We start from the raw sequence: 56,898 nt of genomic DNA on the forward strand, positions 1-56,898 counted from the left end.
TGATGATGGTGGTCGGCAAGAAGGTGGAAGAGCTGATCGCCCGCATCGCGCAGAAGGCGCGCGCGGCCGGCCTGCACCTGGTGCTGGCCACGCAGCGCCCGTCGGTGGACGTGATCACCGGCCTGATCAAGGCCAACGTGCCGACCCGGATCGCGTTCCAGGTCAGCAGCAAGATCGACTCGCGCACCATCCTCGACCAGCAGGGTGCCGAAGCCCTGCTGGGCATGGGCGACATGCTCTACCTGGCGCCGGGCACCGGCTTGCCGGTGCGCGTGCACGGCGCCTTTGTCTCGGATGAGGAAGTCCACCGCGTGGTGGAAAAGCTCAAGGAATCCGGCGAGGCCAACTACATCGAGGGCATCCTCGAAGGCGGCCTGACCGATGACGCCGGCGGCGGCGACGGGTTTGGCGGCGGTGCCGGCATTGGCGGTGGCGGCGGCGAGGCCGATCCGCTGTACGACCAGGCAGTCGAGGTGGTGCTGAAGAACCGGCGCGCGTCGATCTCGCTGGTGCAGCGCCACCTGCGCATCGGCTACAACCGCGCCGCGCGGCTTCTCGAAGACATGGAAAAGGCCGGCATGGTCTCGGCCATGTCGGGCAACGGCAACCGCGACATCCTGGTGCAGGGCGCGGGTGCTGCCCGCGAAGATGACTGAGCGCCGCTCGCGCAGCCCTCGTAATATCCGGTTACCCGCCGACGTGCGGTGCGCGGAATCCCCGGGCCGCCGGCGGCTCTAAAAGGAGAGGTTGCCCGTGCCCGACGCGGCGCAGGCAACGCACCTACAACTACCAGGACCCGAACCATGCGAAACCGCATCCTCGTGTCGGCTTGCGCCGCGCTGGCGATGTTTGCCCTCCAGGCGCCGGCCCATGCCGCCGCCACCGACCAGTTGCAGAGTTTTGTCACCGGCGTGAAGAGCGCGCGCGGCGAGTTCACGCAGCGCCAGGTCAAGGGGCAGGGCGCCAACGGCAAGGTGACCGGCACCTCCAGCGGCACCTTTGTGTTCTCGCGCCCGGGCAAGTTCACCTGGCGCTATACCAAGCCTTACGACCAGCTGCTGCAGGCCGACGGCCAGACCCTGTATATCTACGACAAGGACCTGAACCAGGTCACCGAGCGCAAGCTCGACGGCGCGCTCGGCTCCAGCCCGGCGGCGATCCTGTTCGGCAGCAATGACCTGGAAAAGAACTTCGTGGTCAAGAACGGCCCGACGCGCGATGGCGTAGAGTGGCTGGAGCTGACGCCCAAGGCCAAGGACACGCAGTTCGAGCGCATCGGCATCGGCTTCAAGGCCGGCAATCTTGAGGCCATGGAGCTGCGCGACGCGTTCGGCAACACCACCCTGCTGACCTTCACGGGCATGCAGAAGAACCCGCCGCTGGCGGCTGATGCATTCCGGTTCACGGTGCCCAAGGGCGCCGATGTGATGAAGCAGTGAGGCCCGCCATGAACGATCCGCAGGAAGGTCCCGCAGTCACCATCCGTTCCCGGCGCCGCCAGCGCGCCGTGCTGCTGGCCAGTGCCGGCGCGCTGCTGTTGGCGGCATGCGCCAGCAGCGGCGGCGGCGCCAGCAAGTTCGATGTCGATTCCTTCCTGCGCGCATCGGACTCGGCGTTGCCCGAAGTACTGGGCAATGGGGCCTTCCTCAAGGCCACGCGCGTGCCTGCCACCGACTGCGCGGTGATGCTGCAATCGGCCAGCACCGGCGTACTGGAAGACCTGCCGCCGAGCAGCAGCGCGCGCGGCCCGGCCTGGCTGTTGCACCCGAAGGACAAGCCCGGCGAGGTATGGCTGGTGGTCAGCGAGTCCGGCGGCGAGCGCACCTGCCACGGCCCGTTGCCGGCCGACGCCATGCAGGCGCTGGCCGCCCGGGCCAAGGGCTGAACCTGGGGCGCCGCCGTCAGTGCGGCTTGATGGCGATCTTCAGCACGCCGTCGCGCTGGTTGGCGAACAGGTCGTAGGCCGCGACGATGTCGTCCAGCTTGTACTGGTGCGTCACCAGCGCGCCCAGGTCGACGCGGCCCGACTCGATCACATTGATCAGCCGCCGCATGCGCTCCTTGCCGCCGGGGCACAGCGCGGTGTTGATCTTGTGGTCGCCCAGCCCTGCAGCGAAGGCCGACAGCGGAATGGTCAGGTCGCTTGAGTAGACCCCCAGGCTGGACAGCGTGCCGCCGGGCTTGAGCACGCGCAGCGACTGCTCGAAGGTTGCCTGCGTACCCAGCGCCTCGATCGAGGCATCCACGCCGCGCCCGCCGGTCAGCTTCATGACCTCGTCCACCACGTCGCAGTTGCGGAAGTTCAGGACCACGTCCGCGCCCATCTTGCGCGCGATCTCCAGCCGGTGGTCGTTGCCGTCGATGGCGATGATGGTGGTGGCGCCGCACAGCCGCGCGCCGGCGGTCGCGCATAGCCCGATCGGGCCCTGCGCGAACACGGCCACGGTGTCGCCGATGCGGATATTGGCGTTTTCCGCGCCCTTGAAGCCGGTGGACATGATGTCGGGGCACATCAGCACCTGCTCGTCGGTGAGGCCATCGGGGATCTGCGCCAGGTTGGCCTGGGCGTCGGGCACCAGCACATATTCCGCCTGGGTACCGTCGATCATGTTGCCGAAGCGCCAGCCGGCGGTCGCCTTGTAGCCGTGGCAGCCGCACTGCCCGCTGGCCATCAGGTAGCTGCCATCCTGCGAGGCCACGCCGTCCTGCGCCGCGTAGGAGTTGAAGTTGGGGCAGATTGCGCCGGCGATCACGCGCTGGCCTTCGCGGTATCCCGTAACCGCGCTGCCGAGCTTTTCGATGATGCCGACGGGTTCATGGCCCACGGTCAGGCCCTTCGCCACCGGGTACTCACCCTTGAGGATGTGCACGTCGGTGCCGCAGATGGTGGTGGTGGTGATACGCACCAGGGCATCGTTGGGGCCGATATCCGGGATGGGCTTGTCTGCCAGTTCGATCCGGCCAGGCTCGACAAAAACGGCGGCTTTCATCATTGCGGTCACGCGTTGCTCCCAGGGAAGGCGCAAGGGGATGCGCGGTGGGTGGAGTGGGGCGGGATGTTGCCGGTCCGCTTACTCACTGATAGCACGCATGGGTTATAGCCCGGTTTATCCAGATCAAGCCGAGGCCACACGGAAAATGTGCACAATACATGGCAATCCGGCAAAAGTTTCATATCGGTGTGCAAGGAAGCTGAACGCTGCGGTATGCCGCGGGTCCCAGCGTCCTCATACTCGCCATACCCATCAGGAGAACAACATGATTGCGATGCGAACTATCCTCTGCTGGACGCGCCAGGCCGCCACGCTGGCGGCGGGCGGGGTCCTGCTGGCAGCTTGCGCGGCGCAGCCGCCGGCGCCCGCGCCGACCGGCCCGCAAGGCGCGCGTGGCACGCCCGAGGGTTGTGCCGCCGACAAGCTGGCCGACGATGCCCTGGTCGGCAAGACCGAGGCCGAGGTCATCGGCCTGCTGCAGGGCTGCGCGTGGCGCCTGGGCGAGCGCGACGGCCAGCAGTTCCCCGGCACCATGGACTACAACCCGCAGCGCCGCACCCTGGGCGTCAAGGCCGGCAAGGTAGTCTGGGTGCGCCGCGGCTGAGGCCGGGCGCGCATCCTGCTGGCATTGATCTGTCAACTGCCGCCAACATGACGGAATTGTAATTTGACGGTCTGAACAAGAATCAATATTGTTTCCCGCTGACCGGAATCCAATAACCGGGCGGCCCCGGGGTGCCCGGCGGCTGCCCAAACCATGCTGGGGAGCCATCCGCGTGAAGACCACTATCCGAACCTTGCTGCCGCGCGCTGCGGCGCTGGCCCTGCTGATCCTGCCGCTCGCCGCGGCGGCGCAGGAAAAGGTGCTCAACCTCTACACCGCGCGGCACTACCAGACGGACGAAGCGCTGTACACCAACTTCACCAAGCAGACCGGCATCAAGATCAACCGCATCGAAGGCCAGGAAGACCCGCTGCTGGAGCGCATCCGCAATGAAGGCGCCAACAGCCCGGCGGACGTGTTCATCACGGTGGATATCGGCCGCCTGTGGCGCGCCCAGCAGGCTGGCGTGTTTGCGCCGGTAAAGTCGAAGGTGCTGGAATCGCGCATCCCGGCCAACTACCGGGACGCCAATGGCGAATGGTTCGGCTTCTCGGCGCGCGGCCGCGTGATCGCCTACAACAAGACCGCGGTCAAGGCCGGCGATATCGCCAGCTATGAAGACCTGGCCGATCCCAAGTGGAAAGGCAAGGTCTGCACGCGTTCCAGCGGCCATGTCTACAACCTGTCGCTGGTTTCCAGCCTGATCGCCCACGATGGCGAGGCACGCACCGAGCAATGGGCGCGCGGCGTGGCCGCCAACCTGGCGCGCGTGCCCAAGGGCGGCGACACCGACCAGCTCAAGGCGGTTGCCGCCGGCGAATGCGACGTGGCCATTGCCAACACCTACTACATCGCGCGCCTGCTGAAGTCGACCAAGCCGGAAGACAAGGCCGTGGCCGACAAGCTGGGCGTGCTGTGGCCGAACCAGTCGAGCCAGGGCGTGCACATGAATGTCTCGGGCGGCGGCATGCTCAAGCATGCGCCCAACAAGGAAGCGGCGGTCAAGTTCCTGGAGTACCTGGCCAGCGACGAGGCCCAGCGCTACTTTGCCGACGGCAATAACGAATGGCCGGTGGTGCAGGGCGTGAAGGTCAGCAATCCGGCGCTGGAAGCGCTGGGCACGTTCAAGTCCGACACCATCAACGTGGCCGAACTGGGCAAGTACCAGCCGCAGGCACAGAAGCTGGTGGACCGCGCCGGCTTCAAGTAAGCCGCCACGGCCTTTGCAGCAGGGCGGTTCCTGCTACAGCAGGAACCGCTTGTTCCCCGTCACCTGCGTCGGCTCCAGCTTGCGGAACGTCAGCTTCACGCTGCTGTTGAGCCGCCGCCCCGCCTGTTGCCGCACCAGTGCCCGGTGCAGCAGGCCCTTGTGGCCGACCGTGCCTTCGGCATAGGGCTGGTCCGAGGTCCCGCCCAGCGCCATCGCGGCCAGTGCCTGGTTGCGTTCGGCCGCACTCTTTTCCAGCAGCTTGTCCAATGCCATGCGTGCGCGCACCTGCGCCGCCAGCGCGGTGTCGCCTGGATTGGCGCGGGCGCGCTCGGCATCCCACGGCAGCTGCACTTTGCCGGCAAGGCGCCGCAGCGCGGCGCGCAGTTCGGCGCCATCCATCCGGGTTTCCTGCACGATCCAGACGGCGTCATGGCGCAGCACCGCTTCGGCATCGGCCATGCGGCGCACCAGCGCGGGCTGCAGCTCGGGCGACGAGAACTGCCGCGCGCGGCGGATCGCGTTGAGCGCGATGCGGCGCACCTGCGGGTTGGCGTGATCGAACAGGTCAGCGATGACGCGCGCGGCCGTGTCGGCCGAATCGACCATCTCCGCCAGCTGGCCGGCCAGCGAGACTTCTTCCACGCCGCTCAGCTTGTTGCGGCTGAGCCGGTTCAACTTGAACAGCAGGATGTGATATCGCAGCATAGGTTCTTGCGCGGCAGGCATGCCGCTGTTCGCTCCCGGGCGAACGCCGGGCCATAAAAGGCTATCGGCGCGCAGCGGTGCGACTTTAGCGCAGGAACGGCAAGGGGCGTAAGTTCAGTGCTGCGCTTCGCGCCGGATCGTGCGCGACAGCACGATCACCGGCAGCAGGCCCACGGCCACGATCACCAGCGAGGCGGTGGCGGCCTCGGCCAGGCGCTCGTCGGCAGCGAGGTTGTAGGCCTGCACGGCCAGCGTGTCGAAATTGAACGGGCGCATCACGAAGGTGGCCGGCAGCTCCTTCATCACGTCGACAAAGACGATCAGTGCCGCCGTCAGCAGGCTGCCGCGCAGCATCGGGAAATGCACGCGCCGCAGCGTGGCGCCGGGGCCGTGGCCCAGGCTGCGCGCGGCGGCGTCCATGCTGGGCGTGATCTTGCCCAGCCCGGCATTGACGGTTTGCAGCGCCACGCCCAGGAAGCGCACCAGCAACGCATAGACCAGCGCGGCGATGCCGCCGGTCAGCAGCAGCCCCACTGAGAGCCCGAACTGTTGCTGCAGCCAGGCCGACAGCGCGTTGTCGAGCCGCGCCACCGGCACCAGCACGCCCACGGCAATGACCGAACCCGGCAGCGCATAACCCATGCCGCACAGCCGCGTCAGGCCGCGCATCAGCCAGCTGCGCTTGCCGTTGACCGCGCGCGCGGCGTAGCCCACCGCCAGCGCGACCGCCACCGCGGCCAGCGCGGTGGCGCTGGCCAGCAGGAAGCTGTTGCGCACCAGCCCGACAAAGCGCGGGCCGAACTGCGCATCGCCGTCGGAGAAGGCCATGCGGCACAACATCAGCGCGGGAATCAGGAAGCCCAGCAGCACCGGCACCATGCATACGGCCAGCGCCAGCCAGCCGCGCGCGCCGTCCAGCGTCCAGGCCACGGCGCGGCGCTGGTTGCCGTAGACCTGCGCGCGGCCGCGGCTGGCGCGCTCCATCAGCAGGATCGCGGCGACGAACAGCAGCATGCATGCCGACAGCTGCGCCGCGGCGTTCTTGTCGCCAAGCGAAAACCAGGCGCGGAAGATGCCGGTGGAGAAAGTCGGGATGGCAAAGTAGGCGACGGTGCCGAAGTCGGCCAGCGTTTCCATCATCGCCAGCGCGGTGCCGGCAACGATGCCGGGGCGCGCCAGCGGCAGCACCACGCGCCAGAGCCGGCTCCAGGTGCCGTGGCCGAGCAGGCGCGCGGCCTCCAGCGTGTTCTGGGTCTGCTGCAGGAAGGCGGCGCGCGCGGTCAGGTAGACGTAGGGGTACAGCACCAGCGAGAACAGCGCGATGGCGCCGCCCAGCGAGCGGATATCGGGGAACCAGTACTCGCGCGCCTTCCAGCCGGTCAGCTCGCGCAGCCAGCCCTGTACCGGCCCGGCAAACTGCAGCGCATCGGTGTAGGCATAGGCGATGACGTAGGCGGGCATCGCCATCGGCAAGACCAGCGCCCATTCCATCACGGTGTGCCCCGGGAAACGGTAGGTCGATACCAGCCAGGCGGTGGTCACCCCCAGTAGCAATACCCCCACGGCGACGCCGCACAGCAGCCAGACGGTATTGAGCACGTATTCCGCCAGCACCGTGTCGATCAGGTGGCGCCAGGTGTCGCCGGCGGGCAGCAGCACGGCCGAGGCGATCACCAGCACCGGCACGGCGATCAGCAGCGCCATCACCAGGGTGGCCAGGGTAAGGGGATGGAAGCGGCGGCGGCTGGACAGGAGCATGCGTCGGAAAGTGGGCGGAAGTGCCGCGCGCAGCGTGCGGGCTGCCGCATTCTAGCAATGTGGGGCACCCTTTCGCCCCGAAAGTCGGTCCCGGCCCCCGGCTGCGTCTTTATAATGCGCACATGCGAACCGATTCCTATTCACGCTTACCCGGCGCCCAGGCCCGCAGCCGGCCGGCGACCCGCGCAGGCGTTGCTGACGTCACTGGCGCCGGCGCCGCTGTCATCGAGGTGGACCATATCCGTCACGCCTTCGGCCGCCATGCGGTGGTCAAGGGACTGTCGTTCTCGGTGGCGCGCGGCAATATCGCCTGCCTGCTGGGGCCCAGCGGCTGCGGCAAGACCACGGTGCTGCGCGCCATCGCCGGTTTCGAGCCGCTGCAGGACGGCCGCATCGTGCTGGACGGGCAGGTCGTGTCGTCTTCCGGGGCGATGCTGGCGCCGGAGCAGCGCCGCATCGGCATGGTGTTCCAGGACTATGCGCTGTTCCCGCACCTGGACGTGGCGGCCAACGTGGGTTTCGGCCTGGTGCGGGCCAGCCGCGCCGGGCGCGCGGCGCGCGTGGACGAGGTGCTGCAGCTGGTCGGGCTGGCCGGTGCGGGCCGCAAGTATCCGCATGAGCTGTCCGGCGGCCAGCAGCAGCGCGTGGCGCTGGCGCGCGCGCTGGCACCGCGCCCGGAACTGCTGCTGCTCGACGAGCCGTTCTCCAACCTCGACGTCGACCTGCGCGAACGCCTGAGCCTGGAGGTGCGCGCGATCCTGAAGGCGCAGGGCACCACCGCGATCCTGGTCACGCACGACCAGCACGAGGCCTTTGCCATGGCCGACGAGATCGGCGTCATGCACGACGGGGTGATCGAGCAGTGGGGCAGCGCGCACGACCTCTACCACCGGCCGACATCGCGCTTTGTCGCGGGCTTTATCGGGCAGGGCGTGCTGATGGCGGGGCGGCTGCGCGGGACTGCGGAGATTGAACTGGAACTGGGCCTGCTGCGCCCCGCGGCGCCGCTGGCGCTGCCCGCGGGCGCCGCCGTCGACGTGCTGGTGCGCCCCGACGACATCATCCACGACGACGCCAGCCCGATGCGCGCCGAAGTGGTCCACAAGGCCTTCCGCGGCGCCGAGATCCTGTACACGCTGCGCCTGGCCAGCGGCAGCCGCGTGCTGGCGCTGGTGCCGTCCCACCACAACCATGCCGTGGGCGAGCGTATCGGCATCCGTGTCGAGATCGAGGACGTGGTGGCATTTGCCGCGTAGCCTGCCACGCAAGGGCAGGGCGCCGATGGTCTACACTGTGGCGTTCTGCATTCACAAGGCTTGAATACCGTGGCGGACACGCTGTTTTCCGATACTCCCGACCGTTCCCGGCAACCGCTGGCCGAGCGCCTGCGCCCGCGCACCATCGACGAGGTGATCGGGCAACAGCACCTGCTCGGTGCGGGCAAGCCGCTGCGCGTGGCGTTCGAGTCCGGCGAGCCGCATTCGATGATCCTGTGGGGCCCGCCGGGCGTGGGCAAGACCACGCTGGCGCGGCTGATGGCCAGCGCCTTCGACGCCGAGTTCATCGCGCTGTCGGCGGTGCTGTCGGGCGTCAAGGACATCCGCGAGGCGGTCGAGCGCGCCGAGCAGTTCCGCGCGCACGGGCGGCGCACGCTGGTGTTCGTCGACGAAGTCCACCGCTTCAACAAGAGCCAGCAGGATGCCTTCCTGCCGCATGTGGAAAGCGGGCTCTTCACCTTTATCGGCGCCACCACCGAGAATCCCTCGTTCGAAGTCAACGGCGCCTTGCTGTCGCGCGCGGCGGTCTATGTGCTCAAGAGCCTGGACGATGCCGAGCTGACGCAGCTGGCGCTGCGCGCCAGCGAAGAACTCGGCGGACAGGGGGGCGACCTGAGCTGGCAGGACGAAGCGCTGCAGCTGATCGTGGCCTCGGCCGATGGCGACGGGCGCAAGCTGCTGAACAATATCGAGATCGTGGCGCGCGCCGCGCGCACCGCCGGCGCCGCGCAGATCGATACCGCGCTGCTTGGCAGCGCGCTGTCGGAAAACCTGCGCCGCTTCGACAAGGGCGGCGACGCCTTCTACGACCAGATCAGCGCGCTGCACAAGTCCGTGCGCGGATCGGACCCGGACGCCGCGCTGTACTGGTTCTGCCGCATGATCGACGGCGGCGCCGACCCGCGCTACCTGGCGCGGCGCATCGTACGCATGGCGTGGGAGGATATCGGCCTGGCCGATCCCCGTGCCGCCCGCATCACGCTGGACGCGGCCGAGACCTATGAGCGCCTGGGCTCGCCCGAGGGCGAACTGGCGCTGGGCCAGGCCCTGATCTACCTGGCCGTGGCGCCCAAGTCCAACGCCGGCTACAACGCCTACAACGCGGCGCGAGCCTTCGTCGGCAAGGACAAGTCGCGCGCGGTGCCGGTGCACCTGCGCAACGCGCCGACCAAGTTGATGAAGGAGCTTGGCCACGGCCACGCCTACCGCTACGCGCACGACGAGCCCGAGGCCTACGCCGCCGGCGAGCACTACTTCCCGGACGACCTGAAGGCCCAGGGCTGGTACCAGCCGGTGCCGCGCGGGCTGGAGGGCAAGATCGCCGAGAAGCTGCGCCACCTGCGCGAGCTGGATGCCGCCTGGCATCGCGAGCAGCGCGTGGCCAAGTCAAAGGACGGCGGCAAGGGCGGGGAGTGAGCGGTGGCGTGAGCCGGCAACACGGCGGCGGCCTGGCCTCGCCCGGTTCGCGCCGGACTGGGCCGGTGCAGTAAAATGGCGGGTCCGCCGGCATGTCGCTGGCCCTGCACTTCACCAAAGCAACATGCTCGACATCCAGCTGTTCCGCAAAGACATCGACGCCGTGGCGCAACGCCTTGCCACGCGCGGCTACCAACTCGACATTGCGGCGTTCCAGGCACTTGAGGCCGAACGCAAGCAACTGCAGACCCAGACCGAGGAACTGCAGGCCCGCCGCAACAGCCTGTCCAAGCAGATCGGCATGCTCAAGGGCAAGGGCGAGGACGCCTCGGCCGTGATGGCAGAAGTGGGCGGCATCGGCGACACGCTCAAGGCCTCGGCCGCGCGGCTGGACGAGATCCAGGCGCACCTGGCTGAACTGATGCTGGCTATCCCCAACCTGCCGCATGAAAGCGTGCCGGTGGGCAATGACGAAACCCAGAACGTCGAAGTGCGCCGCGTGGGCGAGCCGCGCCAGTTCGATTTCGCCGTGCGCGACCACGTCGACGTGGGCGAGAAGCTGGGCCTGGACTTCGACACCGCGGTCAAGGTCACCGGTTCGCGCTTCTCGATGCTGCGCGGCGGCCTGGCGCGCATGAACCGCGCGCTGGTGCAGCTGATGCTCGACACCCATACGCAGGAACACGGCTACACCGAGATGTACGTGCCGTACATGGTCAACGCCGCCTCGATGCGCGGCACCGGCCAGTTGCCCAAGTTCGAGGAAGACCTGTTCAAGGTGCCGCGCAAGGTCGGCAGCGAGGAAGGCGAGCGCATCGAGAACTTCTATCTGATCCCGACCGCCGAGGTGCCGCTGACCAATATCGTGCGCGATGCCATCGTCGCGGGCGAGAAGCTGCCGCTGCGCTTTGTCGCGCATACGCCGTGCTTCCGCTCGGAAGCCGGCTCGTACGGCAAGGACACGCGCGGCATGATCCGCCAGCACCAGTTCGACAAGGTCGAGTTGGTGCAGGTGGTGCCGGCCGGGCAGTCGTTCGATGCGCTGGAGCAACTGACCGGCCACGCCGAGGCGATCCTGAAGAAGCTGGATCTGCCGTTCCGCACCATCGTGCTGTGCACCGGCGACATGGGCTTTGGCAGCACCAAGACCTACGACCTGGAGGTGTGGATCCCCGCGCAGAACACCTACCGCGAGATCAGCTCGTGCTCGAACATGGGCGACTTCCAGGCGCGCCGCATGCAGGCGCGCATGCGCACGGGGCAGGGCAAGCCGGAGCTGGTGCACACCCTCAACGGCTCAGGCCTGGCCGTGGGCCGCACGCTGGTGGCGATCCTTGAGAACTATCAGAACGCAGACGGCTCGGTCACGGTGCCGACCGCGCTGCAGCCGTACATGGGCGGCATCACCCGCCTGGAGTCGGAGCTGTAAAGCGAACTGAAAAAATCCGCAGCCAGCCTCTTGCATCGGCTGGCTGGACATGGCTATAATCTTGGTTTTGCCACACGGCAACAAGTTACCGGAGAGGTGGCAGAGTGGTCGAATGTACCTGACTCGAAATCAGGCGTACCGGCGACGGTACCGTGGGTTCGAATCCCACCCTCTCCGCCAAAACAAGAAGCTGCCCGGCTCGACCACCGGACAGGCAAAAACAGTGTAGTAAAACTCAGGCCGACGCCCACGAAAGTGCGCGTCGGTTTTGTTTTTTCCGCGGCCGGTTTTTCATGCGGCGGGCATGGGCCGCCGCACTGGCCTGCGTACCGGACGCGCTGCCGGGTGCACTATCATGGCGATCCGCAACGCAGGATGCCGCACCATGACACAGCCACCCGCCACCCAACCCCCAGCACCGGTCTTCCACGGCGATCCGGCCGAACTGCCGGCCGACCCCAACCTGGTCGCCGGCATGCCGTACCTGCACTACAAGGGCGGCGCCTACACGGCGGTCGGCATCGGCCGCTTCGAGGCCGATCTCGCGCCGGTGGTGGTCTATCGCGCGATGCGCGATCCCTCATTGCTGTGGGTGCGCCGCGCCGATGTGTTCAGCGAACCGGTGGCCACGCCGCACGGCGAGGTGCCGCGTTTTGCGCCCGCCTGGCCCGCGGCGCTGGCCTGCCTGGACTTCCTGCCGCGTCAGGCGGTGCTCGATGTGCTGGCGCTGCACGACACGCCTTACCGGCACTACCACGACCGCCGCCATATCCTGGAGATGTTCGAGACCGCTCACGCGCGCGGCATTGCGCTGGACCGCGCGCAGGCGCTGGCGGTGCTGTGCCACGACGCGATCTATGTGGCGGGGTGCGAGCACAACGAGGCGGCGTCGGCGGCGCTGATCGAAACGGTGGCGCCCGGCGAAGACCGCGCGGTGCTGGACCGTGCCGCGCAGATCGTGCTCGATACGCGCGGCCATGGCCCGAGCATTGCCGGCGCCGAAACTGTGCTCGATCTCGACCTGCTCAGGCTGGCCGCGACGCCGGAAAGGTTCGATGCCCATAGCCTGGACGTGTTCGCCGAGAACCGCGCCTTGCTGGCCGCGCGCACCGGTCTCCAGGGGGAGGCGCTGGAGACGGAATTCATGCGCCGCCGCGCGGCGTTCCTGGGCAAGCTGGCGCAGCGCCCGCAACTTTTCCTGACCGAAGCTTTTGCCGACTGCGAGGCGCCGGCGCGCGCCAATATCGCCCGCATCGTCGGCGCGGCGGGCGCGTCCCGTGATTGACGTGCCGGCACGCGCGAGCGCCTTCGCCGAGGCCGGGCTCACGCGGGGCACGGCGCTGGGGCTGCTGGCGCTGTTCACGCTGGTGACGGTGCTGCTGCTGAGCCTGGTGCCGCTGCTGGTCGCGCTGTTGCGGCCGGTGGTGCGCTGGCTGGACCGGTGGCGCGTGTGGGGGGCCGGCGCACTGTCCGCGCGAGTCGCCGCACAGCCGCGCCGCCTGAGCACGCTCACGCTGCGCGTGCTCGAGCGCGACATGGCCGAGCTGCTGCTGGTGCTGCTGGCCGGCGCCGTGCTGCTGGCCTGCGGCAGTGCCCTGTTCTGGCTGGCCGGCGAGGTCGCCGAAAGCGGGGGCGTGGTGCGCATCGACCAGATCGTGTTTGCTTGGCTGCGTGCCTTGCGCACCGACTGGCTCGATATCGCGATGGTGGCCGTGACCGAACTGGGCGGCGCGCGCATTTCCGTGGTGGTGGGCGTGGCGGTGTTCGCGTGGCTGTGCTGGCGGCGCGCCTGGACCGTGGCGCTGTACTGGGCCGCCGCGCTGCTGGGTGCGCGCGCCTGCGTGATGGCGCTCAAGCTGGGCATGGCGCGCGTGCGCCCGGCCAGCATCTACAGCGGCCTGGAATCGTATTCCTTTCCCAGCGGCCACGCCACCAGCAGCATGGTCACCTATGGCTTCCTGGCGTTCCTGATGTGCCTGCGCCAGCCGTGGCGCGTGCGCATTCCGGTGCTGGCGCTGACCGTGGTGGCGGTGGCGGCGATCGGGATCTCGCGGCTGTACCTGGGCATGCACTGGCTGTCGGATGTCGCGGCAGGCTATGCGCTGGGGCTAGCATGGATCGCGCTGCTCGGTACGGCTTACCGCACGCTGCATGTGCCGGCGCCGAGGGAATCGGTGGCGCCATGGCGGCTGGGCGTGGTGGCTGCGGCAGCGGTGGTGGTGGCGTTCAGCTATGTGGCGTGGTTCCGGCTGCCGGATGCGCTGGAGCGCTACCGGCAGGCTGGCGCCCCTAAGCCAGCGGCGCTGGCGCTTCAGCCTCCGGCGCTTGCGGCAGGCGCGACACCAGCAGCTGATCGATCTTGTGATGGTCGATGTCCAGCACTTCGAAGCGATAGCCCGCGACGGTGATCGACTCGGATTTCTTCGGGATGCGCTTGAGCGCGTAGATCACCAGCCCGGCCGCAGTGTCGACATAGTCCTCGCCGGGCAGGGTGTCGAGATCCAGCGCCTTCTTCAGGTCCACCAGCGGGGTGAGGCCGTCGACCAGCCAGGAGCTGTCATCGCGCCGTACGATCTGCTCGTCCTCGCTGGAATACAGGATGTCTCCCATCAGCGCGCCGACGATATCGTCCAGCGTGACTATGCCTACCACCAGCCCGTACTCGTTCATCACCACGGCAAAGTTCTGGTGCATCTCGCGGAAGCGCGTGAGCGCCTCGGACAGGGTCAGCGTGTCGGGGATCACCAGCACGTTCTTGTCGTGGTGGCGGCCGATATTGCCGATCGCAGCGGCGCTTTCATCGGCGAGCAGCAACTGCAGGATGTCCTTGGAATCGATATAGCCCTGCACGTCGTCGAGGTCGTGCCCGCACACCGGGTATTGCGCGTGCGGCTGGCTGACCAGCTTGCGGCGCACGCTGTCGGCGGGTTCGTCGAGACTCAGGTAGACCACGTCGTCGCGCGGCGTCATGATCGCAGTAATGCTCTTGAACTCGAGCTCGAACACGTTCTCGATCAGGTGGAGTTCATGCTTGTGCAGCACGCCGGCTTCGGCGCCGGCATCGACCATCGCGGCGATGTCCTCGGTGGTGATCTGGTCGACCGGCTTTGTCGGCAGGCGCAGCAGCCGCAGCGTGGCATCGGCGGCGGCGTTGAAGATCCACACCAGCGGCTTGAGCACGCGCAGCAGCGTCAGCATCGGGTCGATCACCGCCACCGCGCACCGCTCGGGGAAGGTCATGGCGATGCGCTTGGGGATCAGGTCGGCAAACTGGATAAACAGCAGCGTCACGATCAGGAACGAGCCGATATTGGCCGCGCGCTGGGCGTGGACCACCTGCATATAGGGCGACAGCGCTTCCAGCAGCAGGTCCGACACATGCTTCTCGCCGAGGATACCGGCCAGGATGGCCACGCTGTTGACGCCGATCTGCACGATCGTGAAGAAATTCCCGGGCTCCTCCTTGAGCCGCAGCACGCGCGTGGCGCGGCCATCGCCGCGCTCCGACAGGACTTGCAGCTTGGTGCGGCGGGCGGCCGTCAGCGCGATCTCGGAGACCGAGAAAAAGGCGCTGACAAGGACAAGGGCGATCAGGATCAGGACGAACATAGGCGGTTTGGCGCCTGCAGCTTGTGCCTGCAGGCGGCTTGATGATGGTGCACGGCGCGCGCGGATGTCAATCAGGCATCAGACAGACCTCGATCGCGGCTCCGAGGCACCGCGTCAAAGCTGGCGGCCGGCGCTTCCAGCCGCTGCGGCAGCGTCGCGGCCAGTTCCCCGGCGGCCAGCGCAAACTGCGCGCGCAGGTCGTCGGCCAGGCTGGAGCCGGCGCGGTGGCTGGCGCGCAGCATCTGGATCTCGAACGGCAGCACCGGCGCCACGTCATGCAGCGCGACCCGCTCCGGGCTGGCGCTGAGCGCGGTGTACTGGTCCAGCAGGGTCACGCCCAGTCCGGCATCGACCAGGGCCAGCGCCAGCGAATAGGTCTGCACCTCCAGCGTCGAGCGCGGCTCCAGCGCATGCCGGGCCAGGGTCTGGCGCACCAGCAGCCCGAGCGAGCTGTTGTCGTCATAGCCGATGAAGGCGCGCTCCATCAGCCGCTGCATCGGCACCACCTGGCGGCGCCCGCCGGCAGGCAGCGGCTGGCCGCGCGGCACCGCCAGCAGCATGCGGCCGCTGGCCACCGGCTCGCAGGAGATGGCCTCGTGGCCCGGCGGCGCAAAGGCAAAGCCCAGGTCGATCTGGTTGGCCAGCAGCGCCCCGACGATCTCGTCGGTATGGTGGGTCAGCACCTGCACCTGCGTGTCCGGGTGGCGCGCGCAGAAACGCCGCACTGCCGGCACCAGCAGCGGGTTGGCCAGGCTGGGGGTGGCGGCCACGCGCAGCCGCCCGGCGCCCTTGTGACGCAGGCTTTCCGAGACCCGGCGCACGCGCTCGATCTCGCCATATAGCCTTTCGACATCGCCATAGAGCGCATTGGCCTCGGGCGTGGCCTGCAGCCGGCCGCGCACCCGTTCGAACAGGCGGAAGCCGAGCGAGGCCTCGGCATGCTGCAGCACGCGCGTGACCACCGGCTGGGACACATGCAGCAGGCGCGCGGCCTCGCTGACGGTGCCGGTCAGCATCACGGCGCGGAAGACTTCGATCTGGCGCAAGCGCATGGCAATCCGGGAAGCGGGCAGGCATCCATAGCCTGATGACATATTCTGGCACGTATTCGCATTGGGCAATCCGCGCCGCCTGCACTACGCTTTGCCGGATCAGGACGAAGCAATCAAGGGATGGCAATGCAGGTAGTGATCGTGGGCGCCGGTGTGGTCGGCATGACGACGGCATGGCGCCTGGCCGAGGACGGCCACCAGGTGACGGTGCTGGAGCGCCACGACGGGCCGGCCGAGGAGACCAGCTTTGCCAATGGCGGGCAACTCAGCTACAGCTATGTGGCGCCGCTGGCCGGGCCGGGCGTGATGGCCAAGGTGCCGGGCTGGCTGCTGCGGCGCGATTCGCCGATGCGCTTCCGGCCCGCTGCCGACCCGGCGCAGTGGCGCTGGCTGGCAGCCTTCATGGGCGCCTGCAATGCCGCCACCAGTGAAGCCACCACGCGCAAGCTGCTGCGGCTGGGGTTCTATTCACGCGACCTGATGCAGGCCTTCGTGGCCCGGCACCAGCATGATGATGTGGGCGCCGGCTTCGATTTTGCGCGGCGCGGCAAACTGGTTGTGCACCGCGATGCAGCGGCGCTCGACGCGGCCTGCCAGTTGCTGGAATACCAGGCCAGCCTGGGTTGCGAGCAGCAGGCGCTGGACCGCGATGCCTGCGTGGCGCTGGAGCCCGCGCTGGCCGGCATCCGCAACGAGATTGCCGGCGCCATCTACACGCCGAGCGAGGAGGTGGGCGACTGCCACCGCTTCTGCCTGTCGCTGGCACGGTTGCTGCAAGACGGGGCGCACGCCGGCGTGTCGATGCGCTTCGGCACCGTCGTGCAAGAACTGTTGCAGCAGGGCGGGCGCGTGACCGGCGTGCGGACCGCCAGCGGCGTGATGCCGGCCGACGTGGTGATCGTGGCCGGAGGCATCGGCAGCGTGCCGCTGCTGCGCCCGCTGGGCGTGCGGCCGATGCTGTGGCCGCTCAAGGGTTACAGCATCACGGTGCCGCTGGCCAGCGGCGCGCGCGCGCCGCATATCAGCGTGACGGACTTTGCCAACAAGATCGTCTACGCGCGCATCGGCAATACACTGCGGGTGGCGGGAATGGCCGACCTGGTGCGCGGCGGCACCCGCATCGACCCGGAGCGGGTCGGCACGCTGGTGGCACAGACGCGCGCGCTGTTCGAGGGCATCGTGCCCGAGCTGCCGCTGGCGCAGCTGCAGCCGTGGGCCGGGCTGCGCCCGGCCACGCCGGACGGCCTGCCGCTGGTGGGGCCGTCGCGGGTGTCCGGGCTATGGCTGAACCTGGGCCACGGCGCGCTCGGTTTTACGCTGGCGATGGGCAGCGCCGGCCTGCTGGCCGACCGGCTGGCAGGGCGCCGTCCGGCCATCGAAGCAGAGGATTTTGATGCTGCGCGCGCATAGCCGCAGGCAAGTATTGCTTCATGCCGTACCCGTGCGTCCGCAATCCACGACGCTGTTCACGAAACATGCCTCAATGACCAAGCCCCACCACAAGGAGCGAACATGAAATCACTGCACACCCACCGATCCGCCACCCGCCACGCGCTTGCGGCCGCCACGCTGCTGCTGGCCGCCGGCGCCGCCCAGGCCGCCGATGGCGACACGCTGAAGAAGATCAAGGACAGCGGCGTGATCTCGCTTGGCTATCGCGAATCGTCGATCCCGTTCTCATACACCGACGGCAAGGAGGTCATGGGCTATTCGCACGAGATCCTGCTGCAGATCGTCGACAAGGTGAAGAGCGAACTGAAGATGCCCGGCTTGCAGGTGCGACTGACCCCGATCACCTCGCAGAACCGCATCCCGCTGGTGCAGAACGGCACGATCGACATCGAATGCGGCAGCACCACCAACAACCTGGAGCGCCAGAAGCAGGTGGCGTTCTCCAACAGCCTGTTCGTCTACGGCATCAAGATGCTGACCAAAAAGGATTCGGGCGTGAAGGAGTTCGCCGACCTGAAGGAGCGCAACGTGGTCACCACCGCCGGCACCACCGGCGAGCGCCTGCTGGTCAAGATGAACGGCGAGAAGGCCATGAACATGAACCTGATCAGCGCCAAGGACCACGGCCAGTCCTTCCTGATCCTGGAGACCGGCCGCGCCGCTGCCTTCGTCATGGACGAGCCGCTGCTGTATGGCGAGCGCACCAAGGCCAAGAGCGCGGGCGACTGGGTGGTGGTCGGCGCGCCGCTGCAGACCGAGAACTACGCCTGCATGTTCCGCAAGGACGATCCCTCGTTCAAGAAGCTGGCCGACGGCGTGATCGCAGACCTGCAGACCAGCGGCCGTGCCGAGAAGCTGTATAACAAGTGGTTCATGTCGCCGATCCCGCCGCGCGGCATCAACATGAACTACCCGCTGTCGGCCGACATGAAGGCGCTGTTCGCGGCGCCGAACGACAAGGCCTACCAGTAAGAGCAGGGCGCCACCGCCGGGACGGCATCAGGCCCGGCGGTTATTTAGCCATAATGAATCAATATTTAGCACTCGATAGTGTTTGCGGTAGTGTTGAGCCCGATATAGATACTATGAAGGGCCGCGGGAGGTTAAGCCCCTGGAGTAAAACGAAGATTCGCAGTCTCGTTTCTCCGAAGGAGCACGCAAATGAACACGACGCCTAACACAGCCCTTCACGGGCAGAATACGACGATCACCGGCTGGCTGTACATGGCTTTCGAACTGGGCGACAAGAGCTGGAAGCTGTCGCTAGGCGACGGCGTGCTTGGACCGAGCCGGCATACCTTGGGCGCTGGTGACCTGAATGCAGTCCTGCAAGTGATCGCCAAGGCCAAGGCTCGCTGCGGCCTGGCGCCGCAAGCCCCGGTGCGCAGTTGCTACGAGGCCGGCCGCGATGGCTTCTGGCTGCACCGCTGGTTGATCGAACAAGGCATCGCTAACCTGGTCGTGGATTCGGCCAGCATTGAAGTCAACCGCCGCGCCCGACGCGCCAAGACCGACCGGGTCGACGGCGACAAGCTGCTCTCGATGTTGATGCGTTACTACGCCGGCGAGCGGCGCCTGTGGGCAGTCGCGCGAGTCCCGACACCACAGCAGGAAGATGAGCGGCGTTTGCACCGCGAGCTCGGGCGACTCAGGCTCGAACGTGCGGCCCACAGCAACCGGATTCGTTCGCTGCTCGTACTGCACAACCTGCGGGTCGCCCACATCGGGGACCGATCCTGGAAGCACTGGTGGAACGCCCATGGCTCGCAACTGCCCGCTGGCTTGAGTGCCGAGATCGAGCGTGAAGTCGCAAGACTGGCGCTGGTCGAAACGCAGATCAAAACGATCGAAACCCAGCAGCGCGACGCCGTGAAGGCTGGCACGCAGCCAGCCATCGCGCTGCTCGCGCGGCTCAGGGGGATCGGCCTGGGCAGCTCCTGGCTCCTGATCAACGAACTGTTTGGCTGGCGGCGCTTTCACAACCGCCGCGAAGTCGCAGGCTGCCTCGGACTTGCACCGACGCCTTACAGCAGTGGCGAAAGCCAGGTCGAGCAAGGCATCAGCAAAGCGGGCAACAAACGATCGCGCTGGCTCATGATCGAACTGGCATGGGCCTGGTTACGCTACCAGCCAACGAGTCAGCTCACGCAATGGTTCAATGAGCGCTTCGCGCGAGGCAGCAAGCGCATGCGTCGCGTCGGTATTGTCGCAGTTGCCCGACGATTGGCAATTGCCCTATGGCGCTATCTCGAGTACGGCGAGATTCCCCACGGGGCAAGCCTCAAATCAGTACACTGAGGTAATTCCGATCTAAGCATGGAGAGCGAAGCGGTACGATAGCAGGTCAGCGCGCCCGTAAGTGAGCCGGGCTACCCCCTGCGGGTAGCCGTCCTTATAGATGGGGCGCGCCAAGGTAACAGGGGTAGTTCCAGCGCTTTGCGCACGTGGTATGTGGTGCCCGGCCTTTGCGCCGGCACGGATAGAAGGTTGTCCGGGCAGCAAGCCCGACACTGAAAGACCCCGACCTCGATTTCGCGCCGCTTCAGTCCCCGCAAACGAAAAGTATTGGGCTTGCAAGGAGAGAGTATCGCGCCAGACATCCCTATACTGAAATCCAATACTGGATCGGGGGTTGACACCCTCGCCCTCATAGAAGGCTCATAGCAGCACAACTGGCCGGCGGCCCTCACAAGCGGCCTCCGGCGCTGTCTGACCCCACACTGCTTATCCGCATCCACTGGAGAACATATGCGATCGATTCGTACTGGCTGGCTCAAATCCCTGCTGGCTGCCTCGCTGCTTGCCGGCGCCGGGCTGGCGTCCACCGCGGCGCAAGCCGCCGACCTGCTCGATACCGTCAAGCAGGCCGGCGTGCTCAAGATCGGCCTGGAGGGCACGTATCCGCCGTTCGGCTTCCGCGGCGCGAAGAACGAGCTGGAAGGGTTTGACGTGGACGTGGCGCGTGCGGTGGCGGGCAAGCTGGGCGTGAAGCCGGAGTTCGTCACCACCGAGTGGAGCGGCATCATTGCCGGCCTGCAGGCTGGCAAGTTCGACGTGATCGTCAACCAGGTCAACGTCACGCCTCAGCGCCAGCAAGTGCTGGACTTCTCCACGCCCTACGTTTACTCGGATGCGCAGCTGATCCAGCGCAAGGACGACAACCGCCAGTTCAAGTCGCTGGAAGACCTGAAGGGGCACAAGCTCGGCGTCAGCCTGGGCAGCAATTTCAACGACCTGGCCAAGTCGGTGCCGGGCATCGACGTCAAGACCTATCCCGGCGCGCCTGAGTACCTGCGCGACCTGGCGGCACAGCGCGTCGACGCCGCGCTGAACGACCGGCTGATGGTCGCCTACCTGGTCAAGACCGCCAACCTGCCGCTGCGGCAGGGCGCAATCGTGGCGGGTGCCACCACGCAGGTGGCCATCCCGTTCCGCAAGGACAACCCCAAGTTCGCGCAGGCCATCAACCACGCGCTAGATGACCTGGCCAAGGACGGCACGCTTGGCAAGCTCTCGGTGAAGTGGTTCGGCACCGACGTGACCAGGCCCGCCGGTAAGCCAATCAAGTAAAACAGTCAGGTAAGCCGGCCAGCAAGCCGGGCGGTATCATGTCGCGGCGCCGCGGCCTGCATGGCTGCCGCGCCGCTTTCTTTTTCATTCTTCTGCCGCCGCCACGCCCATGTCCGCTCTCCAGCTTGTCACCGATTCTCTGCCCGTACTGCTGCAGGGCACGCTGCTGACCATCAAATTCGCGTTATGGTCGATGGTGTTCGGGCTGATGCTAGGCACGGTGGTGGCGCTGATGGGCATCAGCCATAGCCGCGTGCTCAAGGCGGTGGCGCGCACCTACGTCAGCATCATGCGCGGCACGCCGCTACTGGTGCAGATCTTTGTCGTCTACTACGGGCTGCCGGGCATCGGCATCGCGCTGGAGCCCACGCCCGCGGGCGTGCTGACGCTGAGCCTGAATGTCGGCGCCTACCTGTCCGAGAGCATGCGCGGGGCCATCCTGGGCGTGTCGCGCGGCCAATGGCTGGCAGCCTACAGCCTGGGCCTGACGCCGGTGCAGGCACTGCGCTACGTGGTCGGCCCGCAGGCGCTGCGGCTGGCGGTGCCGAGCCTGTCCAACAGCCTGATCAGCCTGATCAAGGACACCTCGCTGGTATCGGTCATCACCGTGACCGAGCTGCTGCGCACGGCGCAGGAGGTCATCGCGGCCACCTACCAGCCGTTGCCGCTGTACCTGGCAGTGGCGGCCATCTACTGGGTGCTGAGCACGGGGCTGTCGGGCGTGCAGCATATGCTGGAGCGGCGCTTGTCGCTGCCCGGGCGCCACTGATCGGTGCCACAAAGTAAAAAGCCAGCTCCGCGGAGCTGGCTTTTTTTATCGCCGGGCCGGTCAGCCCTGCGCGATGCGGCTGGCGATATGCCCCAGCGCCTCTTCCACCTGGTCCACCAGGACCAGGCACAGGTCGCCCGGCTGCAGGTGCGACAGCGCGGTATCGATGGCGAGGAACTCGCCACGGATCTCCTCGACCTGGCCGGCGCGTTGCGCGCCCTGCAGGCCTTCGCGCAGCAGCGCCAGCACCTCGCCGTCGGCGCGCCCGCGCTGGCACTGGTCCTGGTACAGGATGACTTCATCGAACACGCCGCCCAGGATCTGGGTCTGGCGGCGGATGTCGTCGTCGCGGCGGTCGCCCGCGCCGCTGATCACCACCACGCGCCGTTTGGCGGGGATGGTCTCGACAGCGCTGCACAGTGCCAGGATGGCATCCGGGTTGTGGCCGTAGTCGGCGATCAGCGTGGCGCCGCGGTAGTCGAACACGTTGAAGCGTCCCGGGGCGGTCTGCGCGTCGTTGACGAAGGTGGCCAGGCCGCGGCGGATAGTCGACCAGTCGATGCCCAGCGCCCACGCGGCGGCGATCGACGACATCGCGTTATCGACCTGGAAGCCGATGGTGCCGTTGCGCGTCAGCGGGATCTCGGCCAGTGCGATGCGCACTTCGGTATCGCCTTCGGATACGACGATGTCGGCGCCGTCCACGAACACCACGCGCTTGCCCTGCGCACGGTGCGTGGCCATGGCCGGCTGGTTGGGGTCGTGCGCGAAGAAGGTGACACTGCCGGGGCAGGCGTCGGCCATGCGCACCACCATCGGGTCGGCCGCGTTCAGGACCGCCATGCCGTGCGGCGCGACGTTCTGCACGATCACGCTCTTGAGCACCGCCAGGTCTTCCACCGAGTTGATGAAGGACAGGCCCAGGTGGTCGCCTTCGCCCACGTTGGTCACCACCGCCACGTCGCAGCGGTCGAATGCCAGGCCTTCACGCAGCAGGCCGCCGCGCGCGGTTTCAAACACGGCGGCGTCCACGTCCGGGTGCAGCAGCACGTTGCGCGCGCTGCGCGGGCCGCTGCAGTCGCCGGTGTCGATGCGCTCGCCCTGGACATACACGCCGTCGGTGCCGGTCATGCCCATGCGCAGGCCGCTGGTGGCCATGATGTGGGTGATCAGCCGGACCGTGGTGGTCTTGCCGTTGGTGCCGGACACGGCCACCACCGGAATGCGGCCATCGTCGCCATCGGAGAACATGGTCGAGACAATGGCTTCGCCGACCGCGCGGCCCTTGCCGTACGACGGTTGCAGGTGCATGCGCAGGCCCGGCGCGGCGTTGACCTCGACGATGCCGCCGGCCTGTTCCTCGAACGGCTTGAGCATGGTCTCGCACACGGCGTCGACGCCGGCGATGTCCAGGCCTACCATCTGCGCCGCCGCCACGGCGCGCGCGGCGATGTCCGGGTGGACGTCGTCGGTCACGTCGGTGGCGCTGCCGCCGGTGGACAGGTTGGCGTTGTTGCGCAACACCACGCGCGTGCCCTTGGCCGGCACGGAATCGGCGGTCAGGTTCTGCTTGGCCAGCGTGGCCAGCGCGATATCGTCAAAGCGGATCTTGGTCAGCGAGGTCGCATGGCCTTCGCCGCGGCGCGGGTCGCGGTTCACTTCCTCGACCAGCTGGCGCACGGTATGCACGCCGTCGCCGATGACCTGCGGCGGATCGCGGCGCGCGGCCGCCACCAGTTGCTTGCCGACCACCAGCAGGCGGAAGTCATGGCCCGGGATATAGCGCTCGACGATCACGTCCGAGCTGATGTCCGAGGCGACCTCATAGGCCGTCATCACTTCCTCGCGGGTGCGGATGCGCACCGCCACGCCCTTGCCCTGGTTGCCGTCGCGCGGCTTGACCACCACCGGGGCGTCGATTTCCTGCGCGGCGGCCCAGGCCTCTTCGGCGCTGCGCACCGAGCGGCCCAGCGGCACCGGCACGCCGGCGGCGTGCAGCAGGGTCTTGGTCAGGTCCTTGTCCTGCGCGATCGATTCGGCCACGGCGCTGGTGCGGTCGGTCTCGGCGGCCTGGATGCGGCGCTGCTTGCTGCCCCAGCCAAACTGCACCATCGAGCCCTGCGTCAGTCGCCGGTAGGGAATGCCGCGCGCCACGGCGGCGTAGACGATGGAGCCGGTGCTCGGTCCCAGGCGCACGTCCTCGTCCAGCTCGCGCAGGCGGTGCAGCGCGTCGGCGAGGTCGAATGGGGTGTCGTTGCGCGCGGCGCGGCACAGGGCCTCGGCCAGCTCGAATGCAAGCCGGCCGACTTCTTCCTCGCTGTATTGCACGATCACCTGGTAGGTGCCGGGCTCGACCGTCTGCGCGGTGCGGCTGAAGGTGACCGGGCAGCCGGCGGCGGCCTGCAGGCGCAGCGCCGTCACTTCCAGCACGTGGGCCAGCGACAGCTCGCCCGATTCCTCGTCCGGGCGCAGCGGCCCGATCTCAGGGAAACGGGCGCGCAGCCGGTCTTCAAAACCGGGCAGCGCCGACAGCATGTTGGTGGCATCCTGGCAGGCCACGATCGCCTCGATGGCGGTGTGGCGGCACCACAGGTTCGGGCCCCGCAGGGCCCGGATACGTGAGACTTCCATAGAACGGTTTCCGTGTCTTCTATGCGCGGTTGAGCTTGGGGCCGCGTCAGCCGCGGCGCGCAGGCTGGCCCATCCAGTGGTGCACCAGGTCGACGGTGGCGCCGGTGGCGGCCTCGTCGCACTGCAGTACCAGCAGGTCGCCCGGCACCAACTGGCTCAGGGCGGTTTCAATGGCGCTGGCACGCGTGCCTTCGTCGATGATCTTGGTCACGCGCCGGCCTTCGTACAGGCCCTGCTTGAGCAGCACGCGCGCCTCGGCATCGGGCAGGGCGCGCTTGACGCTGCGGTCCTCGCACAGGAAGACGCGGTCGAAATGCTGGCCCAGTGCCTTGCCCTGGCGCACCAGGTCTTCGTCGCGGCGCTGCACGCCGGCGCCGTAGACCACCATGCGGCGCTCGGCCGGAAAGCGGTCCAGCGCGGTCGCCAGTGCTTCCAGCGCGGGCGCGTTGTGGGCGTCGTCGATCACCACGGTGGCGCCGTTGCGCTCGAACAGCGTGAAGCGGCCCGGCACGTCGACCTGGCCGACATCGAAGGTCACCACGCCGGCGCGGATCAGGTCGTTGGAAATGCCCAGCGCCCAGCCCGCGGCCACGGCCGCCAGCACGTTCTCGACTTGGAACGCGACGCGTCCGGCGTAGGTCAGCGGCACCGCGGCCACGTCCACCAGCGCGGTTTCACTGCTGCCGATGGCCAGCACGATCTTGCCTTCGCGCAGGTACACCGCGCGCTTGCCGGCGGCGCGGTGCGACACGATCGCGGGCAGCTCCGGCGTCAGGCCGAAGAAGATCACGTCGCCGTCGCACAGCCCGGCCATCTCCACCAGGCGTTCGTCGCGCGCGTTGAGCACGGCCGCACCTGTCTCCAGCACCACGTCGACCTGCGTGCGCAGCACGTTGTACATGCGGTCCTCGTCCTCGACGTAGTAGTCGCCGAGGTGGTCGGGCTGGTCGAAATTGGTGACCACGCCGACCTGGCAGCGGTCGTAGACCAGGCCTTCGGAGAGGATGCTGCCGCTGTCGTTCTCGAACACGGCGGCCTCGACCGCGCGGTTCATCAGGATGCGATGGCCAGATTCCCAGTTGGCGCGGTCGCCGCTTTCCACCTGGCGGCGGTCCAGGAACAGCCCGTCGCTGCAGGCCAGGCCGGTATGCTTGCCCGACAGCTGCAGCAGGCGCGCCACCAGGCGCGCCACCACGGTCTTGCCATTGGTGCCGGTCACGCCCACCACCGGGATGCGGCCCTGGTCGTCATCGGACTCAGGGAACAGGTGGTTGACGATGGCGCGGCCCACCGGGCGCGGCGTGCCTTCGGCCGGCTTGATATGCATCAGCAGGCCGGGGCCGGCGTTGACTTCGACGATGGCGCCGCGTTGCTCGGCCAGCGGGCGCGAGATGTCCTCGGCCACCAGGTCCACGCCGGCGATGTCCAGCCCGACCACGCGCGCGGCCAGCGCCGCATGCGCGGCGACGCTCGGGTGCACGCGGTCGGTGACGTCGAAGGCGACGTTGCCGTTGCGCTGGATCAGCACCGAGCGGCCTTCGGGCGGGACCGTGCTGGCGTCCATGCCCTGGCGCTTCAGTTCCAGGCGCGCGGCCGAGTCCAGCCGCACACGGTTCAGCGGATGGTCCTCGGTGGTGCCGCGGCGCGGATCGGAATTGATCTGCAGCTCGATCAGCTCGTCGATGGTGGACTTGCCGTCGCCGACCACGCTCGCGGTCTCGCCCATGGCGGCGGCCACTAGGCGGCCGCCCACCACCAGCAGGCGGTGCTCGTTGCCGGGGATGAAGCGCTCGACGATGACGCCGTTGCCTTCGTCGATGGCCACGCCGTAAGCGGTCTCGACTTCCTCGCGGGTCATCAGGTTGGTGAACACGCCGCGGCCGTGGTTGCCGTCATAGGGCTTGACCACCACCGGCACGCCGATGTCCTCGGCGGCGTCCCAGGCGTCGGCCGGGGAATCGACCATGCGGCCCTCAGGGACCGGCACGCCGCAGGATTCCAGCAAGCTCTTGGTCAGGTCCTTGTCGCGCGAAATGCTTTCGCCGATGGCGCTGGTGCGGTCGGTCTCGGCGGTCCAGATGCGGCGCTGGCGCGCGCCGTAGCCGAGCTGCACCAGGTTGCCGTCCGACAGGCGGATCGCCGGGATGTCGCGGTCGTCCGCGGCATCGACGATGCAGGCGGTGCTGGGGCCCAGGCAATGCTCGTCCACCAGGCGGCGCAGGTTGTCCACGGCGGCGGGGACGTCGAAGGGACGGTCCTCGATCGCGGCCATGACCAGGTCGCGGGCGGTGAACAGGGCGACGCGGGTGACTTCCTCGTGCCAGGCGCGCACGATCACCTTGTAGACGCCGCGCACCGGGGTCTCGCGCGCCTTGCCGAAGCCGCCGGGCATGCCTGCCAGGTTCTGCAACTCAAGCGTCACGTGTTCCAGGATATGGCCGGGCCAGGTGCCTTCCTTCAGGCGCTGCAGGAAGCCGCCGCGCTCGCCGATGCTGCAGCGATGCTCGATCAGCGACGGCAGCCAGGCCGACAGGCGCTCGTAGAACCCCGGAATCGTGTTGGAGGGAAAGTCCTCCAGTTCCCCGATATCGACCCATGCCTCCAGTACGGGCCGATATGTCCACATATTCGGGCCGCGCAGCGACATGACATCGAAAATCTCAATGTCCTTCTTTTTCATTGAATTAGCTTGAGGCAGTGGGCGGAACCGCCCGAGAAATGGAAGCCTAACCTTTCAGTAACGTTACAGCACAGAGCGGGTTGACTTTCTTCGTGTAAAAGTGATTGTGCAGTGCATCAGGAGTACCCGCGCGTTCGTCGTTATGTATACTGCGGGCGAATTCGCGGGCCGCCAGAGCGTGCCCGGCCTAAATTTGTTTCAAGTTATGTCCGTACCCCTGGACGCACGCCGCGCCATCCATGACCCAGTCCTCCCTGCCTGTCCCTACCGCCCCTGCTGCCGACGAGCCCTGGCGGGCTGAATCCGGATCGTGGCTCCGACCCGGCGAGACCGTCCTGGCCGGACTGGCTCTGGACCTCGACGCGAAGCTGCATTTTACCCAAGGGTGGCTGGTTGTGACCGACCAGCGCATCGTTGCCCGGGCTCCCGGTGAAAAAAATGTGCGGGAATGGAACATCGCGCCCACCCTGCGCCTGTCGCACACCGACCACGCGGGCGTGGGCGCGCTGGAACTGAGCGGTCCGGAGGGCCGGCTGGCCAGCTGGCGATATACGCTTGGTTACAATCCGGCCGCGCTGCGGCTGGCTGACCAGTTCGAAGCCCAGCGCGACGCCGCCGGCGCGCGCCCGGCCGGCGAGGCGGGCGAGGTGCTGTGCCCGACCTGCAAGGCGCCGCTGCCCCCTGACGAGGAGCAGTGCCCTCAATGCAGTCGGGAGCTGGAAACCCCGCCCTCGACCTGGGCGCTGCTGCGCCTGTGGCGCTTTGCCCGGCCCTACCAGTGGCAACTGCTGGCGGGCTTCCTGCTGACGCTGCTGTCCACCGCGGCCACGCTGGTGCCGCCGTACCTGACCATGCCGCTGATGGACAAGGTGCTGATCCCGTTCCAGAACGGCGTGCCGATCGACTACGGCCTCGTGCGCCTGTACTTGGCGGGATTGCTGGGCGCGGCGCTGGTGGCCTGGTCGCTTGGGTGGGCGCGCACCTACCTGCTGGCGCGCGTATCGGAGCGCATTGGTGCCGATCTGCGTACAACAACATACGAACACCTGCTAAAGCTGTCGCTGGAATATTTCGGCGGCAAGCGCACCGGCGACCTGATGGCGCGCATTGGTTCGGAAAGTGACCGCATCTGCGTTTTCCTGTCGCTGCACCTGCTGGACTTTGCCACCGACGTGCTGATGATCGTCATGACGGCGGTGATCCTAGTGTCGATCAACCCGTGGCTGGCATTGGTCACACTGGTGCCGCTGCCGTTCATCGCCTGGATGATCCACCTGGTGCGCGACCGCCTGCGCCACGGCTTCGAGAAGATCGACCGGATCTGGTCCGAGATCACCAATGTGCTGGCCGATACCATCCCCGGCATCCGCGTGGTCAAGGCCTTTGCCCAGGAAAAGCGTGAGGTGTCGCGCTTCCGCGAGGCCAACAAGCACAACCTGGCGATCAACGACCGCGTCAACGCGGTATGGTCGCTGTTCACGCCTACGGTCACGCTGCTGACCGAGATCGGCCTGCTGATCGTGTGGGTGTTCGGCATCTGGCAGGTGTCGCACAGCGCCATCACGGTGGGCGTGCTGGTGGCGTTCCTGACCTATATCAGCCGCTTCTACACCCGGCTGGATTCGATGAGCCGGATCGTCTCGGTGACGCAGAAGGCCGCCGCCGGCGCCAAGCGCATCTTCGACATCCTCGACCATGTGTCGAGCGTGCCGGAGCCGGTGCGCCCGGCGAAGCTGGACAAGGTCGAGGGCGCCATCGACATGAGCGACCTGGGCTTCCGCTACGGCAACCGCGCGGTGATCCGCGGACTGAACCTGTCGATCGAGCCGGGCGAGATGATTGGCCTGGTGGGACACAGTGGCTCGGGCAAGAGCACGCTGGTCAACCTGATCTGCCGTTTCTACGATGTTTCCGAGGGCGCGATCCGCGTCGACGGCGTCGATATCCGCTCGCTGCCGGTGTCGGAGTACCGCCGCCATATCGGCCTGGTGCTGCAGGAGCCGTTCCTGTTCTTCGGCACGATTGCCGACAACATTGCCTACGGCAAGCCCGACGCCACGCGCGAAGAGATCATCGCCGCCGCGCGCGCCGCGCATGCGCACGAGTTCATCCTGCGCCTGCCGCATGGCTATGACTCCCTGGTCGGTGAACGTGGCCAGGCGCTGTCGGGCGGCGAGCGCCAGCGCATCTCGATCGCGCGCGCGCTGCTGATTAATCCGCGCATCCTGATCATGGACGAGGCCACCTCGTCGGTCGACACCGCCACGGAGAAGGAAATCCAGAAGGCGCTCGACAACCTGGTGCAGGGCCGCACCACCATCGCCATCGCGCACCGCCTGTCGACACTGCGCAAGGCCGACCGGCTGGTGGTGATGGACCGCGGCCAGATCGTCGAAGTCGGCAGCCATGACGAACTGCTGTTGCGCGAAGGCGCGTACTACAAGCTGTACCAGGCGCAGGCGCGCAATGTCGACACCGAGGACGGAGACGGCGAGGACGAAGCCGTTGAAACGCTGGAGGCCGCCAATGCCCAATGACATCCCCGCCACCACGCCGACGCCCATGTTTACGCTAGATCGCAATCCGTTCGGCCGCCTGGTCCTGATCGCCGAGGACGGCACCGTCCACGAAGGCGTGGTGCCGGTACGCGCCTTCCCGATTTCCGCGCCGCAGGGCGGCATCGGCCTGATGAGCACCGACGGGCATGAGGTGGTGTGGATTCCGCGGCTGGAGGATGTGCCGCAGGCAGAGCGCGACATGATCGAAGCGGAACTCGCCTCGCGCGAGTTCATGCCGGAGATCGAGCGTATCGTCAGCGTGTCGACCTACGCCACGCCCAGCGTGTGGACGGTGCAGACCGATCGCGGCCAGACCGAGTTGGTGCTGCGCGGCGAAGAGGCGATCCGGCGCCTGGCCGGCAGCACGCTGCTGGTATCGGACACGCACGGCATCCACTACCTGATCCGCGACCTGATGGCGCTGGACAAGCACAGCCGAAAGATCCTCGACCGCTTCCTCTGAGGCGTCGCTGGCGACGCTGGAACCCTGGCCGGAGCTCTGCCGGCTGGGTTCTTGTTCCGTGTCCTAGTGCAGCATCTCGGACGCGTCGTCTTCGTCGTCCCAGTCATCGTGCATGACCGGCACGTCAGGCGCCATGTCGAACACCATCGAGTGGTAGCGCACGCTGAACCACTCGCGGAACATCTGCAGCGACAGTTCCTCGGGCCACATCGAGTCGTCGAACCACTCGCCCAGCATGAATTCAAAGAACTCCTGCCAGCGCTTCTCGACCCAGCGCATGGCATTGTCGTGCGTATCGGCCAGTTCTTCCGGCAGCAGGAACACGCTCTGGTCCTCGCGCACCTGCTCTAACGTGAGGCCGGCCACCGGCTGGGGATCGACCGCCTGGATCCAGTCCAGGAACGGCTGTTCCGGGACCAGGGCGACCATGGAACGGTTGATGGTGAAGCGGGGATGGTCAGACATGGCGAAAGCCTTCAAGGACTGCAACCGCCTATTGTAGTCCTTCGCCGTGCGGCTTCCCTGCGCGCTACTGATAATCCATGGTAAAGATCATCGCGCTTGATACCGTCCCCGGTGAGGGCGTGCCGCCCAGGCCGATGTAGTGCGCGCCGAAGCGATATGTGGCGGGGACGTTGGCCGTGATGTTGCTCATCGCTTTGCGCACCTGCAACGGAACGGGCGCGGTGCCGCTCGCATTGACGATCTGGACGCCGGCGCCGCTGGCCATGCCGCCCGTTCCGGCATTGCCCCTGGTTTGCGAGCGTCTTGGCGCTGATAGCAGGCAGGTTGACCAGTGTTGCAGGCAATTTCCCGCGGTGTCACGTTGCCGCTGAAGCCGATGTAGTTGTTGACGCCACCCAGTCCCCTGCCGTGCTGCCCTTGTAGACGCCGAAGCCGAACCGGGTCTGGGTGGGATCAAGATTGCCTGAGGTGATCGGCCCGGTCTTCACGAACTCCACCGATACCGATGCCGAATAGTTCAGGTTGGAGTCGAGGTTGCCAAGGTTTGCACTGAGGGTATTGCAGTTCACGCCGGCTGCGTTGGTCATGGGCTGGCCCGCTGCATTGCGCAGCGGGATGCCGATACCGGCGACACCGGTGGAGTAGACGCCAGGCATGACTTCAGTGCCGCTGCGGTAGTAGCAGGAGATGATGGGAGCGCCGGCCACCACATACGGCGGCACGTAGGCACAGGTGCCGCTGAATGAGTAGTAATGCACCGTTCCGGGAATGGTGCTGCCAACGGCAAGGTTGGCGGCGACTGCCATGTTGCTGAGCGCCTGCAGATATGGCATCGCCGGCGTGGAAGTGCAGGCCGCTTGAGCGAAATGCGGGACAGCAAGAAGAGCAAGTACCACCAGCCAATGGCGCAGGGTGCTGATAAGTTGTTTTCCGTTCATGGCAGGGATCGCCGTGATGGCATGCGCAGCGTGCACAAACGGCCAGGTTGTGGGCCGGCCCTCCGGCTTTCCGGCATGCCGGCTGAAGTTACGCCTACTACGATCGGTTTGGCGCATTCCGGCAACCATAAGGCTTGCCTTAAACCTGGGTCAGAGATTTCATGCCACCGGAACGAAGGGCTGCCCAACTGCCCCTTGATCCCACACCATGCCGCAAGGCGCTGTGATCCGGACCTCCGTTCGCTTTCGTCGAGCCATTGAGGAAAACGACAAGCGCATTGCCGCCGGTGGCTGGCTATAGTCTGCGAGGGGCTGCAGGCAGGCCATGCCGTCTGATGCGGACAAGGCATGAATCGATTCTTGTCTGTCATGAATCGGGCACCTGCCGACAAGGCACAGGCCCGACAAGGAGAAGTCATGGATACGTATGTCGACCTGCAGCGGGCCATCCTGAACAACATACCCGACCAGGCCTGGCTGAAGGACGCCGGCTCCCGCTACGTGCTGGTCAATGACGCCTTCATGGCCGCATGCGGGCGGTCCGAGGCCGAGATCCTGGGCAGCACGCCGGACAAGGTATGGTCGGAGGAATGGGGACGGGTCTACCTGGGCACCGACAAGGCCGTGGTGGCCAGCGGCATCCGCCGGCGCTATGAGGAATGCCGTCACGGCCAGGACGGCAGCCTGCGCTGGTTCGATACCATCAAGATGCCGATTCGGGGCCAGGACGGCGCGGTCGTCGGCACGGTCGGCATCTCGCGCGACATTACCGACCGCAAGCGCTCCGAGCAGGAGTTGCTGGATTCGCGCGCGCAGTTGCGTGAGCTGTCCGCCTACCTGCAGTCCGTGCGCGAGGCGGAGCGCACCCGGATCTCGCGCGAGCTGCACGATGAGCTGGGCCAGTCCCTGACGGCATTGCGCCTGGGCCTCAGTTTTATCGAAGCGCAGCAGGGCCCCGATGCCGACGACGCGTGCCGCAAGCATTTGCAGATGCTCAAGCAGATCGCGGATTCGACGGTGGATGCGGTGCAGCGCATCGCGGCAGACCTGCGCCCGCCGCTGCTGGATGAGCTGGGGCTGACTGCTGCGATCGAGTGGCTGGCCGAGTCTTTTTCCGAGCGCGGCGGCATCGCCTGCGAGCTCGCGCTGCAGCCCGTCGGCGAGCTCAGCGCCGAACTCAGCACCGCGGTCTTTCGCATCGCGCAGGAAGCGCTGACCAATGCCTGCCGCCATGGCCGCGCCGATCGCGTGCGGGTGGAACTGAGCGAGGCCGGCGGAACCTTGCGGCTGGTGGTTGCCGACAACGGCCGCGGCATCGATGCGTCCAGGGCCGGGCATCGCCGCAGCCTGGGTTTGCTGGGGATGCGCGAGCGTGCGCTGATGCTGGGCGGCAAGCTGACGGTAACCAGCGAGAAGGGCGGCGGCACCCGGGTCGAGGCGCAGATCCCCAATGCCGGCGCTGCCGGTAACGGAGGCGCAAGATGATCCGCCTGATGCTTGCCGACGACCACACCATCATCCGCGACGGGCTCAAGAAGATCTTCTCCACCGTGCCCGACATGCAGGTGGTGGCCGAAGCCGCCGACGGCTGCGAAGTGTTGGCGCTGCTGCGCGCGCAGGCGCCGGACGTGCTGCTGCTGGACATGTCGATGCCGGGGCGCAGCGGCATCCTGCTGATCCAGCAGATACGGGCCAGCCATCCGGCGCTGCCGATCCTGGTGCTGAGCATGTACCGCGAGTCGCAATATGCGGTGCAGGCCATCCGCGCAGGCGCGGCGGGCTACCTGACCAAGAATGTCGAGTCCGACCAGCTGCTCGGTGCCATCCGCAAGGTAGCGCGCGGCGGTACCGCGGTCTCGCCGGCGATTGCCGACAAGCTTGTCAGCCAGGCTCGGCAGCCGGATGCCATGTTGCCGCATGCACGCCTGACGGCGCGTGAACTGCAGGTGTTCCAGATGCTGGCCGAGGGGCAGGGCATCAACGAGATCGCCGCGGCGCTGTCGCTCAGCGCCAAGACCGTGAGCACCCACAAGGCCAATATCCTCGGCAAGATGGATATCGCTTCGACTGCCGGGCTGGTGCACTACGCCATCCGCCACGGCCTGCTCGCCGAAGCCGGGGACGCCGCCTAGCCTGCTGCGGATCTGCTGCGGTGCGTCTAGGAAAATCCTTAGGTCGAATTCAGCCAATCCTGATGCCGTGATGCCGCCCCGGCACCTACGCTTCAGGTAGCGAAGCCCTGACTTCGCCTGCATAACAAGACCTGAGGAGACAAGCCATGCAGCTGGATCTGCTGATCCGGGACGCCTGCGTTCGCGACGACGCGCCCCTGACCGATATCGCCATCCTCGACGGCCGCATCGCCGCCATCGAGCCCGGCATCGACGTGCCGGCGCATGAAGTGATCGAGGCCGGCGGCCGCGCGGTCATCCCGGGGCTGGTCGAAGCGCACCTGCACCTGGACAAGGCCCTGCTGCACCGCCGCCTGCCGGCGCGCTTCGGCACGCTGGACGAAGCCATCCGCGTCACCGGCATCCTGAAAAGCAAGCAGCAGCGCCAGGATGTGCTGGACCGCTCGCGCCAGGTGCTGGAGATGGCGGTCAGGAACGGCACGGTGGCGATCCGCGCGCATCCCGATGTCGACCTGATCCAGGGGCTGATCGGAGTGGAGACGCTGCTTGAGCTGAAATCGGAGTACCACGATCTGCTCGACCTGCAGATCGTGGCCTTCCCGCAAGAGGGCATCCTGAAATCGCAGGGCACCCGCGAGCTGATGACAGAGGCCATGGACATGGGCGCCGATGTGGTCGGCGGCTGCCCGTACAACGAGCTGAGCTGGGTCGACACCATGCGCCATATCGACATGGTCTTCGAACTGGCGCAACGCTATGACGCGCCGGTCGACATGCATGCCGATTTTGCCGACGACACCGGCGACCAGCGCTTTGCCGCAGTGTCATATATCGCGGAGAAGACCATCGAAGCCGGCTACCAGGGACGCGTGTCGCTGGGCCATGTCACGAGCCTGGGCGCGCTTGACGCGGCGCAGCTGCAGCCGCTGATCGAGCAAATCCGCGAGGCCGGCATCAGCATCGTCACGCTGCCCGCCACCGATCTCTATCTCGGCGGCCGCACGGACGTCCAGAACCAGCGCCGCGGGCTGGCGCCGGTGAAGGCCCTGCACAGCGGCGGGGTCAACGTGGCGTATTCCTCGAACAATATCCGCAATGCCTTCACGCCGTTCGGCAAGGCCGACATGCTGCAGATCGGCAACATGCTGGCGCACGTGGCCCAGTTCGGCGTGCCCGAGCACCAGCTCGCGGTGCTCGACATGGGCACGCACAACGCCGCGCGCGCGATCGGCCTGCACGACACCTATGGCCTCAAGGTAGGGCGCCAGGCGGACCTGGTCGTGCTCGATACCTTCCAGGTGGCCGATGCGCTGATCGACATCCCGCCGCGGCTGTGGGTGGTCAAGCGCGGCAGGATCACCGTCGTCACGCAGCATCGCTGCGAGATCCATCGGCACCGGTGCTGCCCGCACTGACAGCAATGCCCGTTCCCCGTCCATCAAGGAGTCGATCATGAGAAAGCTGCCTGCCGAAGTCGTGGCCTCACTGCTTGCCATCACCACCGTTCCCATCGCCGCGCATGCCTCGCACCTGCCGCCATGGGCCATCTTCATCAGCTGGGCCGCGACCTTTGCCATGGGCGGTCCCACGCCGGAGAACCTGAAGAAGATCTGGCCGACGCTGCCGGTGGGCTCGCTCTTTGCCTTTGTCATTGTGCTTTGCTTCCGCCAGGCGGCCGAGCAGTTCTCCGGGCCTGCGCTGATCGTGGCGGAGATGGTGATCCTGTTCACGCTCAACGCTTCGATGATGTACCTCGCACGCGTGTTCGTCACGCTGCGCTTCATCCCTGGCATGTTCTTTGGCTTTGCCTCGTATTTTGCAACGCTGTTCGGCGGCTTCGGCCCGGTGCCGGGCGATCCCGTTGCCGCGCTCGGCGCGGTGATCGCCATGAATGCGCTCGGACCGGCCTATGCCTGGATCAAGCATCACTACGCCGCGCCGGACTCCGTTGCCGAACGCCCATGGCAGGGCTGGAAGACGGAGGCCTGAGCCGACGCGTCCTGCCGGGTTTGCGTGCCAGGCGCAGCGTGACCCGGCGTCATCATCGAATCATTATCGCGGCTGCCGGCGCGCAGGGAAGGCCAGCGTCGGCCGGCCGCCGCGTATCCGGGGGAAGTGGGTATGGAATTTCTGGGTGAAGTGGATCCTTGCGGCACCGGCACGTCGCGCCGGGCATTCCTGGCCGGGTCGGCCGCGCTGGCGGGCAGCACGGTATTGCCTGCAGTCGGGCAGGAACTGGCACAGGAGCCGGCGCAATCCGGACGTGCGGGGCTGGCGCATTCGTCCGCGGGCATGGTCACGAGCCCGCATGGACTGGCCAGCCAGGCGGGGCTGGAGGTATTGAAGGCCGGGGGCAACGCCATCGAGGCGGCGATTGCCATCGGCGCGGTGCTGAGCGTGACCTATCCCCACTTTACCGGCCTGGGGGGCGACGCCTTCCTGGTGGTCAGCGACCGCGGCGGTAATGTGCGCACGTTCTCCGGCATCGGCCAGGCCGCGTCCGAGACCTCGGGCTATGCCGGCACCATTCCGCTGCGGGGCCCGGCAGCGGCGCTCACTGCCGCCGCTACCGTTGCGATCTGGGACCGAGCCTTTGCCTTCAGCCGGGACCAGTGGGGCGGCACGCAGTCGTGGTCGTCGTTGCTGGCGCGGGCCACCGAGTACGCCGCAAACGGATTCCCGGTCACGCCGTCGCAGTGCTTCTGGCAGGAGTTCCGCTCGGCGGACCTGTCAGGCTGGGATGGCTTCGAACAGGTCTTCATGCCAGACGGGCGCATGCCCAGGCCCGGAGAAATGTTCCGCCAGCCTGAGCTGGCCCGCACCCTGGACCGGGTGGCGACACAGGGCGGGCGCGAATTCTATGAGGGCGACCTCGCAGGTCGCCTTGCCGCCGGGCTGGCCAAGGCCGGCTCGCCGTTGCGCGAACATGACCTGGCGCGATGCCAGGCGCGCGAAGAAGTGCCGCTGCGTGTCGCCTACCGCGATGGCGAACTGCTCGGCCTGCGGCCGCCCACGCAAGGCGTGACCACGCTGGAGATCATGGGCATCCTCGACCGGTTCGATCTGTCCAGTATCCCGGAAGGCAGCGCGGACTATTACCACCTGCTGGTCGAGGCGGTGAAGCTGGCGTTCCTGGACCGCAACCGCTACGTCGCCGATCCCGATTTTGTCGACGTGCCGCTGGACCGGCTGCTGTCGAAGTCCAATCTCGATGCCCACGCGCGCCGCATCCGCATGGACCGCGCCATGGCGTGGCCGCATGTGTTCAGGCCCGGCGACACGGTCTACATCGGCGCCGCCGACCGCGCGGGCCGCTGCGTGAGCATGCTGCAGACCGTCTATTTCGACTGGGGCAGCGGCCTGGTCGTCGGCGACACGGGGGTGCTCTGGCACAACCGCGGCGCATCGTTCAGCCTCGATCCCGCCAGCCCCAACGTGCTGCGCGGCGGCAAGCGGCCATTCCATACCCTCAATCCCGGCATCTACCTGAAGCAGGGCCGGCCGCACCTGCTGTACGGCACGCAAGGCGCCGATGGCCAGCCGCAGACACTGGCCGCGGTGCTGACACGGATGATCGACTACGGCATGGATCCGCTGACGGCACTGCGCCGCCCGCGCTTCCTGCTGGGCAAGACCTTCTCGGACAGCCGCGACAGCCTCAAGCTGGAACAGGATGCCGGCCTGCCGGTGTTCAGCGAGCTTGCCGCGCGCGGCCATCAGCTGAGCCCGATTCCTGCGCAAAGCCAGCTGGCCGGCCATCCGGGCGCGATCCGGATCGATGCCGGCGGGCAGCTTAGCGGCGCGCACGACCCGCGCAGCGATGGCCGGGCGCTGGGGGTATAGCGCGCGGCGCTTTCCTGGTGACGCTGCGCTGTACCGGTGCGTCATCCAAGAAAAAGCCCTCGGCCAGGGAGGACGAGGGCCACAAGTGGTAGCGGGCGAGTCGCAGTACGCCCGCATGCCATGATGGTGCCGCTACGCGATCCGGGCATCCCCAATTCTGGGGATGTTGCTTTCCACTGCGCGCTGATAGCACCACCATCAATGGAGCAAAGGGGTGTGCAATTCCCTGAAATCGAACGCGTCCGATTTGTCATTGATGCCATGAATCGTCAGCACGGCATCGTGGGTCATCGCCAGCTGCAGGCCTGCGGCAATCGCGGCATCGCGGGACGGGTAGACCGGTCCCGGGTTATCGGGGTCGTATTCCAGGGCCCACTGCGCGTCTCGCGTGAGGATGATCTCGATGGACTTGATTGGCATCGCCAACTCCGTTTCTTGTGGACGATGTGCGGTCGCGCGGGCGTGGAGAAAGGGCCTGGCAACGGGGGAGCCGGTGCCAGGCCAGTCCGCCTGTGGAGCACTGTGATGCTGACGCCGTGCGTGGCCCGGCCTGCAGCAATTCCAGCGTAGGCCAGGGCTGGGGACATGACTGCAAACAACTGCAAAGGCGGCGTCCTGGGAAACAGATAGCGGGGGATCCGGCGGCCAAAGAAAAAACCCGCGAAGCCTTTGGCTATCGCGGGTTTCTAGACCTGCTGGTACTGCATCGGACTGAATACTGGTGGAGCCGGCGGGAATCGAACCCGCGTCCGTAAGCCCTCCACAGAGAGTTCTACATACTTAGTTCTGTCATTTGATTTAACCGGCGCATCGCGGACGAACACGCTCTACGACGGCGAGTCACTAAATTTTCGTCCCCGGCTTCGTGACCCTTCCGGAGCTTATCTGACGTAAATGACCTCGCGTGGTCTTGCGACCCTAGCCCGTCAGCGAGCCAGTGCGAGGACGGCCGCAATTAAGCGGCCAGTGCGTAACGTTCGTCGTTAGCAGTTATTGCATTCCCATTGATTAACGAGGTGACGGGTCCTCGGTATGCCCTCCACTGCTTTGTAACCCACGTCGAAACCAGGTCGGCCCCAGTGAGGAAGATGGATTGTACCCGGTTGGACGCAAGCTGTCGCGGGGAGTTCCTGGCACGGCCAGGATACCCCTGCGACACAGTCAGGCGACCGCGGCGGGCACCAGCAGCGGGATCAGCTCGGCCGGGTGGCGGATCAGGTGGTCGGCGCCCCAGGTCTCGGGCGGCTCGGCGTCGCCGCAATAGCCATAGGCGGCGGTGACGGTGATCATGCCGGCGGCCTTGCCGGCCTGGATGTCGCGCAGGTCATCGCCCACGTAGACGCACTGGCGCGGGTCGACGCCGGCGCTTGCCGCGGCATGCAGCAGCGGGGCGGGGTGCGGCTTTGCGTGGGGCGTGGTGTCGCCGCTGACCACGGCGCTGGCGCGCGGGGCCAGGCCGATCGCGGCGACCAGCGGAACGGTGAAGCGTGCGATCTTGTTGGTGACGATGCCCCACGGGATGCCCGCTGCCTCGAGCGCGGCCAACACTTGCGGCATGCCGTCGAACAGGCGCGTGTGGACCGCGATGTCGGCCTCGTAGTAGTCGAGGAAGACGTCGCGCAGGGCCGGGAACTCAGCATCCTCCGGGCGCAGGCCGAAGGCTGCACCCAATAGTCCGCGCGCGCCGTGCGAGGCGACGGGACGCAGTTTCTCATAGGCCACCGGCGGATGGCCGCGTTCGATGACCAGCCGGTTGGCGGCAGCCGCAAGGTCCGGCGCGGTGTCTGCCAGCGTGCCGTCCAGGTCGAAGAAGACCCCTGCGATGCCGGCCGTCATGCTGCCACCCGGCGGAACGCCATCATGTAGTTCACATCGGTGTCGCGGCCCAGCGCATACACCTGCGACAGCGGGTTATAGGTCATGCCGCGCATTTCCACCAGGTCCAGGCTGGCCCGGCGGGCAAAGCGCGCCAGTTCGGACGGCGTGATGAACTTGTCGTAGTCGTGCGTGCCGCGCGGCAGCATGTTGAGCACATATTCCGCGCCAACGATGGCCAGCAGGTAGGCCTTCAGGTTGCGGTTGATAGTCGAGAAGAACACATAGCCGCCGGGCTTGACCAGCCTGGCACAGGCTTGCACGATCGACGCCGGATCGGGCACGTGTTCCAGCATCTCCATGCAAGTCACCACATCCACGCTGGCCGGTTCACGCTCGGCCAGCGCTTCTGCGGCGATCTCCTCGTAGGTCACGGCAACGCCGGACTCCAGGCTGTGCAGGTCTGCCACCTTCAGTGCCTTGGTCGAGAGATCGATACCGCGCACCGTGGCGCCCAGGCGCGCCATGCTTTCGGAAAGGATGCCGCCGCCGCAACCCACGTCGACCACGCGCTTGCCGGCCAGGCCGGCGATGCCGTCGATCCAGCCCAAGCGCAGCGGGTTCAGCTCATGCAGCGGCTTGAACTCGCTTTCCGGGTCCCACCAGCGATGGGCCAGTTCGCTGAACTTGTCGATTTCCTTCGGATCGGCATTGCGGCGCGGCTGGTCCTGATTGGCGGCGTCGGCTGCGGAAAGGGTTTGCGATTGCAACGTCATCGTATGCGGGGCCGGCGGCACTAGCCGCACCGGCGGTGTGAAGGGAAGAGAAGAGGGGGACAGTCCGGGCAACTGTACCAAAAAAAAAGCCCAGCTTGCGCTGGGCTTTCTTCATCGGAAGGGATCCGATTAACGTGCGCTGCGGGTGCCGACCACTTCGACTTCCACGCGGCGGTTCGGCTGCTGGCAGGCGATCTGGGACTTGCGGTTGCCCTTGCACGACTTCGGATCGACCTTCAGCTGGCGCTTGCCCTTGCCTTCGGTGTAGACACGGTTGGCTTCGACGCCCTTGCTCACCAGGTAAGCCTTGACCGATTCAGCACGGCGGATCGACAGGCGATCGTTGTACTTGTCCGAACCGAACGAGTCGGTGTGGCCAACGGCGATGATGACTTCCAGGGTGATGCCTTGCAGCTTCGAGACCAGGTCGTCCAGCTTGGCCTTGCCTTCCGGCTTCAGGACAGCCTTGTCGAAGTCGAACAGGGTGTCAGCAGCGAAAGTGACCTTCTCGCTCGAGACGACCGGCGGGGCCACCGGAGCCGGTGCCGGTGCCGCTACGGCCGGGGCCAGGGCGCCGTCGCACAGCGCGTTGGCCGTGGCCGGGGTCCAGGAGCTGTCGCGCCAGCAGAGCTCGTTCGTGCCATTCTTCCACACGTACTCGCTCGTACCGTTGCCCCAGTTGTCGTTCACTGCCTTCTTTTCATAAGGGACGGACTGAGCTTGAGCGGATGCAGCCATTACTGCGGTAGCTGCAACGAGCGCGAGCTTGGCAAATTTTTTCATATTTCTCCTCTCAGGATGAGATCACCGCAGGGTTACTGCGAGCAAATGGACGAAAACAAGTCATACATTCTTCGGAGTATAACATTCTCGATGTGGTGGATGCTCCACTTCGAACAATGTCTGGCTCTTCGCTGGGGAATTGTGCCACAAGGGTCGTTTCCTAAGAAGTAAATATATTCGATTCGCCGCATGGGTTTTGGGCCTGTGGTGTTTGTGCAACACGGGTCTTGTGTCGCCCGCAAAGCCTTGTGGCATCAGGGATTCCGGGTTTCAGTCAGGGCCTCGGGAGGTGCGCGTAAGGGCTGTCCGGAGAGCGGGAGGCGGGGGGTGGCGGCATGTTAGAATGGCACGTTGCCCAGCCGTCAGGCGCCCACTGTGCCGCGCGCTAAAGGGCCTGTCATTCGCTTAAACCTGCCGCATAAACCACGCCGCAATGGATCCATTCGCAAAAGAAACCCTTCCGGTCTCCCTCGAAGAGGAAATGCGCCGCTCCTATCTTGATTACGCCATGAGCGTGATCGTGGGCCGGGCGCTTCCTGATGTGCGGGACGGCCTGAAACCGGTGCACCGGCGCGTGCTGTTTGCGATGCACGAGCTCAACAACGACTGGAACCGGGCCTACAAGAAGTCGGCCCGTATCGTCGGCGATGTGATCGGTAAGTATCACCCGCACGGCGATACCGCAGTCTACGACACCATCGTCCGCATGGCGCAGAATTTCTCGCTGCGCTACATGCTGGTCGACGGCCAGGGCAATTTCGGTTCGGTCGACGGCGATAACGCCGCGGCCATGCGTTATACCGAAATCCGCCTGGCGAAAATCGCCCACGAGATGCTGTTCGACATCGACAAGGAAACCGTCGATTTCGACAGCAACTACGACGGCTCTGAAAAAGAGCCTTCGATTCTGCCGGCGCGTATTCCCAATCTGCTAATCAACGGTTCGTCCGGTATTGCGGTGGGCATGGCCACCAATATCCCGCCGCATAACCTGAATGAAATCGTTGACGGCTGCCTGCACCTGTTGCGCAACCCGCAGGCCACGGTGGATGAACTGATTGAATTGATTCCCGCGCCGGATTTTCCGACCGCCGGGATTATCTATGGCATCCAGGGCGTTCGCGAAGGCTATCGCACCGGCCGCGGCCGCGTGGTAATGCGGGCCAAGACGCACTTCGAGGACATCGATCGCGGCCAGCGCCAGGCCATCATCGTCGACGAGCTGCCCTACCAGGTCAACAAGCGCACCCTGCTTGAGCGCATTGCCGAACTGGTCACTGAAAAGAAGGTCGAGGGCATCTCCGACATCCGCGACGAGTCGGACAAGTCTGGCATGCGCGTGGTGATCGAGCTCAAGCGCAACGAGGTGCCTGAGGTTGTCCTCAACAACCTATATAAGAACACCCAGCTGCAGGACACCTTCGGCATGAACATGGTGGCGCTGGTCGATCGTCAGCCGCGCCTGCTGAACCTGCGCCAGATGCTGGAGTACTTCCTGGCGCACCGGCGCGAAGTCGTCACCCGCCGCACGGTGTTCGAGCTGCGCAAGGCGCGCGAGCGCGGCCATGTGCTGGAAGGCCTGGCCGTGGCGCTGGCGAACATCGACGAATTCATCGCCATCATCAAGGCCGCACCGACTCCGCCGATCGCCAAGCAGGAACTGATGGCGAAGGCATGGGATTCGGCCCTGGTCCGCGACATGCTTGCACGCGCCGAAGGCGAGACGCCGGGCGGGCGCGCCTCCTATCGTCCGGACGGGCTGCCGCCCCTTTTCGGCATGCAGGCGGACGGCCTGTACCGGCTGTCCGATGGCCAGGCGCAGGAAATCCTGCAAATGCGCCTGCAACGCCTCACCGGGCTGGAACAGGACAAGATCGTCCAGGAATATCGCGACATCATGGCGGTAATTGCCGACCTGCTGGACATCCTGGCGCGGCCGGAGCGTATTACTACCATCATCGTCGACGAACTCACCGCGATCCGCGCCGAATTTGGCGATGAACGCCGTTCGCAGATCGAGCTGAACGCGACCGAGCTGGATACCGAAGACCTGATCACCCCGCAGGATATGGTGGTCACGCTGTCGCACAGCGGCTATATGAAGAGCCAGCCGATCTCCGAGTACCGTGCGCAAAAGCGTGGCGGACGCGGTAAGCAGGCGACAGCGACCAAGGAAGACGACTGGATTGACACGCTGTTCGTGGCCAATACCCACGATTACATCCTGTGCTTCTCCAACCGCGGCCGGCTCTACTGGCTGAAGGTGTACGAGGTGCCGCAGGGTTCGCGCAACTCGCGCGGGCGCCCGATCGTCAACATGTTCCCGCTGTCAGAAGGCGAGAAGATCAATGTGATCCTGCCGGTCAAGCAGTTTGACGCTGAGCACTTCATCTTCATGGCCACCGCTCGCGGCACGGTCAAGAAGACCGCGCTGACCGAGTTCTCCAATCCGCGCAAGGCCGGCATCATCGCGGTCGACCTGGACGATGGCGACTACCTGATCGGCGCGGCCGTGACCGATGGCCAGCATGATGTGATGCTGTTCTCCGACGCCGGCAAGGCGGTGCGCTTTGACGAGAACGACGTGCGTCCGATGGGCCGCCAGGCGCGCGGCGTGCGCGGCATGAACCTTGAAGACGGCCAGACCGTGATCGCCATGCTGGTGGCGCCGGCCGAGACCGCCGAAGAGGCTGAGGCGGGCGTGCGCGGCAGCGTGCTGACCGCGACCGAGAACGGCTATGGCAAGCGTACCCCCATTGCTGAGTACACTCGACACGGCCGCGGCACCAAGGGCATGATTGCGATCCAGACGAGCGAGCGCAATGGCCGTGTGGTGGCGGCAGCACTGGTTTCGCCCGAGGACGAGATCATGCTGATCACCACCGGTGGCGTGCTGATCCGTACCCGCGTGGCCGAAATCCGAGAAATGGGCCGCGCCACGCAGGGTGTCACGCTGATCAACGTTGACGAAGGCACCAAGTTGTCCGGACTGCAGCGCATCGTCGAAAGCGATGCCGACAACGGCGCCGGTGGCGAAGAGACTGAAGACGCCGACGGCGCAGAAGGTGCTGCCGGGGCCGACGCGGACGCCAATCCGTAAGACAAATCGTAAATTGTTGCAACAATAGGACGCCAGCCGGAACTCGCCTCGCGGCTGTCCGGACTAAAACGGACGTATTTACCAGGGAGTCACAATGCTCAAAACCTATCGACGTATCGCTGTTCTGGCTGCTTTCGTTCCGACCTTCATGATGGCGCAGCATGCACACGCGCAGGATGCGGAAAAGACAGCAGCCATCAAGGAACTGCTTTCCGTCATGCAGGCAGACCAGGCCGTCAAGGGCCAGGCCGAAAACTGGCAGCAAGGCGCCAAGCAGGAAGCTCCGCTGGTGCTGGAACAAGTGCTGGTCGAGAACAAGACCCTGAACGACAAGCAGAAGCAGGCCGCTGTCGAAAAGCTGAAGAAGAACGGCGCGGTCCAGCGCATGGTTGATGGCGCCGGTTCGGCGTTCAGCACCGATGGCTTCCGCAAGGACGCGATCCAGGCGCACTACGATGCCTTTGGTAAGTACTACTCGACGGCGGAACTCAAGGACCTGACCACCTTCCTGAAGTCGCCGACCGGCCAGAAGTTCATGGCCAACCAGGGCAAAGCGACCCAGGAGATCTGGGGCTCGATGATGCAGAAGTACGGCCCGCAGGTCGGCAAGTCGATGCGCGACGCCGCCGAGAAGGAAATCACCGCCGCTTCGAAGTGATGCTGGCGTGATCCGCGACTGACTCAGACCGCCGCCCACCTGCAGCCTTGCAGGCCGGTGCGGCACCGGGGCCGGGCCCCGGGTGCCCAACGGGGCGCGGGTTTTGAGGGATAATGGCTGCTTGGGTAACACCGGCAGCCATTTTTCCATTCTCCGTCTCATGAACGATCCCCAGAATCCCGCTCTTGCCGGCATGATGCAGCGTGCATTGGCCGAACGCGTCTACAACTTCTCGCCCGGCCCGGCTGTCCTGCCTGCCGAAGTGCTGCAACAGGCTGCGGAGGAGATGCTGTCCTGGCGCGGGACGGGGGTCTCGGTGATGGAGATGAGCCACCGCAGCCGCGAGTTCGAGGGCATTCAGGCCGAAGCGATCGCGGACCTGCGCGAACTGCTGCATATTCCCTCCAACTTCCATGTGCTGTTCCTGCAGGGCGGCGCCATCGGCGAGAACGGCATCGTGCCGCTGAACCTGATGCGCCTGCGCAGCGCCGACGCGCCCAAGGCTGACTTCGTCGTCACCGGCACCTGGTCGGTCAAGACCGAGCAGGAAGCCCGCCGCTATGGCGCGGTCAATATCGCGGCCACCAGCGAGGCGCAGAAATTCCACCGCATCCCCGACGTCGCGGACTGGAAGCTGTCGGACGATGCCGGCTACGTGCACCTGTGCACCAACGAGACCATCGTCGGTGTGGAGTTCCAGAACATTCCCGATATCGGCCAGGTCAAGGGCGACCGCATCGTGGTGGCGGACGCTTCCAGCCATATCCTGTCGCGCCCGATCGACTGGTCGCGCGTGCAGGTGGTCTACGGCGGCGCGCAGAAGAATATCGGCCCGGCCGGCGTCACCATCGTGATCGTGCGCGATGACCTGATCGGCCATGCCCACCCGCTGTGCCCGTCGGCATTCAACTGGCGCCTGGTGGCCGAGCACAACTCGATGTACAACACGCCGCCGACCTATGCGATCTATATCGCCGGCCTGGTCTTCAAATGGCTCAAGCGCCAGGGCGGCGTGCCCGCGATCGAGCAGCGCAATATCGCCAAGGCGTCGGCGCTGTACAACTACCTGGACCAGAGCGATTTCTATCGCAACGAGATCCATCCGAGCTGCCGCTCGCGCATGAACGTGCCGTTCTTCCTGGGCGACGAATCGCGCAATGAGGCCTTCCTGCAGCAGGCGCGGGCCAACGGCCTGGTGCAGCTCAAGGGACACAAGACTGTGGGCGGCATGCGCGCCAGCATCTATAACGCGATGTCGCTGGAAGGCGTGATGGCGCTGGTCGATTTCATGCGCGAGTTCGAGCGTACGTCCGCCTGACGCGCATTCCTGCTGGCTGCCCGCGCACGTCAGGCACAGTGCGCCGGCAGGCAGCGGTCAGTTTTTCTCCGGCCGCCGCGCCCCGGCGGCCCACCGGATTCATACAAAATGACAAGCCAAGACCGCACCCCCGCGCGCGAGGAGACGCCGCCGAACGAGCAGCAGAACGACAGCCACCTGAGCGAAGCCGAGCGCAAGCTGTCGGTCGAGCTGAGCCCGCTGCGCGAGCAGATCGACACCGTTGACCGCGAACTGCTGGCGATGCTGAACCGCCGCGCCAAACTGGCGCTCGAGGTCGGCGAGGTCAAGAAGAAGTACGGCGCGCCGGTGTTCCGCCCGGAGCGTGAGCTGCAGGTGATCCGCAAGGTGCAGGGCGCCAACCCCGGCCCGCTGCTGGGCGAAAGCGTGGCGGCGATCTGGCGCGAGGTGATGTCCGCCTGCCGCGGGCTGGAAAAGCCGCTGGAAGTGGCTTTCCTCGGCCCGGCCGGCACGTTCTCCGAGCAGGCGCTGTATGCGCACTTCGGCCATGAGGTGTCGGGCGTGCCTTGCCCGAGCATCGACGAGGTGTTCCGTGCCGTCGAGGCCGGCACGGTCGAGTACGGCGTGGTGCCGGTCGAGAATTCCACCGAGGGCGCGGTGTCGCGCACGCTCGACCTGTTCCTGCAGACTTCGCTGAAGATCAGCGGCGAGATTGCGCTCAAGGTGCATCACAACCTGATGGCATCCACGCCCGACATGCAGGGCGTAACAGTGGTGCGCGCGCATGCGCAGGCACTGGCGCAGTGCCAGCACTGGCTGACCGCCAACTACCCGCACCTGGAGCGTCAGGCGGTATCAAGCAATGCCGAGGCCGCGCGCATGGCCAGCGAAGACCCGACCGTGGCTGCGATTGCCGGCGAGTCCGCCGCCAACCGCTATCACCTGCATATCGTGCGCACGCATATCCAGGACGATCCGCACAACCGCACGCGCTTTGCCGTGATCGGCCGCTATGAGACCGAGCCGTCGGGCAGCGACCAGACCTCGATGATCCTGTCGGTGCCCAACAAGGCTGGCGCGGTGTACCAGTTGCTGGCGCCGCTGGCGGAGAACGGCGTGTCGATGTGCCGCTTCGAGTCGCGCCCGGCGCGCAGCGGCGCGTGGGAGTACTACTTCTACGTCGACGTGGAAGGGCACCAGCATGAGCCGGCAGTGGCGCGCGCCATCGAAGAGCTGCGCCGCAATGCGGCCTACCTGAAGGTGCTGGGCTCGTATCCGTCGAGCAAGTAAGGCAGCCAGGCAAGAACAAGGAGACGAGATGGCAGAGCAGGGTAAGCGAGGCGGCACGGTGTTTGGACCCGGCTATGTGCGGGCGATTTCGCCTTACGTGGCCGGGAAGCCGATTTCGGAAGTCGCGCGCGAGTTCGGCCTGGACGAGGCCGGCATCGTCAAGCTCGCCTCCAATGAGAATCCGCTCGGCATGCCCGAGTCGGCCCGACGCGCGGTGGCCGATGCGGTGGCTGAACTCGGCCGCTACCCGGATTCCAACGGCTTTGCGCTGAAGGGCGCGCTGTCGGCGCGCCTCGGCGTGCCCGCCGACTGGCTGACGCTGGGCAATGGCAGCAACGACATCCTGGAGCTGGCCGCGCATGCGCTGGTGGAGCCGGGCCAGTCGATCGTCTATGCCGAGTACTCGTTCGCGGTCTACGCGCTGGCCACGCAGGAGATCGGCGCACGCGCCATCGAAGTGCCCGCGCGCGACTACGGCCATGACCTCGAGGCGATGGCCGCGGCGATCGCGCCGGATACGCGCCTGGTCTTTATCGCCAACCCGAACAACCCGACCGGCACGTTCGTGCCGGCCGCGCAGATCGAAGCCTTCCTGCAGCGGGTGCCGGCCAGCGTGGTGGTGGTGCTGGACGAGGCGTACAACGAATACCTGGATGCGGACCAGCAATACGATTCGCTTGCCTGGGTGCGCCGCTACCCGAACCTCATGGTGTCGCGCACGTTCTCCAAGGCCTATGGCCTGGCGGGCCTGCGCATCGGCTACGCGGTGGCGCAGCCGGAGCTTTCGGACCTGCTGAACCGCATCCGCCAGCCGTTCAACGTCAACAGCGTGGCGCAGGCCGCGGCCATCGCCGCGCTGGGCGATGCCGACTTCCTGCGCCGCAGCGCCGAGCTGAACCGTGCCGGCAAGCGCCAGCTGACTGATGCCTTCAACCGGCTCGGGCTGGAATATGTGCCGTCGTCCGGCAACTTCGTGATGGTGCGCGTGGGCGATGACGACGGCGCCGGCGCGCGCGTCAACCTGGCGTTGCTGAAGCAGGGTGTGATCGTGCGGCCGGTGGGCAACTACAACCTGCCGCGCTGGCTGCGCGTGACCATTGGCCTGGCCGAGGAGAACGCAGCCTTCATCGCGGCGCTGGAGCGGGCGCTGGCGTGAGCGCGGCTACAATCGCGGCGTTTTGCAGCGTGTAGCGGCGGGCTGCTTGCCTGCCGCTTTGCCAATCATCGATTTACCTCGGCCTGGTCCGAGCCACTGCCCCTAGCGGCCTGAGATTGTGAGTGCATTGCATTTTTCCCGTGTTGTCATTGTCGGTGTCGGCCTGATCGGCGGCTCGCTCGCGTTGGCGCTCAAGCGCGCCGGCGTGGTGGGCACGGTGGTCGGGGTGGGGCGCTCGCCGGCGTCGCTGCAGAAGGCGCTGGATCTTGGGGTGATCGACGAGGCCGCGACGCTGGCGGATGCCGCGCGCGGCGCCAGCGTGATCGTGCTGTGCGCGCCGGTGGCGCAGAACTTTGCGCTGCTGCACGCGCTGGAGCCGCATCTGCAGCCAGGCACCATCGTCACCGATGCCGGCAGCACCAAGTCGGACGTGATCATGGCGGCCAAGACGGCGCTGGGCGACAAGGTCGCGCAGTTCGTGCCGGCACACCCGATCGCCGGACGCGAGCTCAACGGCGTGGAGGCGGCGCTGCCGGACCTGTACGTTGGCAAGAAGACCGTGCTGTGCCCGCTGCAGGAAAATTCGCGCGCAGATGTCGCCGCGGTGCGCGCCATGTGGGAAAGCGCCGGCGCAGAATGCCACGTGATGTCGGCGGTGCAGCACGACGCGGTGTTCGCCGCGGTCAGCCACCTGCCGCACGTGCTGTCGTACGCGCTGGTGGCGCAGGTCGCCAATGCGGAAGATGCGGCGCTGAAGCTGGGCTTCGCCGGCGGCGGCTTCCGCGATTTCACGCGCATCGCGGCCTCGTCGCCGGAGATGTGGCGCGATATCTGCGTGGCCAACCGCGACGCGCTGCTGCGTGAGCTGAATACCTACCAGTCGGTGCTGGCGCACCTGAAGGCGCAGATCGAGAAGGGCGACGGCGACGCGCTCGAACGCATCTTCGCGCGCGCCAGCAAGACCCGGCTGGCCTGGGGCGCAGAGCGTGCCGCGGGCAACCATACCGAACCCTGAACCAATCGCCTGACCGCGGCGCCCCGGCGCCCACGAGAACCATGGAACACCTGACGCTAGGCCCCCTGACCCGCGCCAACGGCACCGTCCGGCTGCCGGGCTCGAAGAGCATCTCCAACCGCGTGCTGCTGCTGGCCGCACTGGCCACGGGCGAAACCCGCGTGCGCGACCTGCTCGATTCCGATGACACCCGTGTGATGCTGCAAGCGTTGCGCACGCTCGGCGTGGCGTGGCGGCAGGAAGGCGACGACTACATCGTCACCGGCGCCGGGGGCAATTTCCCGAACAAGTCGGCCGAGCTCTTCATGGGCAATGCCGGCACCGCGATCCGCCCGCTGACTGCCGCGCTCGCGCTGCAGGGCGGAAGCTACAAGCTGTCGGGCGTGCCGCGCATGCACGAGCGGCCGATCGGCGACCTGGTCGACGGCCTGCGCCAAGTGGGCGCCGTGATCGACTACCTGGACAATGAAGGCTTTCCGCCGCTGCATATCCAGCCGGCCGGCATTCGCATCGATGCGCCGATCCGCGTGCGCGGCGATGTGTCGAGCCAGTTCCTGACCGCGCTGCTGATGAGCCTGCCGATGGCGCAATCCGACAGCGGCCGCATCGAGATCGAGGTGGTGGGCGAGCTGATCTCCAAGCCGTATATCGAGATCACGCTGAATCTGCTGGCGCGCTTCGGCATCCAGGTCGAGCGCCAGGGCTGGGAACGCTTCGTGCTGCCGGCAGGCGCGGCTTACCGCTCGCCGGGCGAGATCTTCGTCGAGGGCGATGCGTCGTCCGCTTCCTATTTCCTGGCGGCAGGCGCAATCGGCGGCGGCCCGGTCCGGGTGGAAGGCGTGGGCATGGCCAGCATCCAGGGCGATGTGCGCTTCGCCGAGGCGCTCAACCGCATGGGCGCCAATGTGATGGCCGGCGACAACTGGATCGAAGTGCGCGGCACGGAACGCGACGACGGGTGCCTGCACGGCATCGAACTGGACTGCAACCATATCCCCGATGCGGCGATGACGCTGGCGGTGGCGGCGCTGTTTGCCGAAGGCACGACCACGCTGACCAATATCGCCAGCTGGCGCGTCAAGGAGACGGACCGTATCGCGGCGATGGCGACGGAACTGCGCAAGCTCGGCGCAGTCGTGGAAGAAGGGGCGGACTACCTGCGTGTGACGCCGCCGCAGCCCTGGCAGACTCCGGCCGAAGGCATTGGCACCTATGATGACCATCGCATGGCGATGTGCTTCTCGCTGGCGGCCTTCGGGCCGCTGCCGGTGCGGATCAATGATCCGGGCTGTGTGGCGAAGACGTTCCCGGATTACTTCACCGTGTTTGCGGGCGTGACCGGCTAAGCGCTGGCCAGGTTGGCGTGGTCGCGGGCAGCCCCGGCCTGGCGGCGCTCGCGCTTCTCCCAGTAGCGGTCGAAGAAGTAGTGGGCCACGGTATTGACGGCCGGTTCGATGAAGGTGATGGCGCCGCTGATGGCGAGGCTGCCGGTCAGCGCATACGTCACGCTGAACGCGATGCCAAGGTGCATGATGCCGAACGTCAGGGTTTTTGCCATGGTAGATTGCCTCGCGACTGGACGGAAAGGGCACCGTGCCGCGGCTGCGGCGAAGTGTCATGAATCAAATGATAATGATTCTCAATTGAATTCACAATCAATCGTTTCTCTTGGTTTTATAAATAATGACTATCGTCAACGTCATCGCCATTGACGGGCCGACTGCCTCGGGCAAGGGCACTGTCGCGCACAAGGTTGCGGATGCCGTGGGCTTTCACCTGCTCGACAGCGGCGCCCTGTACCGGCTCGTGGCGCTGGCCAGCGACCGCGCCGGGATTGACCTGGCGGACGTGGACGCCCTTGCAAAGATCGCTTCCCGCCTCGATGTGAAGTTCGGCCCTGACCGCGTCTGGCTGCAAGGCGAGGAAGTCAGCCTGGCAATCCGCGCCGAGGCGATCGGCAACCGGGCCTCGGCCATTGCGGTGCACCAGCCGGTGCGCGACGCGCTGACCCAGCTGCAGCGCAGCTTCCGCAAGCTGCCGGGGCTGGTGGCCGACGGCCGCGACATGGGCACCGTGATCTTCCCGGATGCGCCGCTCAAGGTGTTCCTGACCGCAAGTGTTGAGGCGCGCGCTCGCAGGCGCTATAAACAATTGATTGATAAGGGAATTTCTGCTAATATTGAAGACCTTTTGCGTGACCTTGAAGCGCGCGATGTACGGGATCGCACCCGCACCGCCGCGCCGCTTCGTCCCGCCGAGGATGCAAAGCTGCTGGATACCTCCGATATGACGGTGGACCAGGCAGTGGCGCAGGTGCTGGAGTGGTTTGCCGCTGTGCGGCCCGGTGCATGAGATGCATGCGGGCGCATCAGTAGAAGCGGCGTACCCCGACGGCACCAGATGGCGCCAGCCCGGGCAAGACTTGTGGCTGGCTTGTGTCAAACCTGACCCCGCTGCCCTGGCAGACTGAGCGCGATAGTCGCGCCGGCCAGCGTATTGCGGATTTCACCTTACGTTTATGTCCGACCTGCAAACTAACGAATCCTTTGCCGCACTGTTCGAGGAATCCGTCGCCCGCTCCAATATGAAGGCTGGCGAAGTGATCTCCGCTGAAGTCGTGCGCATCGACCACAATTTCGTGGTCGTCAATGCCGGCCTCAAGTCCGAGGCATTCGTGCCGGTGGAGGAGTTCCTGAACGACCAGGGCGAACTCGAAGTGCAGGCCGGCGACTACGTCTCCGTGGCCATCGATGCGCTCGAGAACGGCTATGGCGACACCATCCTCTCCCGCGACAAGGCCAAGCGCCTGGCATCGTGGCTGAACCTCGAGAAGGCGCTGGAAGACGGCGAAATCATCTCGGGTACCGTGACCGGCAAGGTCAAGGGCGGCCTGACGGTGATGGTCAACGGCATCCGTGCGTTCCTGCCGGGTTCGCTGGTTGACGTGCGCCCGATCAAGGACACCACCCCGTACGAAGGCAAGACCCTGGAATTCAAGGTCATCAAGCTGGATCGCAAGCGCAACAACGTGGTGCTGTCGCGCCGCGCCGTGGTCGAAGCGACCCTGGGCGAAGAGCGCCAGAAGCTGATGGAAACCCTGAAGGAAGGCGCCATCGTCAACGGTATCGTCAAGAACATCACCGACTACGGCGCGTTCGTGGACCTGGGTGGCATTGACGGCCTGCTGCACATCACCGACCTGGCCTGGCGCCGTGTCCGCCACCCGAGCGAAGTGCTGTCGGTTGGCCAGGAAATCACCGCCAAGATCCTCAAGTTCGACCAGGAAAAGAACCGCGTCTCGCTGGGCGTGAAGCAGCTGGGCGAAGATCCGTGGGTCGGCATCTCGCGCCGCTACCCGCAAGGCACCCGCCTGTTCGGCAAGGTGACCAACCTGACCGACTACGGCGCGTTCGTCGAGATCGAAGCCGGCATCGAAGGCCTGGTGCACGTGTCGGAAATGGACTGGACCAACAAGAACGTTGCGCCGTCCAAGGTTGTCCAGCTGGGCGACGAAGTCGAAGTCATGGTGCTGGATATCGACGAAGACAAGCGTCGTATCAGCCTGGGCATGAAGCAGTGCAAGGCCAATCCGTGGGACGATTTCTCGCGTAACCACAAGAAGGGCGACAAGCTGGCCGGCCAGATCAAGTCGATCACCGACTTCGGCGTGTTCATCGGCCTGCCGGGCGGCATCGACGGCTTGGTGCACCTGTCCGACCTGTCGTGGCAAGAGACTGGCGAAGAAGCCGTGCGCAAGTACAAGAAGGGCGACGAAGTCGAAGCCGTGGTCCTGGGCATCGACGTCGACAAGGAACGCATCTCGCTGGGCATCAAGCAGCTGTCGGGCGATCCGTTCAACAACTTCATCTCGGCCAACGACAAGGGTTCGCTGGTTCAGGGCACCATCAAGGCCGTTGATGCCAAGGGCGCCGTGGTCCAGCTGGCTGACGATGTGGAAGGCTACCTGCGTGCATCGGAAATCTCCGCTGACCGCGTGGAAGACGCCCGCAACGTGCTGAAGGAAGGCGAGCAGATCACCGCCCTGGTGGTGAACGTCGACCGCAAGTCGCGCAATATCAACCTGTCGATCAAGGCCAAGGACAGCGCAGAGCAGCAAGAAGCGATGCAAAAGTTCCAGGCTGACACCGGCACGGCTGGCACGACCAACCTCGGCGCCCTGCTGAAGGCCAAGCTCGGCCAGGACAACCAGTAATCGCAGGCCCCCGCGCTTGCGCGTATGCCCATGACCAAGTCGGAGCTCGTCGAAAAACTGGCTGCCCGCTTCCCCCAGCTGTTGCTGCGGGACGCGGACATCTCGGTCAAAACGATACTCGACGCGATGTCCGAGGCGCTGGCCGACGGCCATCGCATCGAGATCCGCGGATTCGGCAGTTTTGGTCTGAACAAGCGTCCGCCTCGCGTGGGGCGCAATCCCAAGTCCGGCGAGCGTGTGCTGGTGCCCGAGAAACGGGTGCCGCACTTTAAGGCGGGCAAGGAATTGCGCGAACGGGTTGACCGTAGCCAGCCGGTGCCTGCGGGCGTCAATGGCAACGGCCATTCCGGCGGCGCGGTGCAAGCCGCGCCGGGCAAGGCTGGCCAGGGTGCCGCTCCCGTCACACCGGCGGGATTGCATGAGAGCGGGCTGAATTTTGTCCGCTCCTGATTGCCCGGGCTTTGCCTACTGCTGTGTTGTTGGTAAGAAAGCGCCCCGTTGGGGCGCTTTTTTTCGTTTGATGCTTCTGAGATGACGCCATGCCAGGTGCTGCATCGTGCGCAAGTCGATGCCAGGGGTCGATCGCCGCAGCGGGTTCGCACCCCGTTACCGCCACGTTACCGAATCCGGGAAGTGATTCCGTTACAATGCCGGGGTCCTTGCCGGGCCTTGCGCCAGTACGCCTCGCCTGTCGCTTGCCCCGTCCCAATGTCACGCTGACTCGCTGCCTACCTGCATGAAACTGTTCGCCTGGATCGTCCGTATCGTCGTATTCGTGCTGCTGTTCGTGCTGGCGCTGCGCAATACCGCCGAAGCCTCGCTGCAGCTGTTCTTCAATGCCGTCTGGCATGCGCCGCTGATCCTGATCCTGTTCGCCGCCTTCGTGCTGGGCGCGGTGGCGGCACTGGCATCGGTCGCGCCCGGGCTGATGCGCCAGCGCATGGAGGTGGCGAAACTGCGCCGCGTGGCCGCGGAGGCGCAGGCACCGGCGTCCGCCGCCGCAGCAGCGTCGTCGGCGGCCGCATCCGCGCCGCGTGACGGCAAGCCTGTTCCCTATAACGTAGTCGGCCCGAAAGTCTGATCCATGATGTTTGAAACCTGGTGGCTGCTGGCGCTGCCACTTGTCTTTGGCCTTGGCTGGATGGCGGCGCGCTTCGACGTGCGCCAGCTCATCAGCGAACAGGGCGCCTTGCCGCGCTCGTACTTCAAGGGCCTCAATTTCCTGCTCAACGAGCAACCCGACCAGGCCATCGATGCCTTTATCGAGGTGGCCCGGCTGGACCCGGAAACCACCGAGCTGCACTTTGCGCTGGGCGCGCTGTTCCGCCGCCGCGGCGAAACCGAGCGCGCCATCCGCGTGCATCAGAACCTGGCGACCCGCCCCGACCTGCCCGAGCCCGAGCGCGAGCATGCCTTGTTTGAACTGGGCGAGGACTTCCTGCGCGCCGGCCTGCTGGACCGTGCCGAGGAATCGCTGCGCCGGCTGATGTCGGGCCCGTACGCGGCGTCGGCCAAGCGCGTGCTGCTTGAGCTCTATGAAGTGGAAAAGGAGTGGCAGAAGGCGATCGAGGCCGCGCGCGAGCTGCAGACGCTGGAGCAGACGAGCTACAGCCTGCAGATTGCCCAGTTCTGCTGCGAGCTGGCGCAGGACGCGCTGCAGCGCAAGCGTCCCGAAGATGCGGTGAAGTGGCTGAACCAGGCCGTTGCCGAGAATCCTGCCAACGTGCGCGCCCCGATCCTGCTGGGCGACGTGGCCGCGGCCGCGGGCGACGCCCGCGCGGCGCTTGGCCACTGGCTTGGCATCGAACGGCAGGATGCATCTTTCCTGCCGCTGGTGGCGGACCGCGTGGTCAAGGCCTACGCCAGCCTGCAGGAGGAGGGCGCCGCGCTGGAATGGCTGCGCGGCCTGCTCAAGGGTAAGCTGGCGCCTGAGGTGCTCGATACCGCCTACCAGGCAGAACTGGACGTGAACGGCCCGGAAGCCGCCGCGCGCCTGATGCGCGAGCAGCTGCGCCGCCAGCCCACGCTGCTGGCGCTGACCAAGTATTTCGAGGCGCAGGCGGCGGTGGTCGCGGCCGGCGCCCCGTCCGCGCAGCCGGCGGGTGCCGATGCCCCGGCAGAGGGCGCCGACGGCAACAACGAGCAAGCGCAGGAAACCACGGCCATCCGTGACCTGCTGCAGCTGCGCACGCGCAACCTCGCGCGCTACACCTGCCGCGAGTGCGGCTTCCGCGCCCGGCTTTTCTATTGGCAATGCCCGGGATGCAACCGTTGGGAAACCTATGCCCCGCGGCGCTCCGAGACGCTCGGCTGATCCCGGGCGGTCCTGTGCAACAGAATTGAATTAACGCTATGAAAGTCACCATCATCGGCAGCGGCTATGTCGGCCTTGTCACCGGCGCCTGCCTGGCGGAACTTGGCAATGACGTGTTCTGCCTGGACCTGGACGAGCAGAAGATCGCGCTGCTTAACGCAGGCGGCGTGCCAATCTACGAGCCGGGCCTGCTGGAGCTGATCCAGCGCAACCGTGCCGCCGGGCGGCTGACCTTTTCCACCGACGTGGCGGCCAGTGTCGAGCACGCCGACGTGCAGTTCATCGCCGTGGGCACGCCCCCGGACGAAGACGGCTCTGCCGACCTGAAGTACGTGTTGGCGGCGGCGCGCAATATCGGCCGCCATATGACCGGATTCAAGGTCGTGGTCGACAAGTCCACCGTACCGGTCGGCACCGGCGACCGCGTGGCCGCCGCGATCCGCGAGGAGCTGGTCGCGCGCAGCCTGGAAGACCTGCAGTTCTCAGTGGTGTCGAACCCCGAGTTCCTGAAGGAGGGCGCCGCGGTCGAGGACTTCATGCGCCCGGACCGCATCGTGCTGGGCTGCAACGCCGACGTCGCCGGCCGCCACGCGCAGGCCACCATGCGCCAGCTTTACGCGCCGTTCAACCGGCACCACGAGCGCACCTTCTACATGGACGTGCGCTCGGCCGAGTTCACCAAGTACGCGGCCAATTCGATGCTGGCCACGCGCATCTCGTTCATGAACGAGCTGGCCAACCTGGCCGACGAGGTTGGCGCCGATATCGAACTGGTGCGCATGGGCATCGGTTCGGACCCGCGCATCGGCTACAGCTTCCTGTATGCCGGTGCTGGCTATGGCGGTTCATGCTTTCCCAAGGACGTGCAGGCGCTGATGCGCACTGCCGCCGACCATGGCAAGCCAATGCGCGTGCTGGAGGCGGTGG

General features: G+C 66.3%; 50 protein-coding genes, 1 tRNA gene and 1 other RNA gene (2 of these 52 only partly in view). 36 read left to right on the forward strand and 16 right to left on the reverse strand.

The genetic code is table 11. The features are described from left to right. From CNE_RS03725 to CNE_RS03735, 3 genes are all read left to right on the forward strand, one after another. A protein-coding gene (locus tag CNE_RS03725) for a DNA translocase FtsK (RefSeq protein ID WP_013955809.1) crosses the window boundary here: on the forward strand, positions 1–656 show its end. Its footprint begins 1,681 nt before the window's first position; 656 of the gene's 2,337 nt are visible here — the last part of the coding sequence; its start codon lies off the left edge, out of view; the stop codon is at positions 654–656. A gap of 147 nt (positions 657–803) precedes the next feature. Further along, on the forward strand, positions 804–1,439 hold the full coding sequence (lolA, locus tag CNE_RS03730; protein WP_013955810.1) for an outer membrane lipoprotein chaperone LolA: 636 nt from the start codon (positions 804–806) through the stop codon (positions 1,437–1,439). A gap of 8 nt (positions 1,440–1,447) precedes the next feature. Continuing rightward, positions 1,448–1,885 (forward strand): hypothetical protein, encoded by a 438-nt coding sequence (locus CNE_RS03735; protein ID WP_013955811.1) that lies wholly within the window; start codon positions 1,448–1,450, stop codon positions 1,883–1,885. A gap of 16 nt (positions 1,886–1,901) precedes the next feature. Here the strand turns inward: CNE_RS03735 and CNE_RS03740 are convergent, their stop codons facing one another. Then, entirely contained in the window at positions 1,902–3,002 is a 1,101-nt protein-coding gene (locus CNE_RS03740; RefSeq protein WP_013955812.1) for an NAD(P)-dependent alcohol dehydrogenase, read from the reverse strand. A 256-nt stretch (positions 3,003–3,258) separates the two neighbouring features. Here CNE_RS03740 and CNE_RS03745 point away from each other — a divergent pair, with 256 nt between their 5' ends. Continuing rightward, positions 3,259–3,597: a hypothetical protein gene (locus CNE_RS03745; RefSeq protein WP_013955813.1), complete on the forward strand. Its 339-nt coding sequence runs from the start codon at positions 3,259–3,261 to the stop codon at positions 3,595–3,597. A gap of 172 nt (positions 3,598–3,769) precedes the next feature. Further along, positions 3,770–4,807, forward strand: coding sequence for a Fe(3+) ABC transporter substrate-binding protein (locus CNE_RS03750; RefSeq protein ID WP_013955814.1), 1,038 nt, complete (start codon positions 3,770–3,772; stop codon positions 4,805–4,807). A gap of 33 nt (positions 4,808–4,840) precedes the next feature. Here the strand turns inward: CNE_RS03750 and CNE_RS03755 are convergent, their stop codons facing one another. Then, positions 4,841–5,512 (reverse strand): hypothetical protein, encoded by a 672-nt coding sequence (locus CNE_RS03755; protein WP_013955815.1) that lies wholly within the window; start codon positions 5,510–5,512, stop codon positions 4,841–4,843. Between the two features lie 114 nt (positions 5,513–5,626). Then, positions 5,627–7,270 (reverse strand): ABC transporter permease, encoded by a 1,644-nt coding sequence (locus CNE_RS03760; RefSeq protein WP_013955816.1) that lies wholly within the window; start codon positions 7,268–7,270, stop codon positions 5,627–5,629. Positions 7,271–7,392: 122 nt separating this feature from the next. Between CNE_RS03760 and CNE_RS03765 the strand changes: the two genes are divergently transcribed. The 6 genes from CNE_RS03765 (at position 7,393) to CNE_RS39060 (ending at position 13,800) form a co-directional block, all read left to right on the forward strand. Beyond that, positions 7,393–8,526: an ABC transporter ATP-binding protein gene (locus CNE_RS03765; RefSeq protein ID WP_013955817.1), complete on the forward strand. Its 1,134-nt coding sequence runs from the start codon at positions 7,393–7,395 to the stop codon at positions 8,524–8,526. A 69-nt stretch (positions 8,527–8,595) separates the two neighbouring features. Continuing rightward, on the forward strand, positions 8,596–9,963 hold the full coding sequence (locus CNE_RS03770; RefSeq protein WP_049800597.1) for a replication-associated recombination protein A: 1,368 nt from the start codon (positions 8,596–8,598) through the stop codon (positions 9,961–9,963). A gap of 124 nt (positions 9,964–10,087) precedes the next feature. After that, positions 10,088–11,392, forward strand: a complete 1,305-nt coding sequence (gene serS, locus CNE_RS03775; protein ID WP_013955819.1) for a serine--tRNA ligase — start codon at positions 10,088–10,090, stop codon at positions 11,390–11,392. 90 nt (positions 11,393–11,482) lie between these two features. Beyond that, positions 11,483–11,572, forward strand: a tRNA-Ser gene (locus CNE_RS03780). A 175-nt stretch (positions 11,573–11,747) separates the two neighbouring features. Continuing rightward, positions 11,748–12,677, forward strand: a complete 930-nt coding sequence (locus CNE_RS03785) for a DUF1653 domain-containing protein (protein ID WP_013955820.1) — start codon at positions 11,748–11,750, stop codon at positions 12,675–12,677. Further along, positions 12,670–13,800 carry a phosphatase PAP2 family protein gene (locus CNE_RS39060; RefSeq protein ID WP_013955821.1) on the forward strand — a complete coding sequence of 377 codons (1,131 nt, stop codon included), beginning with the start codon at positions 12,670–12,672 and terminating at the stop codon, positions 13,798–13,800. The genes CNE_RS03785 and CNE_RS39060 overlap by 8 nt, the downstream gene beginning before the upstream one ends. Here CNE_RS39060 and CNE_RS03790 read toward each other — a convergent pair. Both CNE_RS03790 and CNE_RS03795 read right to left on the reverse strand, forming a co-directional pair. Further along, on the reverse strand, positions 13,682–15,001 hold the full coding sequence (locus CNE_RS03790) for a hemolysin family protein (protein WP_013955822.1): 1,320 nt from the start codon (positions 14,999–15,001) through the stop codon (positions 13,682–13,684). The genes CNE_RS39060 and CNE_RS03790 overlap by 119 nt on opposite strands. Before the next feature lie 71 nt (positions 15,002–15,072). Continuing rightward, a complete protein-coding gene (locus CNE_RS03795; protein WP_041227784.1) occupies positions 15,073–16,053 on the reverse strand; it encodes a LysR family transcriptional regulator in 981 nt (326 codons plus the stop codon). A gap of 126 nt (positions 16,054–16,179) precedes the next feature. Here CNE_RS03795 and CNE_RS03800 point away from each other — a divergent pair, with 126 nt between their 5' ends. The 5 genes from CNE_RS03800 to CNE_RS03820 all read left to right on the forward strand — a co-directional run bounded on the left by CNE_RS03800 (position 16,180) and on the right by CNE_RS03820 (position 21,844). After that, on the forward strand, positions 16,180–17,463 hold the full coding sequence (locus CNE_RS03800) for a D-amino acid dehydrogenase (protein WP_013955824.1): 1,284 nt from the start codon (positions 16,180–16,182) through the stop codon (positions 17,461–17,463). 102 nt (positions 17,464–17,565) lie between these two features. Next, positions 17,566–18,477 (forward strand): glutamate/aspartate ABC transporter substrate-binding protein, encoded by a 912-nt coding sequence (locus CNE_RS03805; RefSeq protein ID WP_013955825.1) that lies wholly within the window; start codon positions 17,566–17,568, stop codon positions 18,475–18,477. Positions 18,478–18,666: 189 nt separating this feature from the next. Then, a complete protein-coding gene (locus CNE_RS03810) occupies positions 18,667–19,803 on the forward strand; it encodes an IS110 family RNA-guided transposase (protein ID WP_013954316.1) in 1,137 nt (378 codons plus the stop codon). A gap of 450 nt (positions 19,804–20,253) precedes the next feature. Then, positions 20,254–21,075, forward strand: coding sequence for a transporter substrate-binding domain-containing protein (locus tag CNE_RS03815; RefSeq protein ID WP_013955826.1), 822 nt, complete (start codon positions 20,254–20,256; stop codon positions 21,073–21,075). 109 nt (positions 21,076–21,184) lie between these two features. Beyond that, the gene (locus CNE_RS03820) at positions 21,185–21,844 is read left to right on the forward strand and encodes an amino acid ABC transporter permease (RefSeq protein ID WP_013955827.1); all 660 of its coding nucleotides are present in this window, start codon (positions 21,185–21,187) and stop codon (positions 21,842–21,844) included. 60 nt (positions 21,845–21,904) lie between these two features. On the opposite strand, the gene cphA (CNE_RS03825) is transcribed toward CNE_RS03820, so the two are convergent. After that, a complete protein-coding gene (gene cphA, locus CNE_RS03825) occupies positions 21,905–24,475 on the reverse strand; it encodes a cyanophycin synthetase (RefSeq protein WP_013955828.1) in 2,571 nt (856 codons plus the stop codon). Positions 24,476–24,521: 46 nt separating this feature from the next. Continuing rightward, positions 24,522–27,155 (reverse strand): cyanophycin synthetase, encoded by a 2,634-nt coding sequence (gene cphA, locus CNE_RS03830; protein ID WP_013955829.1) that lies wholly within the window; start codon positions 27,153–27,155, stop codon positions 24,522–24,524. A 239-nt stretch (positions 27,156–27,394) separates the two neighbouring features. Between cphA (CNE_RS03830) and CNE_RS03835 the strand changes: the two genes are divergently transcribed. Both CNE_RS03835 and CNE_RS03840 read left to right on the forward strand, forming a co-directional pair. Continuing rightward, positions 27,395–29,692 carry a cyanophycin metabolism-associated ABC transporter gene (locus CNE_RS03835; protein WP_013955830.1) on the forward strand — a complete coding sequence of 766 codons (2,298 nt, stop codon included), beginning with the start codon at positions 27,395–27,397 and terminating at the stop codon, positions 29,690–29,692. After that, on the forward strand, positions 29,682–30,176 hold the full coding sequence (locus tag CNE_RS03840) for a cyanophycin metabolism-associated DUF1854 family protein (protein WP_013955831.1): 495 nt from the start codon (positions 29,682–29,684) through the stop codon (positions 30,174–30,176). The genes CNE_RS03835 and CNE_RS03840 overlap by 11 nt, the downstream gene beginning before the upstream one ends. A gap of 63 nt (positions 30,177–30,239) precedes the next feature. Here the strand turns inward: CNE_RS03840 and CNE_RS03845 are convergent, their stop codons facing one another. From CNE_RS03845 to CNE_RS42000, 3 genes are all read right to left on the reverse strand, one after another. Beyond that, positions 30,240–30,641 carry a hypothetical protein gene (locus CNE_RS03845; RefSeq protein WP_013955832.1) on the reverse strand — a complete coding sequence of 134 codons (402 nt, stop codon included), beginning with the start codon at positions 30,639–30,641 and terminating at the stop codon, positions 30,240–30,242. Positions 30,642–30,705: 64 nt separating this feature from the next. Continuing rightward, on the reverse strand, positions 30,706–30,906 hold the full coding sequence (locus CNE_RS41995; RefSeq protein ID WP_013955833.1) for a fimbrial protein: 201 nt from the start codon (positions 30,904–30,906) through the stop codon (positions 30,706–30,708). Positions 30,907–30,997: 91 nt separating this feature from the next. Continuing rightward, on the reverse strand, positions 30,998–31,579 hold the full coding sequence (locus CNE_RS42000; protein ID WP_238553037.1) for a hypothetical protein: 582 nt from the start codon (positions 31,577–31,579) through the stop codon (positions 30,998–31,000). 417 nt (positions 31,580–31,996) lie between these two features. Here CNE_RS42000 and CNE_RS03855 point away from each other — a divergent pair, with 417 nt between their 5' ends. From CNE_RS03855 to CNE_RS03875, 5 genes are all read left to right on the forward strand, one after another. Further along, complete coding sequence (locus CNE_RS03855; RefSeq protein ID WP_013955834.1) at positions 31,997–33,064, forward strand: sensor histidine kinase; 1,068 nt, start codon at positions 31,997–31,999, stop codon at positions 33,062–33,064. Next, positions 33,061–33,711, forward strand: coding sequence for a response regulator (locus CNE_RS03860; protein WP_013955835.1), 651 nt, complete (start codon positions 33,061–33,063; stop codon positions 33,709–33,711). The genes CNE_RS03855 and CNE_RS03860 overlap by 4 nt, the downstream gene beginning before the upstream one ends. A 146-nt stretch (positions 33,712–33,857) precedes the next feature. Further along, on the forward strand, positions 33,858–35,126 hold the full coding sequence (locus CNE_RS03865; protein ID WP_013955836.1) for an amidohydrolase family protein: 1,269 nt from the start codon (positions 33,858–33,860) through the stop codon (positions 35,124–35,126). Between the two features lie 37 nt (positions 35,127–35,163). Further along, the gene (locus CNE_RS03870) at positions 35,164–35,700 is read left to right on the forward strand and encodes a DUF1097 domain-containing protein (protein ID WP_013955837.1); all 537 of its coding nucleotides are present in this window, start codon (positions 35,164–35,166) and stop codon (positions 35,698–35,700) included. Positions 35,701–35,832: 132 nt separating this feature from the next. After that, positions 35,833–37,554, forward strand: coding sequence for a gamma-glutamyltransferase family protein (locus tag CNE_RS03875; RefSeq protein WP_013955838.1), 1,722 nt, complete (start codon positions 35,833–35,835; stop codon positions 37,552–37,554). A 198-nt stretch (positions 37,555–37,752) separates the two neighbouring features. On the opposite strand, the gene CNE_RS03880 is transcribed toward CNE_RS03875, so the two are convergent. The 5 genes from CNE_RS03880 to ompA all read right to left on the reverse strand — a co-directional run bounded on the left by CNE_RS03880 (position 37,753) and on the right by ompA (position 40,928). Continuing rightward, a complete protein-coding gene (locus CNE_RS03880) occupies positions 37,753–37,974 on the reverse strand; it encodes a hypothetical protein (protein ID WP_013955839.1) in 222 nt (73 codons plus the stop codon). 299 nt (positions 37,975–38,273) lie between these two features. Further along, positions 38,274–38,632, reverse strand: a transfer-messenger RNA (tmRNA) gene (ssrA, locus tag CNE_RS38910). A gap of 83 nt (positions 38,633–38,715) precedes the next feature. Continuing rightward, a complete protein-coding gene (gph, locus tag CNE_RS03885) occupies positions 38,716–39,390 on the reverse strand; it encodes a phosphoglycolate phosphatase (protein ID WP_013955840.1) in 675 nt (224 codons plus the stop codon). Beyond that, positions 39,387–40,145: a bifunctional 2-polyprenyl-6-hydroxyphenol methylase/3-demethylubiquinol 3-O-methyltransferase UbiG gene (ubiG, locus tag CNE_RS03890; RefSeq protein WP_013955841.1), complete on the reverse strand. Its 759-nt coding sequence runs from the start codon at positions 40,143–40,145 to the stop codon at positions 39,387–39,389. The genes gph and ubiG overlap by 4 nt, the downstream gene beginning before the upstream one ends. Positions 40,146–40,274: 129 nt before the next feature. After that, positions 40,275–40,928, reverse strand: a complete 654-nt coding sequence (ompA, locus tag CNE_RS03895) for an outer membrane protein OmpA (RefSeq protein ID WP_012352078.1) — start codon at positions 40,926–40,928, stop codon at positions 40,275–40,277. A gap of 433 nt (positions 40,929–41,361) precedes the next feature. Here ompA and gyrA point away from each other — a divergent pair, with 433 nt between their 5' ends. From gyrA to aroA, 7 genes are all read left to right on the forward strand, one after another. Then, on the forward strand, positions 41,362–44,028 hold the full coding sequence (gyrA, locus tag CNE_RS03900) for a DNA gyrase subunit A (protein WP_013955842.1): 2,667 nt from the start codon (positions 41,362–41,364) through the stop codon (positions 44,026–44,028). A gap of 94 nt (positions 44,029–44,122) precedes the next feature. Beyond that, complete coding sequence (locus CNE_RS03905; protein WP_010812962.1) at positions 44,123–44,686, forward strand: DUF2059 domain-containing protein; 564 nt, start codon at positions 44,123–44,125, stop codon at positions 44,684–44,686. Between the two features lie 160 nt (positions 44,687–44,846). Then, a complete protein-coding gene (serC, locus tag CNE_RS03910; RefSeq protein WP_013955843.1) occupies positions 44,847–46,004 on the forward strand; it encodes a 3-phosphoserine/phosphohydroxythreonine transaminase in 1,158 nt (385 codons plus the stop codon). A gap of 108 nt (positions 46,005–46,112) precedes the next feature. Then, positions 46,113–47,273, forward strand: a complete 1,161-nt coding sequence (gene pheA / locus CNE_RS03915; RefSeq protein WP_010812960.1) for a prephenate dehydratase — start codon at positions 46,113–46,115, stop codon at positions 47,271–47,273. A 28-nt stretch (positions 47,274–47,301) separates the two neighbouring features. Beyond that, positions 47,302–48,429, forward strand: coding sequence for a histidinol-phosphate transaminase (gene hisC, locus CNE_RS03920; RefSeq protein ID WP_013955844.1), 1,128 nt, complete (start codon positions 47,302–47,304; stop codon positions 48,427–48,429). Between the two features lie 118 nt (positions 48,430–48,547). Continuing rightward, a complete protein-coding gene (locus CNE_RS03925) occupies positions 48,548–49,444 on the forward strand; it encodes a prephenate dehydrogenase (protein WP_013955845.1) in 897 nt (298 codons plus the stop codon). A gap of 41 nt (positions 49,445–49,485) precedes the next feature. Continuing rightward, positions 49,486–50,790: a 3-phosphoshikimate 1-carboxyvinyltransferase gene (gene aroA / locus CNE_RS03930; protein WP_013955846.1), complete on the forward strand. Its 1,305-nt coding sequence runs from the start codon at positions 49,486–49,488 to the stop codon at positions 50,788–50,790. Here the strand turns inward: aroA and CNE_RS03935 are convergent. Further along, positions 50,787–51,002 (reverse strand): DUF2061 domain-containing protein, encoded by a 216-nt coding sequence (locus tag CNE_RS03935; protein ID WP_013955847.1) that lies wholly within the window; start codon positions 51,000–51,002, stop codon positions 50,787–50,789. The two genes, aroA and CNE_RS03935, sit on opposite strands and share 4 nt — an antisense overlap. A gap of 125 nt (positions 51,003–51,127) precedes the next feature. Here CNE_RS03935 and cmk point away from each other — a divergent pair, with 125 nt between their 5' ends. The 6 genes from cmk to CNE_RS03965 all read left to right on the forward strand — a co-directional run. Beyond that, positions 51,128–51,796 (forward strand): (d)CMP kinase, encoded by a 669-nt coding sequence (cmk, locus tag CNE_RS03940; RefSeq protein WP_013955848.1) that lies wholly within the window; start codon positions 51,128–51,130, stop codon positions 51,794–51,796. A 166-nt stretch (positions 51,797–51,962) separates the two neighbouring features. Further along, on the forward strand, positions 51,963–53,657 hold the full coding sequence (gene rpsA, locus CNE_RS03945; RefSeq protein ID WP_010812954.1) for a 30S ribosomal protein S1: 1,695 nt from the start codon (positions 51,963–51,965) through the stop codon (positions 53,655–53,657). A 30-nt stretch (positions 53,658–53,687) separates the two neighbouring features. Continuing rightward, complete coding sequence (locus CNE_RS03950; RefSeq protein WP_041228311.1) at positions 53,688–54,107, forward strand: integration host factor subunit beta; 420 nt, start codon at positions 53,688–53,690, stop codon at positions 54,105–54,107. A gap of 286 nt (positions 54,108–54,393) precedes the next feature. Then, positions 54,394–54,738, forward strand: coding sequence for a LapA family protein (locus tag CNE_RS03955; RefSeq protein ID WP_013955851.1), 345 nt, complete (start codon positions 54,394–54,396; stop codon positions 54,736–54,738). A 3-nt stretch (positions 54,739–54,741) separates the two neighbouring features. Further along, the gene (gene lapB, locus CNE_RS03960) at positions 54,742–55,971 is read left to right on the forward strand and encodes a lipopolysaccharide assembly protein LapB (RefSeq protein WP_013955852.1); all 1,230 of its coding nucleotides are present in this window, start codon (positions 54,742–54,744) and stop codon (positions 55,969–55,971) included. Between the two features lie 38 nt (positions 55,972–56,009). After that, positions 56,010–56,898 carry the 5' portion of a UDP-glucose dehydrogenase family protein gene (locus tag CNE_RS03965; protein ID WP_013955853.1) on the forward strand. It continues 494 nt past the right edge of the window, so only the first 889 of its 1,383 coding nucleotides appear in the window; it begins with the start codon at positions 56,010–56,012; its stop codon lies beyond the right edge, outside the window.

This window comes from Cupriavidus necator N-1 (assembly GCF_000219215.1).
GTDB lineage: Bacteria > Pseudomonadota > Gammaproteobacteria > Burkholderiales > Burkholderiaceae > Cupriavidus > Cupriavidus necator.

Coding starts and splice junctions, on each gene's coding strand:
- lolA (WP_013955810.1), top strand. CDS start 804: ATGCGAAACCGCATCCTCGTGTCGGCTTGCGCCGCGCTGGCGATGTTT.
- CNE_RS03735 (WP_013955811.1), top strand. CDS start 1,448: ATGAACGATCCGCAGGAAGGTCCCGCAGTCACCATCCGTTCCCGGCGC.
- CNE_RS03745 (WP_013955813.1), top strand. CDS start 3,259: ATGATTGCGATGCGAACTATCCTCTGCTGGACGCGCCAGGCCGCCACG.
- CNE_RS03755 (WP_013955815.1), bottom strand. CDS start 5,512: ATGCTGCGATATCACATCCTGCTGTTCAAGTTGAACCGGCTCAGCCGC.
- CNE_RS03760 (WP_013955816.1), bottom strand. CDS start 7,270: ATGCTCCTGTCCAGCCGCCGCCGCTTCCATCCCCTTACCCTGGCCACC.
- CNE_RS03765 (WP_013955817.1), top strand. CDS start 7,393: ATGCGAACCGATTCCTATTCACGCTTACCCGGCGCCCAGGCCCGCAGC.
- serS (WP_013955819.1), top strand. CDS start 10,088: ATGCTCGACATCCAGCTGTTCCGCAAAGACATCGACGCCGTGGCGCAA.
- CNE_RS03785 (WP_013955820.1), top strand. CDS start 11,748: ATGGCGATCCGCAACGCAGGATGCCGCACCATGACACAGCCACCCGCC.
- CNE_RS03790 (WP_013955822.1), bottom strand. CDS start 15,001: ATGTTCGTCCTGATCCTGATCGCCCTTGTCCTTGTCAGCGCCTTTTTC.
- CNE_RS03795 (WP_041227784.1), bottom strand. CDS start 16,053: ATGCGCTTGCGCCAGATCGAAGTCTTCCGCGCCGTGATGCTGACCGGC.
- CNE_RS03800 (WP_013955824.1), top strand. CDS start 16,180: ATGCAGGTAGTGATCGTGGGCGCCGGTGTGGTCGGCATGACGACGGCA.
- CNE_RS03805 (WP_013955825.1), top strand. CDS start 17,566: ATGAAATCACTGCACACCCACCGATCCGCCACCCGCCACGCGCTTGCG.
- CNE_RS03810 (WP_013954316.1), top strand. CDS start 18,667: ATGAACACGACGCCTAACACAGCCCTTCACGGGCAGAATACGACGATC.
- CNE_RS03815 (WP_013955826.1), top strand. CDS start 20,254: ATGCGATCGATTCGTACTGGCTGGCTCAAATCCCTGCTGGCTGCCTCG.
- CNE_RS03820 (WP_013955827.1), top strand. CDS start 21,185: ATGTCCGCTCTCCAGCTTGTCACCGATTCTCTGCCCGTACTGCTGCAG.
- cphA (WP_013955828.1), bottom strand. CDS start 24,475: ATGGAAGTCTCACGTATCCGGGCCCTGCGGGGCCCGAACCTGTGGTGC.
- cphA (WP_013955829.1), bottom strand. CDS start 27,155: ATGAAAAAGAAGGACATTGAGATTTTCGATGTCATGTCGCTGCGCGGC.
- CNE_RS03835 (WP_013955830.1), top strand. CDS start 27,395: ATGACCCAGTCCTCCCTGCCTGTCCCTACCGCCCCTGCTGCCGACGAG.
- CNE_RS03840 (WP_013955831.1), top strand. CDS start 29,682: ATGCCCAATGACATCCCCGCCACCACGCCGACGCCCATGTTTACGCTA.
- CNE_RS03845 (WP_013955832.1), bottom strand. CDS start 30,641: ATGTCTGACCATCCCCGCTTCACCATCAACCGTTCCATGGTCGCCCTG.
- CNE_RS41995 (WP_013955833.1), bottom strand. CDS start 30,906: ATGGCCAGCGGCGCCGGCGTCCAGATCGTCAATGCGAGCGGCACCGCG.
- CNE_RS42000 (WP_238553037.1), bottom strand. CDS start 31,579: ATGAACGGAAAACAACTTATCAGCACCCTGCGCCATTGGCTGGTGGTA.
- CNE_RS03855 (WP_013955834.1), top strand. CDS start 31,997: ATGGATACGTATGTCGACCTGCAGCGGGCCATCCTGAACAACATACCC.
- CNE_RS03860 (WP_013955835.1), top strand. CDS start 33,061: ATGATCCGCCTGATGCTTGCCGACGACCACACCATCATCCGCGACGGG.
- CNE_RS03865 (WP_013955836.1), top strand. CDS start 33,858: ATGCAGCTGGATCTGCTGATCCGGGACGCCTGCGTTCGCGACGACGCG.
- CNE_RS03870 (WP_013955837.1), top strand. CDS start 35,164: ATGAGAAAGCTGCCTGCCGAAGTCGTGGCCTCACTGCTTGCCATCACC.
- CNE_RS03875 (WP_013955838.1), top strand. CDS start 35,833: ATGGAATTTCTGGGTGAAGTGGATCCTTGCGGCACCGGCACGTCGCGC.
- CNE_RS03880 (WP_013955839.1), bottom strand. CDS start 37,974: ATGCCAATCAAGTCCATCGAGATCATCCTCACGCGAGACGCGCAGTGG.
- gph (WP_013955840.1), bottom strand. CDS start 39,390: ATGACGGCCGGCATCGCAGGGGTCTTCTTCGACCTGGACGGCACGCTG.
- ubiG (WP_013955841.1), bottom strand. CDS start 40,145: ATGACGTTGCAATCGCAAACCCTTTCCGCAGCCGACGCCGCCAATCAG.
- ompA (WP_012352078.1), bottom strand. CDS start 40,928: ATGAAAAAATTTGCCAAGCTCGCGCTCGTTGCAGCTACCGCAGTAATG.
- gyrA (WP_013955842.1), top strand. CDS start 41,362: ATGGATCCATTCGCAAAAGAAACCCTTCCGGTCTCCCTCGAAGAGGAA.
- CNE_RS03905 (WP_010812962.1), top strand. CDS start 44,123: ATGCTCAAAACCTATCGACGTATCGCTGTTCTGGCTGCTTTCGTTCCG.
- serC (WP_013955843.1), top strand. CDS start 44,847: ATGAACGATCCCCAGAATCCCGCTCTTGCCGGCATGATGCAGCGTGCA.
- pheA (WP_010812960.1), top strand. CDS start 46,113: ATGACAAGCCAAGACCGCACCCCCGCGCGCGAGGAGACGCCGCCGAAC.
- hisC (WP_013955844.1), top strand. CDS start 47,302: ATGGCAGAGCAGGGTAAGCGAGGCGGCACGGTGTTTGGACCCGGCTAT.
- aroA (WP_013955846.1), top strand. CDS start 49,486: ATGGAACACCTGACGCTAGGCCCCCTGACCCGCGCCAACGGCACCGTC.
- CNE_RS03935 (WP_013955847.1), bottom strand. CDS start 51,002: ATGGCAAAAACCCTGACGTTCGGCATCATGCACCTTGGCATCGCGTTC.
- cmk (WP_013955848.1), top strand. CDS start 51,128: ATGACTATCGTCAACGTCATCGCCATTGACGGGCCGACTGCCTCGGGC.
- rpsA (WP_010812954.1), top strand. CDS start 51,963: ATGTCCGACCTGCAAACTAACGAATCCTTTGCCGCACTGTTCGAGGAA.
- CNE_RS03950 (WP_041228311.1), top strand. CDS start 53,688: ATGACCAAGTCGGAGCTCGTCGAAAAACTGGCTGCCCGCTTCCCCCAG.
- CNE_RS03955 (WP_013955851.1), top strand. CDS start 54,394: ATGAAACTGTTCGCCTGGATCGTCCGTATCGTCGTATTCGTGCTGCTG.
- lapB (WP_013955852.1), top strand. CDS start 54,742: ATGATGTTTGAAACCTGGTGGCTGCTGGCGCTGCCACTTGTCTTTGGC.